Genomic DNA, 56,520 nt, shown 5'->3' on the forward strand with positions numbered 1-56,520 from the left:
CCACGCACCACACCCACCCCGACTCGGCTCCCCCGCACACCGGCCCACCCCACGCACGACTCGGCCCCCGCACACCGGCCACCCCCACGCACCACCGCCGCCCCCAACACCGCCCCGAACCAGCCGGGTCCGCCTCCCCCGCACCAGAACGCCCCGGCCCACTCCGGGCAGCACGACGAACGGGTCCGGCACCCCTACCCCTCTCCCCCCGCTACGCAGTGGAGACGAATGCCGGTACCGCCCCAGTCCCCCACCCGGGCCAACCCCCGCCCCTCATCCCCGCATTCGGCGTACCGCCCTGCGGGCCACCACCCGGACCAGGTCCTTCACCGGCACATTCCGCACCGGCCGGTCCTCCAGCGCCCCCCGCGCCGCCGGCACCTCAGGTTCCGGGGCCGGGGCCGGGGCCGGCGGGGATGCCTTCGCCGCCAGGGCCGCCGACGCCAGTATTCCGCCCAGCACCGCCTCCGTCGCCGCCTCCGTCGGGATCTCCGTCGGCGTCACCGGCTCCACCGGCGTGGCCGGCCGCCGCGACAGCGCCTCCAGGTCCCCCACCACCCGGACCCCCGACGCCGCGATGCCCGCCGCCACCTGTTCCGCGACCTCCGCCACCGCCGTCTCCGCCCACTCCGGAGTCGTGATGCGGGGTTCGTTCGGCGCCGGTTCGTACGACTGCAGGTGCGGCACCACGCCCTCGCGGATCACCTTGCCCTGCCGCCACGTGCTCCAGTTACGCTCCCGCAGCTTGCGGTTGAGCTGCAGCAGCAGCTCCGCCTCGCTCTGCGTCAGCGACGAGTTCCCCCCGCTCTCCTGCGGCTGCAGCACCTCCTCCGGCAGGTCGAGCAACTGCTCGAAGACCCGGAACTGCCACAGCGGCCGCGCCTCGTCCACGACCACCGCCGTCACGTTCTCGGGGCCCGCGGCCGCCGCCCAGCGCTCGATCAGCTCGTCGTGCCGCTGCAGGTGCCAGAAGTCCGGCGTCGGCTCCTCGTACGGCGGCTTGCGCAGCATCGCGTCGAGCCAGGTCTCGTACGACTCGCAGAGCCCGTGCTTGACGTACTGCTGCCAGTGCGACGGCATGATCTTCCGCAGCGGCCGCAGCGTCACCACCACGTGCACGCCGCCACCGCCGCCCTCGCCGCTCACGCCACCCGCGCCCGCCAGCTCCTTCACCGCCGTCCGCGCCGCGTCCGCGGAGGCCGTCGCGAAGAACTCGCTGCTCGCGAAGAACCGCAGGTCACCCGCCTCCGCCGCCTCCCGGCAGAACGCCTCCCAGGGCTCGCGCTCCGCCGCCGTCGGGTCCTTCCTGGCGATCGCGACCGCCGGGTCCTTCGCCTGGCGGCCCGGCCCGGCATAGACGACGCCGTGCTCCCTGAGGGTGTCGCGGGCCTGGTGGAAGGCGGCCTGGAGGGCGGTGGTGCCCGTCTTGTGGGGGCCGATGTGCAGCAGTCTCGTGCCCGGTGGGGTGGGCGCGGTGAATCGCTCTCCCTGCATGGAAGGGCCTTTCGTGTTCCGGAGGAGGGCCTCGATTCTGCAACGGCGTGACCACCGGTCGGTGAGGTCGAGCCGAACAACGGGCAAACAAACGGCCCCCGCCGCGTCCGCGCAACTTTCCCTTCCGGTGATCGTTTCCCCGGTCGTGAACCTTACGAAGCCACGCCTTCGCCTCGCCGCCCTCGCGCTCGCCGCGGCCCTCGCCGGCGCCGCCGCGGCCACCGCCCCCGCCGCCCTCGCGGACGGCGACCCCACCCCGCCGGTCGCCCTGTCGCAGACCGCGGACCTGGAGCCGTACGTGCAGACGCACCTGATGTTCGGCACGGTACGGCCCGACGGCGGCCCGGACGTCACCGACCGGCAGTTCCGCGCGTTCGTGGACGAGGTCGTCACCCCGCGTTTCCCCGCGGGACTCACCGTGGACGAGGTACGGGGCCAGTACCGCGACCGGCACGGCACCATCGAGCGCGAGCGCTCGTACGAGGTCTACCTGCTCTACCCGCTCACCGAGGCGCAGGAGCAGGACGCCCGGATCGAGCAGATCCGCGACGCCTACACGGCCCAGTTCGCGCAGGAGTCGGTAGCCCGGGTGGACGAGCCCGCCCGCGCCGGCTTCTGACCCGGAGCCCCCGTTCCCAGCCCATCGATATGGGCCCTCCGCCCCCGCCACTACGGCCCGAGCACACCGCTGCGTACGCACCGGCCCGAGCACTCCGGTCCCGGCCGCCGGCCCAGACCCTCCCGAACCCCCGATACTCCCCCTCAGCCCGACTCCCTCACCACCAGCCGCGGCGTCGTCACCACCGGCTCCTGCTCCTCCTGCCCGCCCGCCAGGCTGCGCAGCAGCAGCCGCGCCATCACGCCGCCCATCCCCTCGACGTCCTGGTGCACCGTCGTCAGCGGCGGCTCCGTCCAGGTCGCCGGGTCCAGGTCGTCGTAGCCGACGACCGCGACGTCCGCGGGGACGCGGCGGCCGTGGGCGCGCAGGTTGCGCAGGGCGCCGGTGGCCATCAGGTCCGACGCGGCGAACACCGCGTCCAGGTCCGGGACCCGAGCCAGCAGCTCCGCCATCGCGCGTTCGCCGCCGGCGGGGGTGAAGTCGCCCTCCGCGACCAGCTCGTGGCCGCCCGGGGCGTCCCCGTCCGCCTCCAGCGCCGCCCGGTATCCCGCCAGCCTGTCCACCGCCGACGTCTGGTCCAGCGGCCCCGCGATGTGCGCGATCCGCCGCCGGCCGCGCCCCAGCAGGTGCCGTACCGCCAGCTCCGCGCCCGCCCGGTTGTCCGTGTCGACGTACAGCAGGCCCGGCTCCCCCGCCGCCCCCGGCCAGCCGGGACGGCCGCCGTAGACGACGGGCAGCCCCGCCGCCGCGGCCAGGCCCGGCAGCGGGTCGTCGCGGTGCAGCGAGAACATCAGCGCGCCGTCCACGTGCCCGCCGGCCAGGAACCGGCCGATCCGCGGATAGTCCGCCCGGTCCGCGACGTACAGCAGCACCAACTGCGTGTCCGCCGCCGCCAGCGCCCCGCTGATCCCGCGCAACTGCCGGGCGAAGAACGGGTCGGCGAAGACCCGGCTCTCGGGCTCGGCGATGACGACGGCGACCGCGCCGGTGCGCCGGGTGACGAGCGTGCGCGCGGCCTGGTTCGGTACGTAGCCCAGCTCGGCCACGGCGCGGTGCACCCGCTCGCGCAGCGGCTCGCGCACCCCCGCGCCGCCGTTGACCACGCGCGACACCGTGGCCCGCGACACTCCGGCACGGGCGGCCACGGCCTCCAGCGTGGGGCGGTTCCCGGACACCTCAACTCCTCTTCACTCAGTGGGCCTTGACAGTAGCCCGCCCACTCGGCAGTGTGCCTCAACACAACCTGAGAGCGCTCTCAAACGGGCGCATCCCCAGGGGAGAACCTCCTCATCCCCCCACACCCCGAGGAGCAGCCAGACATGCACGCAACACGACTACGGTGGCGCAGGAGCCTGCTCGGCGCGGTCGCGGCGATGGCCGCGGTCAGCGCCCTGACCCTGCCCTCCGCAACAGCCGGCGAGGACGACGGAAGCGCGGCCGCCGCAAGCGGCCCCGCGCCCCTCGCCGAGGTCTTCCGCGACGACTTCGACGGCGCCGCCGGCTCCCCGCCCGACGCCGCGAACTGGATCGTCGACACCGGCACGTCCTACCCCGGCGGCCCCGCCAACTGGGGCACCGGCGAGATCCAGACGTACACCGACAGTCCGGAGAACCTCCAGAAGGACGGCAACGGCAACCTCACCATCACGCCCCGCCGCAACGCCTCCGGCGGCTGGACCTCCGCCCGCATCGAGACCCAGCGCACCGACTTCCAGGCCCCGGCCGGCGGTGTCCTGCGCATCGAGGCCCGGATCCAGATGCCGAACGTCACCGGCGCCGAAGCCCTCGGCTACTGGCCCGCGTTCTGGACCCTCGGCGACGCCTACCGCGGCAACTACTGGAACTGGCCGGGCATCGGCGAGTTCGACATCATGGAGAACGTCAACGGCATCGACAGCGTCTGGGGCGTGCTGCACTGCGGCACCGCGCCCGGCGGTCCGTGCAACGAGAACAACGGCCTCGGCGCCTCCCGCGCCTGCCCGGGCGGCAGTTGCCAGTCCGGCTTCCACGAGTACGCCCTGGAGCTGGACCGCAGCGGCCCCGTCGAGGAACTGCGCTGGTACGTGGACGGGCAGCAGTACCACTCCGTCAACGCCGACCAAGTGGGCGCCGGGACCTGGGCGAACCTCGCCCACCACGGCCACTTCCTGCTCCTCAACGTCGCCATGGGCGGCGCCTTCCCCGACGGCGTGGCCGGCCACGCCACCCCCACCGACGCCACCCGGCCCGGCGTGCCGATGACCGTCGACTACGTGTCCGTCGAGCAGTCCGGAGGTGCCGCCGAATGATCTCGCGACGCAGGCTGCTGGGTGGTCTGGCCGTCGCGTCCGCCGCCGCGGGGACACCTCTGGTGCTCTCCGCGGCGCGGGCGGGCGGCGCCGCCGCGGCCCTCGGCGTGACCGTCGTCAACAAGACGGGTGCGTACGAGAACTCCTCCATCAGCATCTACGTCGTCGGCAACGAGGGCGGCCGGCAGGTCCGCCTCACGCCCGACGGGTCGCTCGCGCCCATCGCGCTCGGCGACAACGGCCCCGACGGCTACACCGACTACGCCATCCCCTTCGCCGGCAGCGGCGACACGGGCCTCACGCTGCCGAACATGTCCGGCCGCCTCTACGTGGCCCTCGGCGGCAAGCTGAAGATGAAGGCCGTCACGGACGGCGCCGGCAACGCGGCCCTCGCGTACCCGGCCGGCTGGGTCGCCACCGACCCCAACTACCCCGTGCTGCACGACTGCATGGAGTTCACGCTCAACGACGCCGGCATGTTCTGCAACACCACCATGGTCGACATGTTCAGCGTGCCGATGTCCATCCACCTGACGGGCGCCGACGACCAGACGACCGGGGCGCTCAAGGACGGCGCCAGGCAGCAGGTGTTCGACACCCTGGCGGGCACCGAGGGCTTCGGCCGGCTGGTGGACGGGGACGGGCTGCGGGTCATCGCCCCCGGGCACGGCCTGGACGCCGGGCTGTTCGACGGCGCGTACCTCGACGGGTACGTGGACGAGGTCTGGTCGGCGTACGCGGGCAAGGACCTGAAGGTCACCACGAACGCCGGTACCTTCACCGGCCGCGTCGCCGGCGACCGGCTGTCCTTCACCGGCCCCGCCGACGTCGCCTTCGACCGGCCGCCCACCCGCGACGTGCTGTTCTGCGACGGCAAGCTCGCCGCCCCCAACGACGGCACCACGGGCCCCGTCGCCGCGATCCTCGGCGCCGCGCTCAACCGCACCACCCTGCGCGACCACGCCGACCAGCCGGTCACGGACGCGTCCGCCTTCTACGGCACCGGTGTCTCCAACCACTACGCGCGGGTGATGCACGAAGTGTCAAAGGACGGGCGGGCGTACGGGTTCGCCTTCGACGACGTGTCCGGCTTCGCGTCGTACATCGAGGACCGGGCGCCGCAGCAGCTCACGCTGACGCTGACGCCCTTCTGACACCCACGGGAGCCGGCGGGGGGCAGCGGGAGCCCGCCGGCTTCCGCGGGGCCGCGGGGGCCGCGGCAGGCCGTGGGCTGTCCGGTGGTCAGGGCCGGGCAGCCCGCGGCCGGCGGCGCGCGCGGGGCCCGCCGCCGCGCCGGGGATCAGCAGCGGGACGTCACGCGCTGCTCACCGACAGCTTGGCCGCGAAGCCCAGGAACGCCGTCCCCGCCGCCGCCGACATCCCCGCCGTCAGCCGCCGCCTGCGGCGGAAGAGGGCGGCGAGGTGCGTACCGCTGAAGATCAGGGCCGTCAGGTACGTGATGCTGAACAACTGCGCCCACGCTGCCAGCACGACGAACGTCAGCTCCGGGTGCACGTACGCCGGGTCGATGAACTGCACGAAGAAGGAGACGAAGAAGAGGATCGCCTTCGGGTTCAGCAGGCTGACGACGAACGCCCGGCGGTACGGGCGCTCCATCTCCTCCCGCGCCGGCTCCGCCCGCGCGGCTTCCCCCTCCGCCCGCGCGACGGCCCGCACCTCGCGCTCGCGCCACATCCGCCACGCCCCGCGCAGCATCCCGACCGCCAGCCACGTCAGATACCCGGCGCCCGCGAACTTGACGACGGCGAACGCCGCCGGGCTCGCCTGCAGCAGCGAGGCCACGCCGCCCGCGGAGAGCACCATGAGCACCATGTCGCCGCACATCACGCCGCCCGCCGCGCGGTACCCGGCGCGGGCGCCGCGGCGGGCGGCGACGGAGACGACGTAGAGGGAGTTGGGGCCCGGGAGCAGGATGATCAGGGCGAGCCCGGCGAGGTACGTCGACAGATCCGTGACTCCAAGCATGCGGGCCAGGCTGCCATGTACCCGCCTATCCGACGAATCGATTATCGGGCAATCCCGCATGCCGGACAGGGGCGGTCCCGGGCACCGGCCGGTTAGGCTCGTCTGTGGATCACCGGTCACGGCGGAGGGGGCCCGTACGGCATGAACGGCACGGTCACAGCGGTCTGCAGCAGCGGCGAGTACACCTTCCACAAGCCTTCGCGCGAGTCGATCACCCTGCTCGCCGGCCTCGGCGTCGAGGGCGACGCGCACGCCGGCGTCACGGTCAGGCACCGCTCCCGGGTCGCCCGCGACCCGTCCCAGCCGAACCTGCGCCAGGTGCACCTGACCCACGAGGAGCTGTTCGCCGAGGTCGCCGGGGCGGGCTTCGCCGTACGCCCCGGGGAGCTCGGCGAGAACGTCACCACCCGGGGCGTCGACCTGCTCGGCCTGCCCACCGGCACGCTGCTGCACCTCGGTGCCGAGGCCGTCGTGGAGGTCACCGGGCTGCGCAACCCGTGCCACCAGATCGACGACTTCCAGAGCGGGCTGCTCAAGCAGGTCGTCGGCCGGGACGCGGCCGGGAACGTGGTGCGCAAGGCGGGCGTGATGAGCGTGGTGCTGACGGGCGGTGTGGTACGTCCCGGAGACCCGGTCGTCGTGGTGCTGCCGGACGCCCCGCACCGCCCGCTGGAGAAGGTCTGAGCGCCTTCCCGGGACGACGTCAGCCCGCGCCCCGGCCCGCGCCGGTCTCCGTGACCGCGGACGCGCCGATCACCTCGCCGTCCGCGTCCAGCGCCTCCGCCTGCACGTAGGCCGCGTCCGCCGCGTCCGCCGGCAGGGCGACGTCCGTGTCGAGCCCGTCCCACGGCTCGCGGGCGACGGGCCGCAGCTCGTCCCGCGCGTCGCCGGCCAGCACCCGCCAGCCGGCGACCTCCGTGGCGCCGTTCCACACGGCGTGCGCGTCGCCGGACGCGCCGTCGATCCGTACCTCCGGCGCGGTCTCCGGCTCGCCCTTCCACTCGTCGCGGTAAGTGCGGTACGAGCTGTACTCGTCCGGGAAGACGGCGTCGAACACCAGCCGCCCGGCCGCGTCGAACTCCGAGATCCGGCCCGCCGAACCCCAGCCGACCAGGGTGTTGCCGTTGGGCAGCCCCTGGCTGCCGCCGGTGACGGCGGTGGAGACGCGGTCCGGGTGCACGAGCTGGCGCTCCAGCTCCGCGGTGCCCGCGCGCGGGTCGATGCGCAGCCAGGCGACCCGGGTCTCGTAGCCGTCGGAGTGCATGTTCTGGTTGTCGAACATGCGGTACGTGCCGTCGCCTACGGCCACGACGTCGTGCTGGGCGATGGTGCGCGCGCCCGCGCCGAGCCGGAAGTCGCTGTTCTTGCCGCCGAGCCGCCAGACGATCTCGCCGGTCTCCCGGTCGAGCTTGTAGACGGTACTGGTGCCGACGGCGGAGACGAGGAGGTCGCCGTCGGTGTCGAGGGAGACGGAGTTGGTGTGCAGGTAGTCGAAGGGGCGGGTGCCGGCGCGGCCCGAGGGCCGCTCGTCGGACTCCTGCAGCGGTACGTGGTCGAGGCTGCGCCACTCCAGCAGCGGCTCGCCGGTGGCGAGGTCCAGCTCCCACACGACGCTCTCCAGCACGTCTCCGTCCGCGGGGCCGCCGACCGGGGTGAGGTCGTAGGGCCGCTGCTGGTAGCTGACGACCAGGGCGGTGCCCTGCGGGGTGAGCCGGAACTCGTGCAGGTCGATGCTCTGTTCCGGGTCGGGGGAGCGGACGGTGGCGATGATGTCGTAGTTCTCGTCGGCGATGTAGCCGACGCCCTCGCCGAGTCCCGCGTTGTCGCTCCTGCCCTGCCACCAGGTGAGGACCTTGCGGCCGCGGTACTCCTGCACGCGGAAGTCGGCGACGTACTCGTTCTGCGGGACGCGGTGGTACCAGACGGGCCGGCCCCGGTCGTCGACGATCTGGGGCCCACGGCCCGCCTCTGGCGGCGGTTCCTCGCCGGGCGGCCCGACCCGGCCGGGGTTCTTCTGCGGTCCGACGAACAGCAGTCCTTCGCCCATGCCGGGGCGGCGCTCCAGCACGTCGAGGGGCGCGGGCGGCTGCCCGGACGGCTCCTCGGCGGCGGGTGCGGCCGCGCCGCGCACGGCGGCCGGCTCCGCGGCCCGTTCCGCGGCCGCCGCGGGCGGGAGGGCGGCGACGAAACCGCCGAGGATGATCGCGGTGCACGTACGCGCCCGCCGACGGGACACACGACGGGATCCGCGGCGGGTCACGCGGCGGGATGCATGAGGGGTGGGCATGTCTCTCCCGGAGGTGGGGGGCCTCCACGTCTACCAACCGCGCGGTGACAGAGCGGTCACTCCTGGGGCGCGGGGGGCGGCTCCGGCCGCGGTGGCGCGCCGGGGGCGCCCGTCCGAATTAGTCTGATATGCGTGCCCCAACGCATCCTGCACACCGCCGACGCCGAGGACGCCCCGCTCCGCGCCGCCCTGCGCCGGCTGCGCACCGAAGAGGACGTGCCCGCGGCGTTCCCGCCCGAGGTGCTCGCCGAGGCCGACCGCGCCGCGAAGGCCCCCCGGCTGCCCGAGCGGGACGCGACCGACATCCCGTTCTACACGGTCGACCCGCCCGGCTCCCGCGATCTGGACCAGGCCCTCCACGTCGCCCGCCGGGGCGGCGGCGGCTTCCGCATCCACTACGCCATCGCCGACGTCGCCGCCTTCGTCACCCCCGGCGGAGCCCTCGACGCCGAGGCCCACCGCCGCGTGACGACGCTCTACTTCCCCGACGCCCGCGTGCCCCTGCACCCCGGGCAGCTCTCCGAGGGCGCCGCCAGCCTGCTGCCCGACCAGACGACCCCCGCGCTGCTCTGGGAGATCGACCTCGACTCCAGCGGCCAGGTCGCCGAGGCCACGGTCGCCCGCGCGCTGGTACGCAGCCGCGCGCGGCTCGACTACGGGGGCGTACAGCAGACGATCGACGAGGGCACCGCGGAGGAGCCGGTGGCGCTGCTGCGCGACGTCGGCCTGCTGCGCGAGGAGGTGGAGCGCGAACGCGGCGGGATCTCGCTCGGCGTACCGGAGCAGGAGGTGGTGCGCCGCGCCGGCCGCTACACGCTGGAGTACAGCGCCCCGCTGCCCGCGCACGGTTGGAACGCGCAGGTGTCACTCCTCACCGGCATGGCCGCCGCGGACCTGATGCTCGCCTCCGGCACCGGCATCCTGCGTACGCTACCGCCCGCACGCCGCGGCGCCCTGACGTATCTGCACCGGATCGCCCGCGCGCTGGACATCGACTGGCCCGAGGGCCTCGACTACCCCGAACTGCTCCGCTCCCTCAACCCGCAGATGGCCAACCACGCGGCGTTCCTCCAGGACTGCACCGCGCTGCTGCGCGGCGCGGGGTACACCGTCTTCGACGGCGAGCCGCCGGCGCGGCAGGACGCGGTGCACGCCGCGGTGGCCGACGAGTACGCGCACTGCACGGCGCCGCTGCGGCGGCTCGCCGACCGGTACGCCCTGGAGCTGTGCGTGGCGGCGGCGGCCGGCGAGCCGCCGCCGGAGTGGGTGCGCGAGGCGCTGGGCGGCCTCCCGGAGCTGATGGTGCGGGGCGCGCAGCGGGCGGGGCGGCTGGAGCGGGAGTGCGTGGACCTCGTGGAGGCGGCGCTCATGAGCGGGCGGATCGGGGAGGTCTTCGACGGGTACGTGGTGGAGGTGGACGAGCGCCGCCCGACGCGGGGGACGGTGCAGCTCTACGAACCGGCCGTCATCGGCCGCGTGGACGCGGAGGGGCCGGAGGGCGCGCCGGTGCCGTCGGCGGCCGGAGAAGCCGCGGCAGCCGCGGAACGCGCGGCACCTGCGGCCGGCGAAGCACCCGCGGTCGGTGCGCCATCCGCCGACTCCGCGGAGCCTCCGGAACCCGCGGAGCCCCCGGAGTCCGCGGAACCCCCGGACTCCGCCGACGCCGCCGGGCCTCCCGTCCGCGCCTGGCCCGCGCCCGGCGAGCCGTTGCCGCTCGGCCACCGCGTCCGGGTCCGGCTCACGGCGGCGGAGCCCGGGGTGTCGCCCGTACGCTTCGCGCCGGCGCCCTGACCGGGCAGCGGCGCGCCGCCGCGCTCGCCCTCCCCCTCCCCCGCCTCCTCGCGCGCCGCCCGCGCCGCGCGCAGGGCGTCGACCACCGGCTGCGGGTCGTCCGCGTAGAACTTCAGCACCCGCGCCTCCGCGGGCTTCCCCAGCGGCCGCACGAACGCCACCGGCTCCGTCAGCTCCACGGTCACCGACGTCTGCCCCCCGACCGCGAGGTGCGCCGTGCCGTCGTCGTCCAGCCGCAGCAGCCCGCCCCCGTCGGGGAAGCGGCGGTCCACCCGGGCGTTCGCGATCAGCTCTGCCGGTACGGGGATGTCCAGCAAAACCCCGTACCGTACGCGCAGCGAGCCGTCCGCGCCGACGACATGCGGCCGGACCACGCAGGCCGCCTGGAGCGCGAGGATGAAGTAGATGCCCCAGATGTCGAGGACCAGCACCACGGCGTGCACCACCGGCCAGGGGATGACGAGGGCGAGCGCCACGGTCTCGATGACCGAGACGAAGAGGAAGCCGTAGAACGTGAACGCCTGCCCGGAGGCGTACGGGACGGCGGTGTCGCCGGGGCCGATCCCGTGCTTCGGGCGGCGGGCGAGCCAGCGCAGGGTGGCGGTGAAGAGCTTCACCTCGTGCACGGTCAGCTTGCGCACGGCGGCCGGGACGCTGTCCCGTACCGCCTCCAGACCCGCCGCGCGGGGCGCGAGGCCCGCGCCCCGGTGGCGGCGGAAGTCGGCGGCCAGCAGCGTGACCAGGGCCGCGGTGACCAGCACGACGGCCACCTCGACGGCGAGCATCACCGGCTCCGGGATGCGGACGCCCGAGGCGAGGCAGAGCACGAGCACTAGCTCGCCCGGTACGAGCGAGGCCAGGGCCCAGCGGACCGTACGGCGCAGCGCGTTCACGACGCACTCTCCCCGCGCCGCCGCTCCGCGTGCCCGGCCCCGCCCGCCTCGCCGGCCCCGCCCGGCCGCTCTCCGAGCAGGGCCATCGCCCGGCGCATGACCTCGGCCTGCGCCGGGGGGAAGTCCGCGAAGAACATCTCCGCGAAGGCTTCCCCGCCTTCGGCACCGTCCTGGTCCGCGGCGGCACCGGCCGCGTCCGGCCCCGCGGCCATCAGCGCCAGCGCCTCGTCGGGCAGGGCGGCGACCACGTCCCGTGCCAGCTCCTCGACGCGCGGGTCCGTGGTCTCGGCGTCGGCCAGCTCGTCGAGCCGGGCGTAGACGTCGTACGCGCGCGTCATCGCGTCCGGGTCGGCGCTGAGCGCGTGCAGCAGCGCGTCGAGCCAGCCCCGGTGCGCTTCGTCCGCCGTGGTGTCCAGCAGCGCGAGCAGCTCGCGCTCCTTCGCGGCGCTCGCCGGCTCCGGGACGCCGAGCCGCGCGGAGGTGCGGGACATGTCCGCGAACACCGCCGCCAGCTCCGGCGACACCGGGCCCTCGGCGGTCAGCCCGCCGCCCTCCGCGTACCGCAGCAGCTCGGCGAGGCGGACGCGGCGCCGCCGGATGGCGGCCTCCTGCCGGGCGAGGTCGGCGTCCAGCTCGGCGAGGATCTCGTGCAGTTCCTTGCCGATGTCGTCGGCGAGCGCGTCGCGGACCTCGTCCAGGCTGAGGCCCAGCTCGGTCAGGCGGCGGACGCGGGCCAGCTCGACGGCGTCGCGCAGGGTGTAGACGCGGTAGCCGTTGGCCCGGCGGGCGGGCTCGGGCAGCAGCCCGATGCGGTGGTAATGCCGCACGGTACGGGTGGTGACCCCGGCGAGCGCGGCGAGCTCTCCGATTCGCATGACCTCAGTAGAAACGTTGACGTCGCGACAAGGTCAAGCGACGGGCCGGGGCCACCGGGCCGGTCAGGCGGTGCCGCCTCGCTCCCCCGCGTCGGCCGTGGCCACCGCGTCCGCGCCGGTCACCTCGTCCGCTGCGGCGCACAGGTCGTCCCACAGCGCCCGTACGTGCCGCTCCTCGGTCTCCAGCCCGCCGACCGCGACCCGCAGCAGATAGCGGCCGTCGACCACCGCGTGGGTGACGTACGAGCGCCCGCCGGCGTTGATCCGCTCCAGCACCGCCTTCGTCGCGGCGTTGTCGGCGTCGGTGCCGCGGCCGGTGACGGCGTACAGGCACACCAGCGCCAGGCTCCGCGGCACCCCCAGCGCGAAGCGCGGGTCGGCCGCCGCCCAGGACTCCAGGTCCGCGGCCAGCCCGACGTGCCGGCGCACGTGGTCCCGTATGCCCGCGAGGCCGAAGTGGCGCAGCACCGTCCACAGCTTCAGCGCGCGGAAGCGGCGGCCGAGGGGGAGGTGCCAGTCGCGGTAGTCGACGACGGCGCCGGACTCGCTGGCGGCGTTGCGCAGGTACTCGGGCAGCACGGTCAGGGCGCCGACGAGGGTGGCGCTGTCGCGGGTCCAGAAGAGATTGCAGTCGAAGGCGGTGAGCAGCCACTTGTGCCCGTCGGCGCTGTACGAATCGGCCAGCCCGGCGCCGTCGAAGAGCCCGCGGTGCTCGGGGCAGAACGCGGCGGCGCCGGCCCACGCGGCGTCGACGTGCAGCCAGATGCCGTGCTCGGCGCAGACCGCGGCGACCTCGCGCACCGGGTCGACGGCGCCGGTGGAGGTGGTGCCGATGGTGGCGCAGACCATCACCGGGCGGCGGCCGGCCGCCAGGTCCTCGCGTACGGCGGCGGCCAGCGCGCCGGGCGCCATCGTCTGGCCGCCGTCGCCGCCGGGCGGCACGATCCGTACCGCGTCCGCGCCCAGGCCCGCGGCGATCGCGGCCTTCTCCAGCGAGGAGTGGGTGTGCGCCGAGACGTACAGCACCTCGCGTCCGTCCCGGCCCGCCGTCCGCCAGGCGCCGCCGGAGCCGCGGTGCAGCGCGGCAAGCAGCGCGACCAGCGAGGACGAGGACGCCGAGTCCTGGATGACGCCGCCGCCACCGCCGGCGAAGGTGAACCCGGCGGGCAGTCCGGTGGCGTCGGCGAGCTGGTCGAGCAGGTGCTGCTCCAGCTCCGTACAGGCCGGGGACGTCGACCAGAGCATGCCCTGGGAGCCGAGGCCGGTGGAGAGCATGTCGCCGAGGAGGGAGGCGAGGGAGGCGTTCGCGGGGAAGTACGCGAAGAAGCCGGGGTGCTGCCAGTGCGTGGACCCGGGCACCACGACGCGGTCCATGTCGGCCAGCACCCCGGTCAGCGGCTCGCCCTCCTCCGGCAGCTTCGCCGGCAGTTGCCCGCGCACCCAGCCGGGCTCGACGCCGGGGAGCACCGGGAGGTCGCCGACGCGGGCGCGGTAGTCGGCGATCCAGTCGACGTAGGCGTGGCCGAGCTCGCGGAACTCTTCTGGGGACAGATCTCGCTGCGACATCCGCGCATCGTAGGCAGCCGCGGAATCCCGCTGGCAAGGGGCGTACGGCATCGCGCACAATGCGACGCATGAGCGGTCAGGGGGGCGGGCGGGGGCCCGAGGAGTACGCGCGCTGGACACGGACGCCGCTCGGCGCGGGCCAGTCCCTGTACCTGATGACGGCGTGCTTCACCGCCCACCGCTACGCGCCGCACGCGCACCACGAGTTCGCCGTCGGGGTGTGCACGGACGGCGCCGAGATCATCGACTACCGCGGCGAGCGGATCCGGGCCCGGCCCGGCAGCATCGTCGTCCTCGGCCCCGGCGAGGCGCACACCGGCGGCCCGGCGGGCGACGAGGGGTACGCGTACCGCGCGTTCTACCCCTCCATGGCGCTGCTGACCGACGGCGCCTGCACCGACGCGCACTTCGCCGAGCCGGTCATCGACGACCCGGCCCTGGCCGCCGCGCTGCGCGCCGCGCACGTCGCGGTCGAGCGGGGCGCGGAGCCGCTGGAGGCGGAGTCGCGGCTGCCGTGGCTGCTCGCCGCCCTGGCCCGCCGGCACGGCCGCGCCCGCCCGGCGGCGTGCGCGGCGCTGGGGAGCGGCGTGGCCCGTGCGGTACGGGACCGGCTGGCGGACGAGCTGACGGACCCGCCTTCGCTGGCGGCGATCGGCTGCGACCTGGGGCTTTCCCGGTACCAGGTGCTGCGGGCGTTCCGGGACACCATGGGCATGCCCCCGTACGCCTGGCTGGCGCAGCACCGGGTGGAGCGGGCGCGCGGGCTGCTGGAGGCGGGGCACCGGCCGGCGGAGGTGGCGGGTCTGGTGGGGTTCGCGGACCAGGCGCATCTGACGCGGTGGTTCCGGCGGGTGCTGGGGGCCACACCGGCGGCGTACACCAGGAGCGTCCGGGCGTAGGGGCCGCGGCCCGCAACGGCATTCAAGACAGCGGTGCTTCCGCCGCGGAGGCTGGAGCGCATGACTGCACGCGGCTGGGTCCTGTTCCTCCTCATGGGCGTCATCTGGGGAGTCCCGTATCTGATGATCAAGGTGGCGGTGGACGCGGTGTCGCCGTCGGGGGTCGTGTTCGTACGGTGCGCGCTGGGCGCGCTCGTCCTGCTGCCGCTCGCGCTGCGCGGCGGAGGGCTGGTCCGTACCGTACGGACGCACTGGGCGCCGATGCTGGCGTTCGCCTGCATCGAGATCATCGGCCCGTGGTGGACCCTGACCGACGCCGAACGCCAACTGTCCAGCGCCATGGCCGGCCTGCTGATCGCCGCGGTGCCGACCATCGGCGTGATCCTCGCCCGGCTCCTCGGCGACCAGGAGCGGCTGGGCCGCCGCCGCTGGCTGGGCCTCGGGCTGGGCCTGGCGGGCGTCGCGGTGCTGGCGGCGCCGGAGTTGAGCGGCGGCTCGGCGTGGGCGATCACGGAGGTCATGCTCACCGCCCTCGGCTACGCCACCGCCCCGCTGATCATCGCCCGCCGGCTGAAGGACGTACCGACGCTCCAGCTCATCGCGCCCTGCCTGCTGCTGGCCGCGATCGTCTACGCCCCCGCGGGCATCGCCACCTGGCCGGACACGACGCCGTCGGGCAAGGTGCTGGCGTCGCTCGTGGGCCTGGGGGTGCTGTGCACGGCGCTGGCGTTCGTGGTCTTCCTGGAGCTGATCCGCGAGGTGGGCCCGACCCGCGCGGTGGTCTTCACGTACATCAACCCGGCGGTGGCGGTCGCGGCGGGCGTCGCGTTCCTGGACGAACCGCTGACGGGCTCCATCGCCGCGGCCTTCGTCCTGATCCTGGCGGGCTCCTTCCTGGCCACCGCGGCGGGCGGGGGCGGGGTCCCGGGCCCGGCGGCGGACCCGGGCGGCGGCGAGGAGACCGTGGCTGCGACTAACATGGGCCTTACGGCGGACGAGCCGGCCGGGCGGTCGCGTCGGTCCCACCCAGGGATCGCCGAGGAACGTCCGGGCTCCACAGGGCAGGGTGGTGGGTAACGCCCACCCGGGGTGACCCGCGGGACAGTGCCACAGAAAACAGACCGCCGGGGGCGTACAGCTCCCGGTAAGGGTGAAACGGCGGTGTAAGAGACCACCAGCGCCCGGGGTGACCCGGGCGGCTAGGTAAACCCCACCCGGAGCAAGGTCAAGAGGGGCCGCGGAAGCGGCCCTGCGCGGACGATCGAGGGCGGCCCGCCCGAGTCCGCGGGTAGACCGCACGAGGCCGGTGGCAACACCGGCCCTAGATGGATGACCGCCTCCCCGGCGGCCGCAAGGCCCCCGGGAGACAGAACCCGGCGTACAGGCCGACTCGTCCGCCTCCACGGCCCTGATCCGGGTGTTCACCCGGATCAGGGCCGTTTTCCACGCCGCTATGCGCAACGTCTCTACCTGCGGTTTCCCGGGAGTTCCCGCGCGTTTGTTCAATTGATGCCTAACGCGATCTTGGCGCCGGAGCCCAGGTGGAACGAGCGGAGGAGCGTGCGCGAACCCGAGAGCTCGTAACACGATCTTGTTGAAGTCTGCCGGCCATGTCTGAAAGATCTGGGGCAGGATCAGTTGTTGAGCAGGGATTCTGCGATCGCGACGGATGATGACGCGATCACGGTCTCGCCGTCGTCGATGTCCCAAAGCGAGTTCTGTAGCAGCCGTCCGAGCGTCCAGCCGGTCGTGCGTGCGCGGTCCAAGTCGAGGACCTCGGTGAGCAGGTCGAAGCGGCGCCTTACTACTCGCGATACATCGCTCTTCGCGACGACGTCGTCCCACTTGCTGTCCAAGGCCGGCCAGAGGTCGAAGCCCGGGTCCCCGGCGAGTGGTTCAGGATCGATGGCAAGCCACGGCTCACGTTGCGCGGCGAGAACGTTGTCGTAGTGCAGATCCCAATGCAGGATCCGGTCTCCGGGCTCGCCTACCAGTTCGTTCACCGCTGACGCCCAACCGCACAGGAGTTGCCGGTCTTCCGGGTCAGCCAGCGCCGCCATCGCCTCGGGAACCCTCTCCAACATCTCCGTGGCGATATCCCCGAGGCTGCGTAGTCCCTGCGGCGCGGGGACGCAGACCAGCCGGGCCTGGAGCTCGGCGAGAATGCCCATCGCAACGTCGTCGTCCTCAAGCGAAGCCAGCGTACGGGCAGCCTCCAGCCGCTCCAGGAGCATCGTGCTGCTTTCGGGATCGTGGTCGAGCAACCGCACCATCCCCTCGCCGTTCCAGGTTCGCAGCCCGATGAGCGCGGCGTTGGTCTCTGCTCTGGGCATCTGCAGCTTGAGGACCGCGCGCGTGCCGTCCTTGCGCAGCACCGGCAGCACCAGCGAGGCTTCCCCTGCCCGGAGCGCGCCGTCCCGTTTCAGCTCCCAGCAGTCCAGGAACTCCGCAGCGAGGGCCGGCAGGCCGGCGATCCAGTCCCGGCCTTCCTCGCCGAAACCTCTGGCGTAGGACAGCGCCAGGGGCTGAGGGACCTCGACCGCTTCTGACGTGCTCAAATCATCTACCTTTCCAGACGTGCGTCCGTTGCCGACAGGTCGCGACACGGGCACCGAGCGCGCCGTCATGCCGTGTGGCGGCATCCGGCGAGGAGGAGGGCGACCATGCGCTTGGCGTCGGCCTGACCGTAGTCGGGGCCGGTGATGCAGAGGTTTCCGATGGCGCGCATGAGCGTGTAAGCGGTGAGACCGGGGCGGAGTTCGCCGTCGGCGGCGCAGGCGTCGAGCAGCGTCGCACAGGCCGGGACCAGGGTGTCGAGCATGAGGGCGTGGAGGTTCTCCAGCCCCGGGTCTCCGGACCCCAGCGCGGCCCCGAGGCCGTGCTTCGTCACGAGGAATTCCACGAACGCATCCGTCCATAGGGTCAGCGCGGTGAACGGCGAGACGGATTCCTCAAGGAGCCGGGGCGCGAGAGCGGCGCAGGCGTCGATCTGGTGCCGATAGACGGCGGTGACGAGGTCCGCGCGGGTCGGGAAGTTCCGGTAGACCGTGCCGACACCGACACCGGCGCGTTCGGCGATGTCACGGACAGGCGCCTGGACGCCCTGCTCGACGAAGACCGCCGCAGCAGCCTCCAGTACGCCGCTGCGGGTGCGCTGCGCCTGCGCTTGGCGTACCCCGACCGACTCCGGCACGGAGTCCTCCTTTGCTCGCGGAACAATGTTCCGCTAACTTTGACGGAACAGCGTTCCGTCAAAGTATGACAGAGCCACTCCGCAGAGAAAGCGCAGGTCTCCCATGTCTTCCCGCCCCCTCGGCCGGCAGCTCGTCTCGGTCAAGCCCATCCCCGTTCCCGCACCCGGCCGCGGCATCGAGCTGCAGGTGAAGGTCACCGCCCCGCGGTCGGGGCAGAACCTGCCCGTGATCGTCTTCTCCCACGGCAACGCGTGGTCCCTGGACGGGTACGAGCCCCTCGTCGACCGGTGGGCCGCCGCCGGATTCGCCGTGGTGCAGCCCACCCACCTGGACTCCCGCCGCAACGGCATCGGCTGGGACGACCCGCGCTTCGCCACCATCTGGCGGGTGCGGATCGCCGATCTCCACGCGATCCTCGACAACCTCGGCGGCATCCTGGCCCAGGCCGGCCTGGAGACCCGCGTCGACCACGAGCACACCGCCGTGGTCGGCCACTCCTGGGGCGCCCAGACCGCGGGCGCCATCCTCGGTGCCCGTGTACTCGACGCCGACGGCGTTCCCGGCCAGGACTTCTCCCACTCCGCGGTGTCGGCCGGTGCGCTGATCGCCGCGGCCGGAGCAGGCGACACCCTCACCCCGTTCGCCGCCGAGAACCTCCCGTTCATGAAGCCGCACTTCGCCACCATGGCCACCCCGGCCCTGGTCGTCGCGGGCGGAAAGGACCAGTCGCAGCTCTCCACCCGGGGCCCGGAGTGGTTCACCGACGCCTACCACCTCAGCCCGGCCCCCAAGAGCCTGCTCACCATCGCCGAGGCCGAACACACCATGGGCGGCATCGCCGGCGAAAAGGTCGCCGAGACCACCGACGAGGACCCTGCCCGCGTCGTCCTCCTCGCCGACGCGATCTCCGCCTACCTCCGTGCGGCCCTCGGCCTCGACGACGCCGAGTGGACCGCCCTCGGCAGCACCGCCGAGGACGGCGACGGTACGTGGAGCATCGCCAGCAAGTAAGCCCAGCCCTGCGGTCGGAGGACAACACCCGGCGCCGAGCGGTCGAGTAGCAGAACGCCCCGGACCGGTCGGCGAGAGGGCGGCGGTCCTCGGAGCCGCCCCCTCGCCTCTGCTTACAGCCCGGTCCGCTCCGGGTCGCGCAGCGGCCGCAGCGCCGCCGGGCGTCTCGCTGCCGTCAGACGATCGTTTGCCGACGGGTACCGCGGGTGAGGGCGTCGCGGCCTCGGGCATTGCGCGTCGGTGTCGAAGGTCGGGCTTCGGGTCAGGCCGGTGGTTCGGGGGTGTATCCGGCGAGCATGGTCTGGACGGCCTCTTCGACGGCGTGGTGGATGTCGGAGGCTGTGGGGTTCCAGCCGGTCAGCAGCATGCGGGGCCACAGGGCGTAGTTGGCGATCATGCCGAGGAACTGGTTCGCGGCGCTCTCGGCGTCGGGCACGTCGGCGTTGCCCGCCTCGTGCGCGACCGCCTCGACCGGCAGATGACGGACCTACGGGACGTGCGCAGGCGGCTGGACGACTTCATCACCGAGGCGCGCGATCACGAGGGACCCGGAAGTCCCTCCTGAAGCAGGGGGCGGTGGTCCGGGCCGGCAACTGATACGTCGCAGGCACCGGGGACGTGTCCGCGAAGTGACCGCTCCGCTGCCGGCTCAGCAGAAGCGGTCAACGGCCGTGACGGAGCTCCGGCCGACGACTCCCCACAGCCGCGAACGCCGGTCTCCGGGGTCGCCCGCCGGGACCGCGGCCACGCGGCTTCGCCGGTTTGGACGCCTACAGGTGGTTGACGTAGAAGTCGGTGAGCCGTTCGACGGCAGCGTCGACGTAAGCGGGCTCGTCGTACATCTCGTAGTGGCCGGCACCCTCGATCACCATGAGGTCGACCGGATTGGGGGCCGTCTTCCACAACTGCATCCCCGCCTCGTAGGAGCCGGTGTTGCCGACGCGTCCGGCGAGGATGACCTGCAGTGGCTGGGTCATGAGACGGTCGACCAAGTGGAACGCGTCGTAGCCCAGCAGGAGGGAGTCGCCGCGCGACAGGCGGCGGTTCGTGGAGTGCTCGTTACCGCCCCGCTCGGTGCGGTAGTAGGTGATGGCCTGAGTGGTGTCGATGTCGGTCAGGCCGGATGCCGCGGCGTCCTCCAGGGTGTCGGGCAGCCAGTTCACCCGGGCCGTCTCGCCGGAGCGGGCCTCTTCGATGCGCGCGTCGGCGAGGGCGTCGAGTGCGGCGGCCGGGCCGTGGGGCTGGAAGCTGCGGAACGACGTGCCCATGTTGCCGGGGACCACCGTGCCGACCGCTTTGATGCGGTGGTCCGTGCGGGCGGTGTGCACGGCGTAGCCGCCGCCGGCGCAGATGCCGAGGACGCCGATGCGCTGTGGGTCGACACCGGGGGTCGTGGTGAGTGCGTCGATGGCGTAGGAGATGTCCTCACCGCGGCGGTAGGGGTCTTCGAGGTCGCGGGGCTCGCCTCCGCTCTGCCCTTGGTGAGCGGGATCGAAGACGAGAGCCGCGATGCCGCGGGCGGCGAGGCGGGACGCGTAGTTCGCACCGATCTGCTCCTTCACGCTGCTGCCGGGCGTGGAGACCACCACGGCGCGCGGGGACACGGCGCTGTCGGGCAGGTGAAGGTCGGCCGCGAGCTCGATCGGTCCACGGGGGATCGCGAGGTGCTGAAGCATGGTGAGCGCCCTTCGTGAGATCATTGTTCCACAGCCACACCAGTACAAAAACTGTACTGATACGACTTGGAACTAATACAGAACGGTACCACTCGCGGAGGGAGCCGCATGGCGGTCGACGGTGCGAAGCTGTGGACGCTGAACCAGCGGCTGCTGAGCGCCGTGATGGATGCCTGCACGGAGGAACTGGCCGATCTCGGGCTGGAGACGAAGGAGTTCTTCGTCCTGGCGGAGGTGGCCGCGTCGCCGTACCCGGCAGAGATCGCGGCGGCACTGCTGCTGCCCAAGGCGAGCGTGACGGTCTATGTCCGCAACCTCGTCGCCAAGGGGTTCATCCGGCGCGAGATCGACGACGCGGACCTGCGGCGTCACCGTCTCGTACTGACCTCCGCGGGCACGAGGGCGCGAGACCGAGCACTCGCAGCTCTGGCGGCGGAGTACGACCGGAGGCTGGCGAGGATCACCCCGCAGGACCGCACCGAACTGCAGCGCATCCTCCAGGAGATGCTCTCGACAGGGTGATGCGTCAAGGCGGTCCGAAGTGCCCCGCGACTGGATCGACCGTACCGGCCGACTCGTCCGCCTTCACGGCCCCGACCCGGGTGTTCACCCGGATCAGGGCCGTTTTCCACGCCACGCTGCGTACCGTCTCGCTTGATCAAACGCCGGAGGTACGGCAGAGCCGGCTGCCGCCTCCTCCGCCACCGCGTCCTCCCCGGCTGACCGCGACGCTCCGGCCGGGTCGCCCGGAGCCTGTCGCCGCCAGTCCGCACAGGACCGCCAGCATCGGCTTCCGACCTCGAACTTCTCGCGAAGACGCAGGTGCCTGGGTATGGTGCGGCCATGCGGTCACACGACTACGCGGCGGTGTTGCCGTTACTGGGCAACGTCGAACTCGTTGCCTCCACCATCGTCGCGATCTGTACCGCGATCACAGGAGTCGTCGCTCTCACCCGCGCCATCCGTTCCAACCAACGGACGGTGCGGGCGAAAAGCCTCAAGATCGGCTGGCAGGTCGATTCGGGCCCCGACTCGACAGGCGCCCTCGTCCTCAACGAATCCAACGGCACGTTCCAGAAGTTGGTCGTCACCGTCACCTGTGGCTCACACCTGCGTACGGCCCGCAAGGACATCGCCGTCCTCAAGGCGGGCGACCAGCATCTGTGGCCGAGCGACGACGTCCACCGGTCGGCGAGGGCCAGGCCGTCTCCCGCGGATGCCTCGGCCAGGCACTACGGCACACCGCACGATGTGCAGATCACCTTCCGGGACGGCAAAGGCTACTGGTCCCTCAACGAAGAGCGGCTCGACCGGGTGCGGTCGCTGGTGGTCTGGGCGGAGCGGACCCGGGCTCGCACTCTGGCGAGGTACTTCGGGCATTCCAGTGCTTTCCGAAGGAAGTACGCGGTCTCCGTCAAAGTGGAGTCGTTCGACCGCACCGAGGCGCTGGAAGAAGCGCTCACGAGACTCGTCGCGACCGGCCGCCCACCACGCGGCTACCACGTTCCGGACGTGGTGGCCGGGCCGCATGACTGGATCGGGCGCGTCGTACAGGAAGGCTCCGTACTCGAGCCGCCGTTCAGCCCTGCGGGGCTGGCCCGGATCTCCCCTGTCGCCGTGGAAGCGCTCACCAGCCAGGAACAGCTCTACGCGATTCCGTACGTCTTCGACAGCGTGGCTCTGATCCGCAACAACGCGCTTGCGGGCAGGGGTCCGATGCCGACGACGTTCGACGAGACCATCCGCGCCGGTGACGCAGCCGTCGCAGCCAAGGGGATCGAGAACGGCGCTGGAGTCGCGCTCCAGGTCGGCTCCCCTGATCCAGCGGGGAACGCCGGCGACCCGTACCACATGTGGCCACTCTTCTCGAGCTGCGGCGGGACGTTCTTCGGCCGGCGCAGGACTCCCTCGGAGGCGGGCGGCGCCGACAGGTTCGAGGACATCTCAGCGTGGCGCGAGAACTTCGTGAACGCGTTCGTCCGGCTGAGCGAGCTCGGCATCGGCCCGGGCGGGAGCGGCGCGCTGAACCCGGACATCGGCCGCGCGGAAGCATTGCCGCTCTTCCTGGAGGGCCGCGCCCCGTTTCTGGTCTGCTCGTCACGGGCCCTCGCCTCGATCAAGGACCAGCGCATGGACGTGAGCGTCGCCGCGGTTCCTCCGCTGGGTGACAGGCAGGCAGTGTCGATGGTCTCGGTGTACGGCTTCTACATCTACCGGGACGCACCGAACGTTCCCGCGGCACGCGACCTGGTGACCTCCTATCTGTCCCAACCGGACGCGGGTGAAGACCTCAACAAGCTTCAGCAACTGGTCCCCGTACAGGAGGAGGCGATGGGCACCGTCGCCGCCCGGGACGCGATCCTGCGTCCGTACATCGGTCAGTGTGACGACGGCCAAGTAATGCCGTCGTGGCCGGAGATGCGTGCGGCGTGGCAGCTCCTCGGACACACCGAGTACAAGGTGCTGGCCGGCGAGGGCGACCCGCGCGCCGTGGCCGGGGAAGCCGCCGAGGCCGGATGGGAGCTGCTCCACGCGGCACGCGGCTCCCGGTAGCGAATGGAGCCGTGGGATACGTGCAGGGCGACTTCGCGCCCGCGCCGGAAGCCGTGGGAACGCACTACGCGGGAGCCGGTCCCGCGCTGATCCACCGGTGCCGCGCCCTGGGCTGGGCAATGTTCTCGGCCTGACGCCGGCGTCAGGCCGAGAACATGCCCGACCGGGCGGGTTCACACCGCACTCGATCGCCGCGGCCCGGCTGAACTCGGCACGGATGTCGGCAGGAATCCCCCGGCCGCTGCCGGGAGTTAGCCACTGTCCGGAACCGCCCCGCCACGGGTGATCGTCAATATTCGTGTCAGTAGCGAATGCGGTGACCGAGTGGCGAGGGGGAGCCGACGTGGGGAACCGTCCGACGGACTGGCATGTCCTGGATCTCGATGACGATCCGACGCCGGGGGATCCGGAGCGGGTCAAGCAGTTGGCGCGCGAACTGCACGACTTCGCCGACGACGTGGCGGATGCGCTGCGGCAGATCAAGGGCATGGCCGGTGAGGATGCGCTGCTTCGCTGGGCGGGGAAGACGGCGAAGGCGTTCCAGGACGAGTTCGAGGAAGTCCCGAACAATCTGAAGAAGCTTCAGCGGTCGTACGACTTGGCGGGTGATGCGCTCGCGGCGTACTGGCCGAAGCTGGAGCGTGCGCAGTCTCTGGCCGACAAGGCGCTGGCCAAGGGGCGTGAAGCCCAGAGTGATCTGACCGCTGCCAACGGGCGGCTGGATTCGGCGAACTCCTGGGTGGACCGGGCGACGAAGAAGACGGAGGAGTACGACGGGAAGGAGGGCAAGGAGAAGCCCGACGAGTCGGAGGTACGGGCCGCCACCCGTAACGCGACCGACGCCAAGTCGGCCCGGGCGTCTGCTCAGAGTGCCGTCGACAATGCGCAAGGCGGTCTTGAGGCGGCGAAGAAGATGGCCGGTGACGCGAAGAAGATGCGTGAGGACGCCGCGTCCGAGGCGAAGGACAAGCTGGAGGACGCCTCCGATGCCGGTATTCAGAACCGGAAGTGGTGGGAGAAGGCGGTCGACTGGGTCAAGGACAACTGGGACACCATCGTCACCGTCTGCAAAGTCATCGTCGCGGTCCTCGGCATCGTCGTCCTGATCATCGGCGGCCCGCTCGCCTGGGTCGTCCTCGCCGCCGCACTCGTCGTCCTCGCCGACACCCTGATGAAATACATGAACGGCGAAGCCTCACTCTGGGACGTCGCGTTCGCCGCGCTCGAATGCATCCCCGGCATGAAGGGCCTCACCACCCTGGGCGGACTGGCCAAGGGCCTCAAGGGCGGGCTGAACGCGCTCAAGGGCCTGAAGTCCATGAAGTCCGCCGTCCTGGGGCTGGCCAAACGCGGCGGCGACATGCTCGCCGGTGCCGCGAAGGGGGCGCACAACCGGTTGAAGAACATCGTCTCCAAGCTCACGGATCCTGTCGACCTGGCATCGGGGACGATGTATTTGCCGCTGACCGACATCGAGTTGCCCGGTCTGCTGCCGCTGGACTTCACTCGCCGGCTGGGCTCGACCTACCGGTGCGGCTGGTGGTTCGGCCCCACGTGGGCGTCGACCGCCGATCAGCATGTGGAGGTGGACGAGCGCGGTGTGGTGTTCGCCACCGAGGACGGCCGCTTGCTCGCCTACCCCCACCCTGCCGGCCCCGGTGCCCAGGTCCTACCCGAGTCGGGCCCCCGCTGGCCTCTGACGCGGCTTGAGGGCGGCGGCTACGTGGTTACCGACCCGGTCGCCGGCCACAGCCGCACCTTCGCCTGCCCCGATGCGGAGGGACTGGCCCTGATCGAGCAGATATCCGACAGCAACGGCCACACCATCAGCTTCGTGTACAACAGCGAAGGCGCACCCACCGACATCCGCCACTCCGGCGGCTACCACCTCAAACTCACCACCGACACCGGCCTCGGCCGCATCATCGCCATCTCTCTCGCCGACGCGGCCGACGACGGCGGCGACGTGGTCGTCAAACGCTTCGGCTACGACGCCGAAGGAAACCTGACCGAGGACATCGACTCCTCCGGAAACACGCTGGCCTTCACCTACGACGAACGGCTCAGGGTCACGTCGTGGACCGACCGCATCGGCCACCGCTACGACTATGTCTACGACGCTCAGGACCGCTGCATCGCCGAAGGCGGCGAGGCCGGCCACCTCGCCGTCACGATCGACTACGACGGCACCGACCCCGACTGGCCGGGCGCCACTGTGACCACCCTCACCACCGTCGAGGGCCACGCCACCCGCTTCGTCGTCAACGACAACAGCCAGATCATCGCCGAGGCAGACCCCCTCGGTCACCTCACCCGCACCGAGTACGACGAGCACCACAACCTGATCGCCGAGTCCGACCCGCTTGGCCACACCACCACCTACACGTACAGCGCCGCAGGCCGCACGGAGCGCGTGACCTGGCCCGACGGTGCCACGGCGCGCTTCACGCACGGAGAGCTCGAACTGCTCACCCGCGCCGAGCTACCCGGAGGCGCCGAATGGCGGTGGGAGTACGACGAGCGCGGAAACTGCCTCGCGTCCGTCGACCCGACGGGCGAGATCACGCGGTATGCGTACGACGAGAACGGGCTCCTCACCTCCGTGCAGGAGCCGGACGGTGCCATCACAGCCGTGCGCTGCACGCCGGCGGGGCTGCCGGCCGAGATCACCGACCCGCTCGGCGGCACCACCCGCTACCGCTACGACGGGTTCGGTCGCATCCACGCCCAGACCGACCCCCTGGACACCACCACCCGGGCCCGGTGGTCCGTGGAGGGCAAGTTGCTGCTCTGGTCGACCCCCGACGGCGCGGAGAACACCTGGGCGTACGACGGTGAGGGCAACTGCATCCTGCACACCGATGCCTCCGGCGCCACCAGGCGCTACGAGTACACCCACTTCGACCTGCTGGCGACGCGGACGGACCCGGACGGTGCGGTCCACACCTACGAGTACGACACCCAGCGGCGCGTGACCTCCGTGGCGAACCCTCTCGGGCAGACGTGGACGTACGCCTACGACCCTGCCGGCCGTCTGGTCGAGGAGAGCGACTTCGACGGCCGGCGCACGGCCTACACGTACGACGCCACTGGAGCCCTCGTACACAGGGAGAACGCCCTCGGCGAGACCGTGGAGTTCGCATACGATGCCCTGCGCCAGCTCACCGCCAAACGTATCGGGGGCGCCGTGAGCACCTTCGAGTACGGGCCGTCCGGAGAGCTGTTGCGGGCCACGGGCCCGGACAGCCAGGTCGAGTGGGAGCGTGACGGCCTCGACCGGATTCTCAGCGAGACGACAGACGGCCGGACCACGACTTTCACCTACGACGCCGTGGGCCGGCCCGTTCGGCGCGCCACCCCGGCGGGGCAGGACACCCGCTACCGCTACGACCCGGCCGGCAACCTGACCTCGCTCACCACCGCCACCGGGCCCGCCCTGGCGGTCACCCACGACGCACACGGCCAGGTGCTCTCCCGGAGACTGGGGGCCCTCACGCTGGAGCAGTCGTGGGACCAGGTCGGGCGACTGAGCGGCCAGCAGTTCCACGCCGGGGGCCGGTCGATACGAGCCCGCAGCTACCACTACGCCCCAGCCGGCGCCCTCGCCGCCGTGGACGACCGGGCCCGGGGCCGCACCGCCTTCGAACTGGATCGCTCCGAGCGCGTCACCGCCGTCCACGGCCCCGACTGGCAGGAGACCTACGCCTACGACGCGCTGGGCAACCAGGTCGCCGCAGCGTGGCCCGAGCGGCACGGCGACGCGAGGGCCACGGGCGGGCGCACGTACGCCCCCGACATGGTCACCGCGGGCGGCACCCGCTACGAGTACGACCGGGCGGGGCGGGTCACCGCCCGCATCAGGAAGCGGCTCTCGCGCAAGCCGGACGTGTGGCGCTACGAATGGGACGCCGAGGACCGGCTCACCGCGGTCACCACCCCGGACGGGACCCGCTGGCGTTACCTCTACGATCCGCTGGGGCGCCGCACCGCCAAGCTCCGCATGGCCGCCGACGGGACGACCGTCGTCGCGGAGACACGCTTCACGTGGCACGGGACCACCCTCATCGAGCAGACGAGCCTCGGCCAGGAGCTGCCCCACCCGGTCACTCTCACCTGGGAATACGAGGGCGGGACGCCGATCGCGCAGGCCGAGCGGCTCACCGGCCCGGCCTCGCAGGAGGTGATCGACTCCCGGTTCTTCGCCATCGTCACCGATCTGGTGGGCACGCCCACCGAACTCGTCGATGAGCAGGGAACCGTCGCCTGGTACAGCCGCAGCACCCTCTGGGGCCGTACGGCGTGGGCAGCCGACAGCACGGCCCACACCCCGCTGCGCTTCCCCGGCCAGTACGACGATCCCGAATCCGGCCTCCACTACAACGTCCTGCGCTACTACGACCCCGACATCGCCCGGTACCTCAGCCCCGACCCCCTCGGGCTCGCTCCCGCCCCGAACCCCGCGGCGTACGTCGACAACCCCCATGTGTGGACGGACCCGCTGGGCCTGGCGCCGTACGGCAAGCCGGTGCGGATGAGCCTGAAGAAGCTGCAGCTCAAGGGGCCGGAGTACAAGCTGACGGACGTGGAGAAGGACTTCGTCAAACAGTTGCTGGAACGCCGGGGCAACCTGCAGGTCTACCGGACGGATCAGAAGGCCGGCATGGGCGACTTCGCCATCGTGGACATGTCCGACGCGACCAAGAAGGTGGGCTGGATCGTGGACCACAAGATGGGCGGCGGGGCCCTCCCGGGTCACCAGTTGCGCAACGCCGCCCAGGCCGCCGCAGACCTGGGGCTCGTCAAGTTCGATCTGGCGGCCGGAGACACACCCAAGCTGCTGGAGATCCTGAGCAAGCCGCGCAGGGCATGGTAGGTAAATGATCATCATTCCCCGGGTGCTCGCCACCCTGCTCGCCGAGGCCGACGAGCACCATCAGCGCGCGCTGGCTCTGGACTTCGCCGAGCACACCCTGGAGATCTGCGGCGACCGGCTCGGCCCGACCCTCCGGGCCACCTGCGCCGAACTCCTCGCCGCCGCCCGCGAGGCCGTTGTCCTGGGCCGGGCACACGAGCGGCTGGGGCGTGCGTACGGCGACTTCCACGCGGTGCGTGCCACCCCCACCGGCGGCGGGGTGAGCGACGACGCCAGCGGGGTGGCCCTGATGGCGCTCTTCAGCAGCACCCAGCGCCTGATGGAGGCGGCCGGCCTCGTCGTCCGCATGCGGCCCGCGCCGCCGAGTTGCGCGGATGTGGCTCGCGACGCCCAAGCCGCGGCCGGCCGGCGGCGGGCCGAGGACGCCGGCGACCCCGCCGGCGAAGCCTCCGTCGCACGCAGCGCGCGGTGGGAGGAGGCGCGCTGGCAACTCGCCCGCGTCATCGAGACCGTCCCCGACCCGAGCGTCTTCCGTCCGGGCCGCACCGATCGAGGAGAAGCCGACAAGTCGACCTGAGCAGAAGTCATTGGTCTACACCTTGTCTTGGTGTAGACCAAGGTGATTGACTGCGCCCCGTCAAGCTCCAACGCCGGCGTTCGCGCCGGTGACCCCCCACCAGGAGAGTGATGAGGTGCTGAGGAAACTCGGAACGAAGGTCAAAGCCCTGCTCGCGATCGGGGCGCTGGCCGCGGCGCTCGCCGTCGTGGTGCCCGTGACCGCTTCGGCCGGCGAAGGCCGGCAGGGCGGTGAAGGAGGCGCGGACAAGGCGGTGGCTGCGGAGTTCATTGTCAGCGAGGCGCAGTTCGAGCAGATGTTCCCGGGGCGGAACGCCTTCTATACGTACCAGGGGCTGACCGACGCGCTCAGCGCGTACCCCGCGTTCGCCAACACCGGCGACGAGACCACCAAGAAGCGCGAGGCCGCCGCCTTCCTGGCGAATGTCAGCCATGAGACCGGCGGGCTCGTGCACATCGTCGAGCAGAACCAGGACAACTACCCGCACTACTGCGACGCGTCGCAGCCCTACGGCTGTCCCGCCGGGCAGGCCGCGTACTACGGGCGCGGGCCCATCCAGCTCAGTTGGAACTTCAACTACAAGGCCGCGGGCGACGCCCTCGGCATCGACCTGCTGAACGACCCCTGGCAGGTGGAGCGGAACGCCGCCGTCGCGTGGAAGACCGGCATCTGGTACTGGATGACGCAGTCCGGGCCCGGATCGATGCCCGCGCACGACGCGATCGTCGGCGGGCACGGGTTCGGCGAGACCATCCGGGCCATCAACGGGTCGCTGGAGTGCAACGGGGGCAACCCCGGGCAGGTGCAGAGCCGGATCGACAAGTACACGCAGTTCGTGCAGATCCTCGGCACGACCCCCGGCGACAACCTGAGCTGCTGATCCGGCCAGGACCGACCGGCCGGGAACCGGCCGGCCCGGTCTGATCGATCGCGGCCGGGTGCGCGGCCCGGTCCCGCCCTTCCCGGGTGGGTCGCGCGCCCGGCCGTACCCCCCACGTAACCACCCCCCACCCGGAGGCAGTTGTGGCACGCGCACGTACACACAAGTTCCGGAAGACACGCAAACGCCTCGTCGGCACCCTCGCCGCCGCGTCGCTCACCGCCGGCGCGCTCGCCGCCGCGGTCGTCACCGAGGCCGCCGCCGACCCCGAGCCGGTCACCCACGGCGCCGCCGCGGTGCCCGCGCACGCCGTCACCGGCTACTGGCAGAACTTCGACAACGGCGCCACCGTCCAGACCCTCGCCGACGTCCCCGAGGCGTACGACATCATCGCCGTCGCCTTCGCCGACGCGACCGGCTCGCCCGGCCAGGTCGACTTCGCCGTCGATCCCGCGCTCGACTACACCGAGGACGCCTTCAAGGCGGACATCGCCGCGAAGCAGGAGAGCGGCAAGTCGGTCGTCATCTCCGTCGGCGGCGAGCGCGGCGCGGTCTCCGTCAACGATGCGGCGTCCGCCGAGGCGTTCGCCACGAGCATCGTCGGGCTCATGGAGGAGTACGGCTTCGACGGCGTCGACATCGATCTGGAGAACGGGCTGAACTCGACGTACATGACGCAGGCACTGGAAGCCATCCATGCCTCCGCCGGCGATGGGCTCGTCGTGACCATGGCGCCGCAGACCATCGACATGCAGTCGCCGGACAACGAGTACTTCAAGACGGCGCTGAACATCAAGGACTTCCTCACCGTCGTCAACATGCAGTACTACAACAGCGGTTCCATGCTCGGCTGCGACGGACAGGTCTACTCCCAGGGCACGGTCGACTTCCTCACCGGACTGGCCTGCATCCAGCTCGAGAACGGGCTCGCCCCCTCGCAGGTCGGCCTCGGCACCCCCGCCTCGCCGCGGGCGGCGGGCGGCGGGTACGTGGATCCGGGCGTGGTGACCGACGCGCTCGACTGCCTGACCCAGGGCACCGGCTGCGGTTCCTTCAAGCCGGACAAGACGTACCCCGAGCTGCGCGGCGCGATGACCTGGTCCACCAACTGGGACGCCACCAACGGCAACGCCTGGTCTGACAAGGTCGGGCCGCACGTCGACGGACTGCCGTAGCCGGCCGGCCTCCGTGCAGCGGCGACTGCCGCAGCCGTACGGAGAGCGGACGGCGGGGCCGGCCGGGACTTCCCGTCCCGGCCGGCCCCGCCCCCGTGCCGCCGGCCGCCGGCCCTTCCCGCTCGGGCCGCCGGCCGTTCCCCTTGCGGGCGGCCCTCAGTCCTTTCCGCTACGGGCCGGGGTGCCGTTCTCCGCCCCCGGCCAGCCGTTGATCACGAACTGGGACCCCGGCTCGACGACCACGTCGCCGTCCGCGGAGCCGGTGATGGTGACGTTCGTGAGGTTCGCGCTGCCGCGGGCGCCGCCCATCGCGAGGATGCCGGCGCCGTTGTTGGACTTCTCGATCGACACGTTCGAGATGTTCACGTTCGGCATCTCGCCGCCGCCCGTCTTGAACTGGATCCCGTCGTACGTCGAGTCGTGGATGTCCGTGTCCTTGATCGTCACGCCCGGGATCGGCTGGCCCGCGGGGAAGAGCGTGATCGCGCCGAACTCCTGCGCCTCGCCCCAGAACGCGCCGCCGCAGCGGTACAGCGAGTTGCCGGAGAGCACCGTCTCGCCGGTGAACGGCACCGGGTCGTGGTCGGTGGCGAGCATGATGCCCGGGTAGTTCGCCGTGTCGGAGATCAGGTTGTTCTCGACGGTGTTGCCGTAGCCGCCGTATATCGCGACCCCGTTCGCGCGCCAGGGCAACTGGATGGTGTTGTTGCGGAAGTGGTTGTCGTGGCCGATGTCGACGGCCTGGTCCTTCACGTACTTGCTGGCCCAGACCGCGAGGGAGTCGTCGCCCGTGGTGCGGAAGGACGAGTTGACGACCTCGGAGTTGCGGGTGCCGTTGGTGAAGTTGATGCCGTCGGCGTACGTGTTGCGGATCCGCATCCCGCTGAACTTCAGCCCGTCGGCCGGGCCCCACAGCTCCGGCTTGTTGGAGTAGTCGCGGCCGACCCAGACCCCGACGTTGGCGTGCTCGATCCACACGTTGGAGATCTCCGTGCCGACGCCGAACCGGCCGTTGAGGCCCACGCCGCCCTCGTGGCCGCCGTCGCCGCCGCGGATGGTGCCGGAGCCGAAGATGGCGAGGTCGGTGATCTTGGTGTTCTTGTCGATGTCGAAGCCGAAGTTGCCCTCGTGCGGGTGGTTGATGCCGCCGGCCTCGTGCGGCGGGGTCAGCGTGGAGAACTGCGAGTGCCACATGCCGGCGCCGCGGATGTCGACGTTGCTGATGCCGACCTGGTTGTACTGGCCGCCCTCGGGGTCGTCGGTCAGGATCTTCTGCTCCTGCCGCCACTGGCCCGGCGGGATCCAGACGCACTCGATCTCGCCGTTCTGGTCGGCGGTGACGGCCGCCTGCAGCGCCGCGGTGTCGTCGTTGCCGTCGTCGGGCACGGCGCCGTACTCGGTGATCGACGTGCACGCGGCCGGCTTTTCCTTCGGCGGCGCGACCTGCTCCAGGTCGATCAGGTCGATGACGTAGAACGCGGCATTGTCACCGGCGTCGCGCTGGAGGCGGAAGGTGGTGCCGGCCGGGTAGCTGTCGTCCAGCAGGGCGTGGGACTCGTCGAAGAGCCGGCGGGCGTCGGCCTGCGGGTTGTTGGTCAGGCCCTCGGGGTCGTCGGTGTTCCCGTACAGCCAACTGTGCTTGGACGACAGGTCCAGCTTCTGCACGAACTCGCCGTTCGCGTAGAGGCTGATGGTCGCCTCCGCACCGCCGCCGCCCGGGGCGTCGGGGATGGAGTTGCGGACGACGACGGAGTTGGCCGGGGAGGTCGAGGTGAACTCGACGTACTGACCGGTGTTCTCCAGCCGCACCGACTGGCGGCCCGAGGACTCGGACGCGAAGTTCGTGTGCCCGAAGGTGCGCTTCGCGTCGGCCTCCAGCAGGGTGCCGTCGTACGTGCCGGCCTCGGCCTCGTACTCGACGTAGGGCAGCTCCGCGCCGGCCGCGGCCGCCCTGCCGGGGGCGGCGCCGCTTGCGGCGGCGGTGCCGTCACCCTCGGGGGCGACGCCGGCCATGGCCTGGCCGGAGAGGGGCAGGACCCCGATCGCGACGAGGCCGAGCGCCGGTATCCCGACGGCCACGCGCCGTCTGAGGTGCTTCCACTTCATGGTGTCCTCTGTTCTGTGGGGGGCTGACAGAGTGCGCATGCCGTTCTCTTGCAAGAAATCAACGTAAGTTTGCGTAACAGAGTCGATGTCTTGCTGATTGGCAGTCAGAGTTTTGAGGCACCCCGCGGGTTTGTCAATGGTCCGCGCACGGCGCCCTGTCCGGGCCGCCCGTGCCGCGCGGGTAGGCTGCCGGAGGGCGGAGGGGAACCGGAAACGTCATCGCGGGAGGATTCGTGCTCGTACTGCTGCCACCGTCCGAGGGCAAGGCCGAGGGCAGGCGCGGAGCCCCGCTGAAGCTCGACTCGCTCTCCCTGCCCGGCCTCACCGCCGCCCGCGAGGCCCTCCTCGACGAGCTGGTCGGACTCTGCGCCGCCGACGAGGAGAAGGCCGCCGACGTGCTGGGCCTCACCGAAGGGCTGCGCGGCGAGGTGGCGCGCAACGCCCGGCTGCGGACCGCGCCCACCCGCCCCGCCGGGCAGGTCTACACCGGCGTGCTCTACGACGCGCTCGGCCTCGCCACGCTCGACGCCGCCGCGAAGCGGCGCGCGTCGGCGTCGCTGCTGGTCTTCTCCGGCCTGTGGGGCGCGGTGCGGATCGGCGACCGCATCCCGGCGTACCGCTGCTCGATGGGCGTACGGCTCCCGGCCGCGGGCGCGCTCGGCCCTTACTGGCGCGGGCCGCTGGACGCCGCCCTGCCGGCGGCGGCGGGGCGCGGCCTCGTGCTCGACCTGCGCTCGTCGGCGTACGCGGCGGCCTGGCGGCCCCGCGGCGAACTGGCCGCGCGCACGGCGGCGGTGCGGGTGCTGCACGCGACGGTGGTGGACGGGGTGGAGAAGCGGTCGGTGGTCAGCCACTTCAACAAGGCGACGAAGGGCCGGCTGCTGCGCGACCTCCTGACCTCGGGCGCGAAGCCCCGCACCCCGGCGGCGCTGCTCACGGCGCTGCGCGACCTGGGGTACCGGGTGGAGGGTGAGCCGCCGCGGCGGGCGGGTCAGCCGTGGGAGCTGGACGTGGTGGTGACGGAACTGTAGGGCGTCCCCCTGCCCCCGTCCCTCTCCCCGCACCCGCACGCTGTCCCCGCGCCCTGTCCCCCGCCCCCGCACGCTGTCCCCGCACGCCCGCCCAAGGGTAGGCCGCCCCTCTGACAGACGGGGATCGGCGCACACCGCCAGGCAGGCGCATTGCGCGGTACGCAACGGGCGTTGCACCGGCGTGGTCGCGGAGGCACGATGACGGCGTGACCACTGACTCCGCCTCCGCGTCCGCGTCCGTCCCGTCCTCCGTGCTGGGCCTCGCGCCCGTCATCCCGGTCGTCGTCCTCGACGACGCCGCCGACGCCGTGCCGCTGGCCCGTGCGCTGGTGGCCGGGGGGCTGCCCGCGGTCGAGGTGACCCTGCGCACACCGGCGGCGCTCGACGCCATCCGGGCCATCGCCGCCGAGGTGCCGGACGCGGTGGTCGGCGCCGGCACGGTGCTGGACGCGGCGGCGGTGGACGCCTCCGCCGCGGCGGGCGCCCGGTTCCTCGTCAGCCCCGGCTCGACGGACGGGCTGCTGTCGGCGATGGCCGCGTCGGGCCTGGCGTACCTGCCCGGGGTGTCGACGGTGTCGGAGGCGATGGGCCTGCTGGAGCGGGGGGTGACGGAGATGAAGTTCTTCCCGGCGGAGGCGTCGGGCGGCATCGCGTACCTGAAGTCCCTCGGCTCCCCGCTGCCCCGCGCCCGCTTCTGCCCGACGGGCGGCGTCACGGCCGAGTCGGCGCCGCGCTATCTGGCGCTGCCGAACGTCGGCTGCGTGGGCGGCACATGGATGCTGCCGAAGGCGGCCCTGGCGGCGAAGGACTGGGCGACCGTGGAGAAGCTGGCCGCGGAGGCCGCGGCGCTCGGGCGGCGGTGACCACCTGGGGCCGCCGGGGTCGACGGCTCCTCAGCGGCCTTGGTGAAGTGCGTCAAGGAGATGGTCACGCACGACCTCCAGCGCGGCGATCTTCCCTTCCACGTCGGTGAGCCTGCGGGCGATGATCCGCGCGCTCGCAGGGCAGACGGGACCACCGGCGATTTCTTGGTCGAGACAGGGCAGGAAGGCACGGACGTCCTGTGCTGTGAGACCGAGCGAGAGCAGCAGCTTGATGTTGCCCACCCGCCCGACCGCCGTCTCTTCGTACTTCCGGTAACCGTTCGGCGCCCGCCGAGGGTGCAACAGGCCCTGCTGTTCGTAGTACCGCAGAGCGCGAACGGTGGTGCCGGCTTCGTTCGCCAGTTCCCCGATCCGCATCGCTCTCTCCTCATCCACCCGCGCTCAGCCCGCCGTCGACACGAATGACCGTACCGGTCAGGTAACCGGCTTCGGGGCGCGCGGCATTCACGATCCACCAGGCGATCTCCTCGGGCTCGGCGATCCGGCCGAGCGGGATCCGGGCACGTAGCTTCCTGCCCGCCGCGGCGATCTGCTCATCCGAGAAACCGGCGTGGCTCAGCACCGGTGTCGCCGTTATCCCGGGGGCCACCGACACCACGCGGATGCCTCGCTGCGCGAGCTCGATGGCCCACGTGTGGGTGAGGAAGTCCAAAGCCACCTTCGTGGATCCGTAGACCGAATTGTCCGGCCAGCCATGATGGGGCGGGTTGGACGTGACATTGACGACGGTGCCGCCGTCCCCCAGGTGCGGCAGCGCATGTTGGGTGAGGAACACCGGGGCGAGAAGGTTCGTGGCGAGCTGTTCCTCGGCGACCCCCCGGTCGATCGCACCGAGAGGAGCAGGGCGGGTGATCGCCGCATTGTTGACCAGGACGTCGATGCGGCCGAACGTCGCCAGCGCGGCGTCGACGACGTCGGCGGGGGCGTTCGGCTCCGCGATGTCGGCCACGCACATCCGGATGCGGGGGTGCTGTGCGGCGGTCTCCGCCAGGCGTTCGGCAGTCCGGCCGGCGATGAGGACCCCGGCACCCGCGGCGGCGAACGACCGGGCAGTCGCGCGACCGATCCCGGTGCCTCCCCCGGTGATGATCACGGCCCGGCCGTGAAGGGTGTTCGTCTCTTCCATGACCGGGACGCTAAACCCTGACCCCGGCGTCAAGGTCAAGGACGAAGGACCGCGTCGGCAGCCGAAGCCGGCGTACCCGTGCGGTCGCAGCGACAACGATCCGGCATCGGGCCGGAGCCCGCGGATGAGAGGCGGCGGCATGGGGAGGGGCTCGGGGCGCGGGCTGGGCTCGGGGCGCGGGCTGGGCTCGGGGCGCGGGCTGGGCGCGCGGAGCGTCAGCGCAGGTGCGACGTGTCGTTCAGCAGGCGTACGCTCGCGTGCCCGTCCGCGTAGTATGCGACCTCCGACACCCCCGCCGGCGACAGCTCCATCCGGTAGAGCGACTCCGGCGGCGCCCCCAGCGCCAGCCGGACCAGGGTCTTGATCGGCGTCACGTGCGTCACGAGCAGCACCGTGCGGCGCGCGTACCGCGCGAGGAGCCTGTCGCGCGCGACCGCGACGCGGCGGCTGACCTCCGCGAAGGACTCCCCGCCGCCGCTCGGCGCGGACTTCGTGGAACGCAGCCAGGCGGCGAGGTCCTCGGGGTGCCGCTCCCGCACCTCCGCGAACGTCAGCCCCTCCCAGGCGCCGAAGTCCGCCTCCCGGAGCCCGTCCTCGACCCGGATGTCCAGTCCGAGCCGCCCGGCCGCCGCCTCCGCGGTCTCGCGGCAGCGGCGCAGCGGGGAGCTGACCACGGCCTGTACGGTGCCGCGGGCGGCCAGGAGCCCGGCGGCGGCCGCGGCCTGGCCGCGTCCGGCGGCGGAGAGTTCGGGGTCGCTGCCGCCGGTGCCGGAGAACCGTTTCTGGGGAGTGAGGGCGGTCTCGCCGTGGCGGAGCAGGAGGAAGGTCGTGGGCGCCCCGAGGTCGGTGCCCCAACCCACCGCCGGGGCCGCGGACTTGCCGGTCTCCTCGGTGCGTACGCCGCCTTCGCCCCGTACGCCGCCTTCGCCCCGTACACCGTCCCCGGCCCGCGCGCCGGCGCCCGCCCGCGTCCCGGCACCGCCGGTCCCCGCGTCCAGCTCCGCCCGCGACGTCTCCGCGCTCCACTGCTCGCCGCGCCTGCCCGCGTCCATCGCCTCGTTCGCGAGCCGGTCCGCGTGCTTGTTCTTCTCCCGCGGAATCCACTCGTACGACACCCGCCCCGGCGGGAAGACCTCGCGCGCCTCCGCGGCCAGTTCGCGCATCCCGGGGTGCTTGATCTTCCAGCGCCCCGACATCTGCTCGACGACGAGCTTGGAATCCATCCGCACCCGGACCTCCGCGTCCGGGTCGAGCCCGCGCGCCGCCCGCAGCCCGGCGATCAGCCCGCGGTACTCGGCGACGTTGTTGCTCGCCACCCCCACGTACGCCGCGTCCTCCGCCAGCACCGCGCCGTCCGCGTCGCGCACCACGGCGCCGTACCCCGCGGGCCCCGGGTTCCCCCGCGAGCCGCCGTCCGCCTCGACGGTGAACGCGCGCCGGGCCGGTCCTGGCATCAGAGGCCGGATTCGGGTGTACGGACCAGGATCCGGCGGCAGTTCTCGCACCGTACGACGGTGTCGGGGGCCGCGGCCCGTACGTCGTTGATCTCGGTGATGTTCAGCTCCAGCCGGCAGCCCTCGCAGCGCCGCTGGTACAGCCGGGCCGCGCCGACGCCGCCCTGCTGCTCGCGCAGCTTGTCGTAGAGCTTCAGCAGGTCCGCGGGGATCTCCCCGGCGGCGGCCGCGCGCTCCTTGGTGACCGTGCCGGCCTCGGCGTCGATCTCGCCGACCGACGCGTCGCGCCGCGCCGTGGCGTCCGTGATCTTGGCCTGAACCGACTCGACCCGGCCGGTCAGCTCCGCCACCCGCTCCTGCACGCTCTCGCGGCGCTCCATGACCTCCAGGACCACGTCCTCCAGGTCGCTCTGCCGTCGGGCCAGCGAGGCGATCTCGCGCTGCAGGTTCTCCAGGTCCTTCGGCGAGGTCACCGCGCCGGAGTCCAGCCGCTGCTGGTCGCGCACGGCGCGCTGGCGCACCTGGTCGACGTCCTTCTCGGCCTTGGCCTGCTCGCGCTCGGTGTCGCTCTCCTCGGTCTGCGCCGCGACGAGCAGGTCGCGGTGCTGCGCGAGGTCGGCCTCCAGACCGGCGACCTCTTCGTGTTCCGGGAGGGTGCGGCGGCGGTGCTGGAGCTGGGTGAGGCGGACGTCGAGGGCCTGGACGTCCAGCAGGCGGATCTGGTCGGCGGGCGCGGCGTTCAAGCTGGCAGCTCCGGGCTCGTAGGGGCAAGGCTGGTGGGGGGCGCGGGGGCTCCCCCGGTGCCCGCGGAGGGTGCGGCCGATGCGGCCGGTGCGGGCGCGTGCGTGGTCCAGGGGTCGGTCACGATACGCGACACCCGCGTACGCAGACCCCATGCGTTCCGGTCCGAGATCGCGTCCAACTGCGCGGCGGCCTGCTCGCACCAGGGCCACTCGGTGGCCCAGTGGCCCGCGTCGATCAGGTACGGGCGGCCGCCGGCGGCGAGCGCCGCGTGCTGCTGCGCCTCGGAGACCGGGTGGTGGCGCAGGTCGGCGGTGACGTAGACGTCGACGCCCGCGGCGCGCACCGCGTCGAAGAGCCCGTCGCCGGAGCCGCCGCAGACGGCGGCCGTACGGACCTCGCCGTCCGGGTCGCCGGCGACCCGCAGTCCGGTGGCGGTACGGGGCAGGGCCGCGGCGGCGCGGTCGGCGAACTCCCGCAGCGGCACCGGGGCGTCCAGCTCGCCGAGGCGGCCGAGGCCGCGGCGGCCGGCGGGGTCGTCGGCGTCGGGCACGAGGGGCCCGGTGACGCGCAGCCCGAGAGCGCCGGCCAGGGCGTCGGAGACGCCGGGGTCGGCCCGGTCGGCGTTGGTGTGGGCGACGTGCAGCGCGACGTCGTTCTTGATGAGCGTGTGCACGACGCGGCCCTTGAACGTGCCGGCCGAGACGGTCGATGTACCGCGCAGGTAGAGGGGGTGGTGCGTGACGAGCAGGTCGGCGCTCCACTCGACGGCCTCGTCGACGACCTCGCGCACCGGGTCGACGGCGAACAGCACGCGCTCCACCCGGGCGTCCGGGTCGCCGCACACCGTGCCGACCGCGTCCCACGGCTCGGCGCGGCCGGCGGGCCAGAGGGCTTCGAGCGCGGCGACGACGTCGGCAAGTGCAGGCACGGGGCAAGGCTACCTCCGCCGGCCGGGCCCCTGTGCGGCGCCCACCGGCAAGCACAGGGGGCGGCCCGGCGAAGCGGAACGGTGGATTCACCACCCTTATGTGTGAAGTGACCGGCGCCGCGCCGATTGCCGTGACGTGCGAAAACTACCTTCGCGTGCGGAGGTGAGGGAACCGGATGAGGCCCATTGCAGAATCGATTCCTTCAGGGACGACGGGGACGCCGGGGACGGCGGGGACGGCGGGGACGGCGGGGACGGCGGCGGTGCCCGCCCCGGCGACCGCGGCGGCGGAAGCGGCGCGGGCGCCGGAGGGGGTACCGGGTCAGGACGCGACGGCCGCAGGTACGGAGACCGGGCCGCCGGCCGCCGGGGCAGCGGCCGATCCGGGGCCGCCGACGACCGCGGACGGAGCGCCGACTGCTACGGGAGCGCGGGCCGTTGCGGGACGGCCCGGCGACGCGGGCCCGGCACCCCGGCCCGGGGCAGGGCCCGCCGCGGACGCCGGGACCGCCGCACCGGCCGCGACGGGGAAGGCCGCCGCCGCGATGGTCGCGGTCACCGCGGCAACGCCCGCGGCCCCGCCAGGACCCCCCGGCCGTCACGCCGCCCCGCCCACCGCCGCTCCCCCGGCCGCCGCCCCCGGCCGCCCCGTCGGCCGCGCCGGATTCACCCTCACCGCCGACGGCACGTACGGCGCGTGCCTCGCCACCGACGCCGACGGCAACTGGTTCCCCGAACGGTGGACCCTGCACGGCCCCGAGGCGTACACCGTCCCCCTCCCCTGCGCGCAGCCGGAGGAGCCCGGGACCACGGTCCTGCCGCTGGCCGACGGCCGCGTGCTGATCCGCCGGTTCGTCGGCGGCACCGACCACACCTTCTCCCTGCTCCACCCCTCGGGGCCCGACACCACCGAGCAGACCCTCGGCTCGGTGACCGCGCCCCGGCTCGCGCTCGTGCCGCCCGCGCCGGAGAGCGTCGAGGTGTACGCGCTGGCGCCCCCGGAGCCCGGCGGCGAGACCACCACCGTGTGGCGGGTGTACGGGGGCGGGTTCGCCGGCGCCGGCACGGCGCACCCCGAGCGGGTCGGCGAACTCCCCGGCCGGTGCGCGGGCCGCGGCTGGCTGGACCGTACGGGCCGGGCGCTGGCCGTCGACCAGGAACTGGACGGGCGGACGAAGGCCGTGACCGTCGGGCTCCACGACGGCGTGGAGGTCAGCCCGCTGCTGCAGCTCACCGCGGAGAGCAACGACCGCCTGCTGCTCGCCGACCCCGACAGCGGGCTGCTGCTCCTGTGCTCCGACGCCCCGGGCCGTGACCGGCTGGGGTGGGGGGTGCTGGGCAGCGGGCGCCCGGTGCGGTTCCCGGACGCGCTGTGCCCGCCGGACACGGCGGTGACGCCGTTCGCGATGCAGCCCGGGCAGGTGCTGACGCCGGAGCAGTGCGGGGTGGCGCTGCGGCTCGAAGGACCGGGCGGCTGCCGGCTCGGGGTGTGGCGGCCCGCGGCACGGCGGCTGGTCCAACTGCCGCCGCTGCCGGGGTGGATCACCGGCAGCGGGCTGTGGACGCAGTGGGGCGAGCTGCGGCTGCCGTACGCGACCCCGGCGCACCCCTGCGGCCTGGCCCGCCTGGCGGTCCCCGACCCGTCGGCGGCCGAGCTGCTGAACGCCCCGCCCCTGAGCGACCCGCCCCCCGATCCCGTACCGGACGTGACCGCCGAGCCACCGGAGGAGGAGGACACCCCCACCCGCCCCGTGCCCCTCCGGCACGCCAAGCTCTGAGGCCCCGCCCCCGTCCCGGCGGCGCACGACCGGGGCGGGGGCGGTCAGTGGCGGCGGTCAGTCGTGCTCGATGAGCACGTCCGCCAGTACGGGGGCCTCGTCCCGCTCCACGGCGCTCGCGGTCAGCCGGATCCGCCCGGTTCCCCCCGCGGCGCCCGCCTCCGGCCACAGCCGGATCCGCAGCGTCTCGCCCGGGTACACCACCCCCGCGAACCGCGTCGCGTACGACCGCACCCGCCCGGGGTCGCCGGCCAGGACCGTGTCCACCGCCGCCTTCAGCGCCATTCCGTACGAGCACAGCCCGTGCAGGATCGGCCGGTCGAAGCCGGCGAGCGCGGCGAACTCCGGGTCGGCGTGCAGCGGGTTCCAGTCGCCGGACAGGCGGTAGAGCAGCGCCTGGTCCTCGCGGATGCCGCGGTCGACGACGTGGGCCGGCGGGCCCTCGGGGGCGGGCAGGCGCGGTGACGGGCCGCGGTCGCCGCCGAAGCCGCCCTCGCCGCGGACGTAGAGCTGGGTGTCGGAGGTCCACAGCGGGCCGTCCGCGTCGGCGGCCTCGGTGCGCAGCACCAGCACGGCGGCCTTGCCCTTGTCGTGGACGGCGGCGATGCGGGAGGTGCGGGTCGCCTCGCCCGCGGGCGGCAGCGGGCGGTGCAGTCCGATGCGCTGGGCGCCGTGGAGTACGGCGGTGAGGTCGACGTCGACGCCGGGGGCGTCGAGCCCAGCGCCCTCGCCGGCCACGCCGCCGTCGCCGGCGACGGTGACGAAGGCGGGGAGCACGCGGAGCCGGTCCTCCAGGACGTAGTGCAGCTCGGCCGGGTCGGTGGCGGGGCGTCCCGCGCCGATGCCGAGGTGGTAGAGGAGGACGTCCTTGCGGGTCCAGGCGATCCTGGTCTCCCGGGGTGCGGCGGCGAGGGCCCGGGCGGCGTCGATGGGCATGGTGGCGCTGGCTCCTTCGCCGGCCGCGTTCGCGCCCGCGGCCCGAGGTGTCGACAAGGGGCCGGGGCCCGGCGCGGCCGTGGGGACGGGGGTGCGTGGGTACGCGGACAGGGCGGCCGAGAGCATGAGAAGACCCCGGCGTGCCGTCCGCACCAGTCGGCACGCCGGGGTCGCTCTCGGGGCGCGGCCGGAACGTGCAACAAGAACACGTTCTCGCCGCCGGATATATGTATAACGCAGTCCCCCGCGGTTGGGAAGACCGTAAAGCCCCTTTACTGATACTCCGTCAGTATTCGAGCACCCGGGCAGTCGGCGATGCATACGCGCGATCCCGGGCCGCCGTTCAGGGGACAGCCCCGGCAAGGCTTCTTGTATGCCTTATCCCGCTCCTGTGCATTCGACACATGCGCGGATATAAAACGACTAGTACTACTGCTGCGGCGCTGGTGGTCAGCGCCGCCCTGCTCGCCGCCGCCACCGCCTGTGCCCACGGCCCCGCCGGCAGCACGTCCGACGACGGCAAGGCACCCGGCAAGGAGGCGAGGGCCCCCTTCACCCTCGTCGCCACGGGCGACATCCTCCCGCACGACTCGGTGATCCAGCAGGCGAACCGCGACGCGGGCGGCAAAGGCCACGACTTCCGCCCCATGCTCGCCGGCGTGAAGCCCGTCATCTCCGGCGCCGACCTGGCGATCTGCCACATGGAGACCGTCTACGGACCGGCCGGCGGCCCGTACACCGGCTACCCGGCCTTCGTCTCCCCGCCGCAACTCGCCGCCGCGGCCAGGGACACCGGCTACGACTCCTGCTCCACCGCCTCCAACCACACCCTGGACGCCGGCTCCCAGGGCATCAGCCGCACCCTCGACGCCCTCGACGCCGCGGGCGTCGCCCACACCGGCTCCGCCCGCACCCCCGCCGAGGCGCAGCGGCCCGCGCTGCTGGAGGCGGGCGGCGCGACGGTGGCGCAACTCGCGTACACCTACGGCACGAACGACGCCGAGCCGCCGCAGGACCAGCCGTGGGCCGTCAACGTCACCGACCCCGAGCGGATCGTCTCGGACGCGCGCCGGGCCCGCCGGGCGGGCGCCGACATCGTCGTGGTCAGCCTGCACTGGGGCACGGAGTGGCAGGACGCGCCGGACGCCACGCAGCGGCAGCTCGCCCGCGAGCTGACCGGCTCACGCTCGGCCGGGGCGCCGGACGTCGACCTGATCCTCGGCACGCACGCGCACGTGCCGCAGGCGTACGAGAAGGTCAACGGCACCTGGGTGGTCTACGGCATGGGCGACCAGATCGCGGGCCGCATGATCAACAACGCCGGCGCCCGCGACCCCCGCGGCAACCAGGGCACCATCGCCCGCTTCACCTTCTCCCCGCCCGCGCCGGACAGCGCGCGCTGGCGCGTGACGAAGGCGGAGTACCTGCCGCAGCTCATGGACCACGACCGCTCGGGCCCGCCGCGGGTCGTCGACCTCGACGCCGAACTCGCCGACGGCGACGCCCCGGAGCGCTACGTGCGCGTACGCGACCGCATCAGCGACATCGTCCTCAGCCGCGGCGCGGGCGCGGACGGTCTGATCACACCGCGCTGACCCCCGGCAGCGCACCCGCCGCCGCGTCCGGGGCCGCATCTCCGGCCGGCGACCCCGCCCGGCAGCGCCGTACGCACACCCCTCGCCCCGCCCCGATCACGCCTTCGCCGGCCCCGGCACGGCGACGGGGCGGGGCAGGGCGATGAGCATCAGGGCCGCGCAGCCCAGCAGGATCCCGACCCCCGTCTGGAACGCCAGCGAGTACCCCGAAGCCAGCACGTCGGGCGCCGACCCGCCGCCGATGCGGGTGGCGGCCACCGTCGACAGCACCGCGAGGCCCAGCGAACCGCCCATCGTCCGCGACGTGTTCATCACCCCCGACACCACGCCCGCGTCGCCCGCGGGCGCCCCCGAGGTCGCCAGGTGGGCCAGCGGCGTGGCCATGAAGCCCACCCCGGCCATCATCAGGATCCCGGGCCCGGCGATGTCCGTGACGTACGTGCCGCCCGCGTCCGCCGTGCTCTGCCACAGATAGCCGCCGGCCGCCACCAGCACGCCCGCGATCGCCAGCGCCTTCGCGCCCGTACGGGCCAGCACCCGCGGCGCCAGCTTCGAGGCGGCCACGATCGTCAGCGAGTGCGGCACGAAGGCGAAGCCGGCCTCGATCGGCGTGTAGCCGAGGACGTTCTGCATGTAGAGCGACAGGAAGTACCAGGACGAGAACATCGCCGCGCCGGTCACGAACATCGCCGTGTTGGCCGCCGACACCGACCGCAGCCGGAACAGCCCCAGCGGCATCAGCGGCGCCCGCGTCCTTGCCTCCACCACCAGGAACGCCCCGACCAGCGCCAGCCCGCCGCAGAGCGGCAGCAGCACCGCGGCCGCCGTCCACCCGTGGCTCTCGGTCTGCACGATCCCGTACGACACGGCGCCGATCCCGGCGGTGACCAGGACCGCGCCCGGGATGTCGAGCCGCCGCCGCGGCCCGCCGCGGCTCTCCGCCAGCCACAGCGCCGCGCAGGTGAGGACCACGGCGCCGACCGGCACGTTGATCAGCAGCACCCAGCGCCACGACAGCGCGTCCGTCAGCACCCCGCCGACGAGCGAACCGGCCGCCCCGCCGCCCGCGCCGGCCGCCGTCCACGTCCCTATCGCCCGCACGCGCACCGGGCCCTCGGGCACGGACGAGGTGAGCAGCGTCAGCGTCGAGGGCGCCAGAATCGCGGCGCCGACGCCCTGCACGGCCCGCGCGACGAGCAGTTGCCACGGCTCCTGCGCGAGGCCCCCGGCGAGGCTGGCGGCGGTGAACACCGCGAGGCCGACGAGGAAGACCCGCTTGCGGCCGAAGATGTCCCCGGCCCGGCCGCCGAGCAGCATCAGGCCGGCGAAGGCCAGCGTGTACAGGTTCACCACCCACTGCAGCCCCGACGCGCTCATCCCCAGGTCCTCGCGCATGGACGGCAGCGCGACATTGACGACGGAGACGTCGAGCACGACGAGGAACTGACCCGCGCACGCCGTGAGCACGATGATCCACAGCGGTGCGGCGGCACGGCCCCCGGCCGCCTCGGGCAGCCGGGTACCGTGTGGTGACTGGTGCATCCCGCCATGGTCGCACCAGCCCCCGACACCGCGCACGGGCATATCGGTGTACGGACCATGCGACCGGGGTCCTACGCCCATGCGGCAGGATTCGGGCGGGTACGCGGCACCGGTGGCGCCTACCCGCCCGTACGCGCACCGGTGGCGCCGCGCAGGACACGTCGCCCGCCGGCCGAGGAAAGGCACCGCCGATGGAGCTGCCCCCGCCCGACCCCGCCCTGCTGGCCCCGCCCGACCCCGCTCCGCTGTCCCCGCCCGCCCCGGACCTGCTGGCCGCGTTCGAGGCCGCGCCCGGCTTCATGCCCCGCGACGAGGGCCTGGCGCTCCACGCCGCCGCCGCGGAGGCCGCCGGCCTCGGGCTCCCCCTGCTGGAGGTCGGCACGTACTGCGGGCGCTCCACGATCCTGCTCGCCGCCGCCGCCCGCGCGGCCGCCCGCCCCGGCGTCGTCGCCGTCACCGTCGACCACCACCGCGGCAGCGAGGAGCAGCAGCCCGGCTGGGAGTACCACGACCCCGGGCTCGTCGACCCCGCGACGGGTCTGACGGACACCCTGCCCACGTTCCGCCGCACGCTGTACGCGGCCGGCCTCGAGGACCACGTCGTCGCCGTCGTCGGCCGGTCGCCGGCGGTCGCGGCGCTCTGGAACCGGCCGCTCGGGCTCGTCTTCGTCGACGGCGGCCACACCGACGAGCACGCCACCGCCGACTACGAGGGCTGGGCCCCGCACGTCGCGCCGGGCGGGCTGCTGGCCGTGCACGACGTGTTCGCCGACCCGGCCGAAGGCGGTCAGGCCCCGTACCGTATCTACCGGCGCGCGCTGGACTCCGGGGCGTTCACTCAGACCGCCGCCCACCGGAGCCTTAAGGTCCTGCGCCGTACCGGCACCGGAATTTGACCGTCGGATTCTTCTGCTACGGTCGCACGGATGTCCAGCCAGAACCGGCGGCCCATCCGCGCCTATCTTCTGCTCGCACCCGTGGCACCGCTGGCCTTCGCCGGCGTACTCGTGTGGCAGTCGGTGGGCGGCGACGGTTCCGCCGCGAACGGGCGGGAACCCGGCGGGCCTCCGTCGGCGTCCTCCTCCCCGACCCGGCCCACCGCCGAGGATCCCGAGGATTCGAACAACTCGAAGAATGCGAAGGACCCGGAGGTGGGCGAGAAGCCGCTGGCCGGAAAGGTGATCGTGCTGGACCCCGGGCACAACCCGAACAACCGCGACCACGCTGCCGAAATCAACCGCCAAGTCGACATAGGCACCGTGCGCAAGGAGTGCGACACCACCGGCACCGCCACCAACGGCGGTTATGCCGAGGCCGACTTCACCCTGGACGTGGCCAGGCGCGCCCGCACCCTGCTGCGCGCACAAGGCGCGGAGGTGCGGCTCACGCAGGACGGCAAGCGGGAGTTCGGGCCGTGCATCGACGAGCGCGCGGAGGCCGGCAACAAGGCCGGGGCCGACGCGGTCGTCTCCATCCACGCCGACGGCGGCGGACCGGGTTCGCGCGGGTTCCACGTGATCCTGCCGGGCGAGGTGCACGAGGGAAAGGCGGACACCACCGCCATCGTGAAGCCCTCGCGAAAGCTGGGCAAAGAGTTGAAGTCACACTTCGCGGAGGAAACCGGAAGTAAGCCCTCCAACTATGTGGGCAACGACACAGGCTTCACGGTACGCACCGATCTGGGCGGACTGAACCTCTCGACTGTGCCCAAAGTCTTCATCGAATGCGGCAACATGCGGGACGCTAAGGACGCCGACCTGCTGACGGACGCCGTATGGCGGCAGCGGGCGGCGCACGGAATCACGAACGGCATCGGGGCTTTCCTGGCAGGGTAGGCGCAAGTCGTCGACAGACCAGGAAATGCACACCGGGGGAACAAGGGGGACTCGTGGCCAGGGGGCCCGATGTGGCCGATCCGCGGACCCGTACGATGGGGCCTCATTTCACGCTCCGCAGCGTGGGGATCTGCACCAGCAACAGCGACAACGACCAATACGTAAGGGACATTTCGTGAACATCCGCTCACTCACTCGGGGCGACGGCGTAGTGATCGGAGCAGCGCTGCTGCTGATTATCGCCTCGTTCCTCGACAGCATCTCGGTGGACTGCCCCACGGGCGCCGACTGCGGGGGCATGGAGGTGCCCAACGGCTGGGACTCCGACCAGTTTCCGCTGCTGCCCGCGGTCTTCCTGACCGGCATCATCGCCGCGGCGCTCATCGCCGTCGGCCGGATGCGCGGCGACGACAAGCAGCTCGCCGGGCTCACGCTGAACCAGTGGGGCACCGCGCTGGCGGCCGCCGCCCTCTTCAGCTCGCTGTTCACCCTCTTCGGCGGCGCGCGCAGCATGGCCAACGACGCCACCGGTGAAGACGTGTTCGGCATGGGCATCGGCCTGATCCTCGCGCTCATCGCGAACCTCGCGCTGACCGCGGGCGCGGTCCTCGGCCAGACCCTCCCGGCGTTCAAGGCGAACCTGCTCGGCAGCCCCGGCGCCCCGGCGCCCGCCGCCCCGTACGGCGGCGGCCAGCCGCAGCCCGGTTACGGCTACCCCGGCGGCCAGCCCGGCCCCGGTGGCCCCCAGCCCGGCGGCCCGCAGGGCGGCGCCCCGTTCGGCGGCGGTCAGCAGGCTCCGTTCGGCGGCGGTCCCGGCGCGGGTGGCCCGCAGCCGGGCGGCCCGCAGGCCGGTGCCCCGGCCGGTGCCCGGCCGCAGCAGGCGCAGGCCGCGCCGCAGCCGGCGGCCGGCGGCTCGTTCGCCCCGTTCTGGTTCGCGGTGCCGGCGGCCCGGCCGCTCTTCGCCGAGGACGGCTCGTCGGCGCAGATCGCCGAGCTGACCCCGGGCATCTGGTACCTGGCGGTGGACCAGCGCGGTGCCGCGCTGGTCGCGCAGACCCAGGACGGCCGCCGCGGCGTGCTGCAGGACACCACGGGTATCCAGCGCGGCGCCTGACGCCCCGCGCCTGGCGCCTCATCCGACGGCCCCCGCCCGACACTTCGGGCGGGGGCCGTCGCGTGCGGGCGGTACGCGACGGCCGCACGCGGTACGTCCCGCCCGCGCGGTACGTCCCCGCCCCGCGCGATGCGCCCGGGCGCTCACCCCCAGGCCGTCGCCGCCAGCCACGTGTCCAGCACCCCCGCCTCGCCCAGCACCTCCACCCGGCCGCTGTCCGGCGGCAGCCGCCGGTAGAACACCCGCAGTACGTCAGCCAGCGGCCCGCGCAGCGCCACCGCCGCCTTCGCGTGCTCCCGGCGCCAGCGGAACCCGCCGGGCCCCAGCTCGATCAGCCACTCCGCGCCCGCCTCCGGGGACGTGTCGGTGGCGTGCAAGTGGATGCCGGAGCCCGCGAGTTCCGGTGCGTGCAGCGGCTCCATGTCCGGGTCACCGCCGCGCTGCGCGAACTCCAGGATCTCCAGCCACTCGTCGATCGCGTCGGCCGCCACGTCCGCGTCGACCGCGAACTCCACCCCCGCCGCCCCGTCCGCGTCCGCCCAGGTCCACACCCCGGCGTCCGCGCCCGCCGCGCGCAGCTCCGCGGCGAGCAGGTCCGCGCCCTCGGCGAGCCAGCCGTCGAGCGCGGCGGCGGTGCGCGGCTCGGGTCCCGCGTAGCCGGGCACGGTCTCCTCGGCCAGTTCCTCGGTGGCGCGGGTCCTGACGAGTTCGGCCGCCCAGCGGTGCGCGCCGCCGACGTGCACGGCGAGTTCGCCCAGATCCCAGTCGGGGCAGGTCGGTACGCGGGTGGCGAGGTCGGCGCCGCGGACGGTGCGGCGCAGCAGGTCGGTCTGCGCGCCGACTTCGGCGCAGTAGCGCTCGTACGGAAGTCTCATGCCAGCGCACTCTACGGGCGCGCCCCGCCCGTACCCGCGCCCCGCCGCCTTCGCCTCCGCGGCCGCCGGTCGTGCCCTGCGGGCGCCGGCCAAACCCCCCGCGCGTACTAGCCGTGCTGCCGCGGGCCGCCGCCCTGCGCGTCGACCAACCGGCAGACCGTCTCGATGTCGGTCCGCACCTGCGCACTCGACGCGCGCCCCGACAGCCAGGTGATGAGCGCCGCGTGCCACGTGTGCTCGATCACCCGCGCCACCGACAACTGCTCGGGCGCAGGCCGGCCCTCGGCGCCCATCGCGTCCAGGATGATCGCGGAGGTCAGCCGGGAGGCGACCTCCACCTCCGGGCTCACCGACCGGTCGGCGAAGATCAGGGCGCGCACCATCGCGTCCGCGAGCTGCGGCTCGCGCTGGAGGGCGCGGAAGGCGCGCAGCAGCGTCTGCGCCACCCGGGCGCCCGGCTCGGCGGCGGTCGGCGGGCGCTTGCGCAGCGTCTCGTGCAACTGCCGCAACTGGTCCTGGAGGGTGGCGACGAGCAGATGGACCTTGGAAGGGAAGTACCGGTACAGCGTGCCGAGCGCGACGCCCGCCCGCTCCGCGACCTCGCGCATCTGCACCGCGTCGAACCCGCCGCGGCCGGCCAGCTCCGCCGTGGCCTGGAGGATGCGGCGGCGGCGTGCCTCCTGCCGCTCGGTGAGCTGCGCCCTGCCCGCCCTCGATGTTGTCGTCATGTGTCCCGATCTGTGCCGTGCTTCCCCCGACGGCAGATCCGGCGCACAGGTCTCGCTACCAACCGGTAGATTCGAAGCCGCCGAACGCCTGCCTGAAACTTGTTCTAGATTAGCGCGAGCGGTTACGCTCCGGCGAAACTGCAGTGAGAAGGGGGCCGTACGTGACCGCCGAGGTGCCACTGCGCATCGCCCTGCTCAGCTACAAGGGCAACCCCTACTGCGGCGGACAGGGCGTCTACGTCCGCCACCTCTCCCGCGAGCTGGCCCGCCTCGGCCACCGGGTCGAGGTGATCGGCGCCCAGCCCTACCCCGTGCTCGACCCCGGCGTCACCCTGACGGAGCTGCCCAGCCTCGACCTCTACCGGCAGCCCGACCCCTTCCGCACCCCCGCGCGCGGCGAGTACCGCGACTGGATCGACCTGCTCGAAGTCGGCACGATGTGGACCGGCGGCTTCCCGGAGCCGCTGACCTTCAGCCTCCGCGCCCGCCGCCATCTGGCCGCCCGCCGCGGCGAGTTCGACGTCGTCCACGACAACCAGACCCTCGGCTACGGCCTCCTCGGCGGCACCCGCGCCCTCGGCGCCCCGCTCGTGACCACCGTGCACCACCCGATCACCGTCGACCGGGACCTGGAGCTGGCCGCCGCGCCCGACAGGCGGCGGCGCTACTCGGTGCGCCGGTGGTACGGGTTCACGCGCATGCAGCGCCGCGTCGCCCGCCGGCTGCCCGCGGTGCTGACGGTCTCCGGCTCGTCGCGTACGCAGATCACCGCGCAGCTCGGGGTGCGGCCCGAGCGGGTGCACGTGGTCCCGATCGGCGCGGACACGGAGCTGTTCACGCCGGACCCCTCGGTGCCGCGGCTGCCGGGCCGGATCGTCACGACGGCGAGCGCGGACGTGCCGCTGAAGGGTCTGGTGCACCTCGTCGAGGCGCTGGCCAAGGTGCGCACGGAGCAGCCGGACGCGCACGTGGTCGTGGTCGGCAAGCGCGCGGAGGACGGCCCGGTCGCGCAGGCCGTCGAGCGCTTCGGGCTCGGCGGGGCGATCAGGTTCGTCACCGGCATCAGCGACGCGGAGCTGGTCGGCCTGCTGCGCAGCGCGCAGGTCGCGTGCGTGCCTTCGCTGTACGAGGGCTTCTCGCTGCCGGCCGCCGAGGCGATGGCGACGGGCACGCCCCTGGTCGCCACGACGGGCGGGGCGATCCCGGAGGTCGCGGGCCCGGACAACGAGACGAGCCTGGCGGTTCCCCCGGGAGACGCCGGCGCCCTGGCCACCGCCCTGACCCGGCTGCTCGCCGACGCCCCCCTGCGCGCCCGCCTGGGCGCGGCGGGCCGCGAGCGGGTGCTGGCCCGCTTCACCTGGGCGCAGGCGGCGAAGCAGACCGCGGAGCGCTACCGGGAAACGATCGCGGCCTCCCCGGCGACGGCCGCCCGCGCCGTCGCGCGCCCCTCTCCCCCGCCCCACCCCGCCCCCGTACGCCTCCCGCCGACCCCTCCGGAGGAGATTTGCTGACCGTCGACTTCACCCGCTTTCCGCTCGCGCCCGGTGACCGCGTGCTCGACCTCGGCTGCGGCGCCGGGCGGCACGCCTTCGAGTGCTACCGGCGCGGCGCCCGCGTCGTCGCCCTCGACCGCGACGGCGACGAGATCCGCGAAGTCGCCCGCTGGTTCGCGGCGATGAAGGAGGCGGGCGAGGCCCCGGCGGGCGCCACCGCCACCGCCGTCGAAGGCGACGCCCTCGCGCTGCCGTTCCCCGACGACAGCTTCGACGTCGTCATCGTCTCCGAGGTGATGGAGCACATCCACGACGACAAGGGCGTGCTCGCCGAAATGGTCCGCGTGCTGCGCCCCGGCGGCCGGATCGCGGTCACGGTCCCGCGCTACGGCCCCGAGAAGGTCTGCTGGGCGCTCTCCGACGCGTACCACGAGGTCGAGGGCGGCCACATCCGCATCTACAAGGCGGACGAACTGGTCGGCAGGATCCGCGAGTCGGGCCTCAAGCCGTACGGCCTGCACCACGCGCACGCGCTGCACTCGCCGTACTGGTGGATCAAGTGCGCCGTCGGCGTCGACAACGACAAGTCGCCCGCCGTCCGCGCGTACCACAAGCTGCTGGTCTGGGACATCATGAAGAAGCCGCTCGCGACCCGCCTCGCCGAGCGGCTGCTCGATCCGGTGCTGGGCAAGAGCGTCGTCGTCTACGCGACCAAGCCCCACGAGGGCGGCCGGTGACCGGTTCCGAGCGCACAGAGCACCTGGTCCTGCCCGGCGTGCTGGACGCCGCCGAGGTGGCGCAGACCGTCGCCGGGATCGCCGCGGTGCAGCGGGACGACGGGGCGATCCCGTGGTACCGCGGGCACCACCTCGACCCGTGGGACCACACCGAGGCGGCGATGGCCCTGGACGCCGCGGGCGAGCACGCGCGCGCGGAGGCGGCGTACGAGTGGCTGCGCCGGCACCAGCTCGCGGACGGCTCCTGGTACGCGGCGTACGCGGACGGGGACGCCGCCCGGCCGACCGACCGGGGCCGGGAGACGAACTTCTGCGCGTACCCCGCGGTCGGCGTCTGGCACCACTATCTGGCCACCGGGAACGAGGCGTTCCTGCGCCGGATGTGGCCGGTGGTGCGGGGGGCGGTGGAGTTCGTGCTGGGGCTCCAGCAGCCAGGCGGCCAGGTGGGCTGGAAGCGGGAGCCCGCCGACGGCGAAGTGCTCACCGACGCCCTGCTGACCGGCTCCTCCTCCGTGCACCACGCGCTGCGCTGCGCGCTGGCCGCGGCCGAGCGGCTCGGCGAGCGGCAGCCCGGGTGGGAGCCGGCCCTCGGCCGGCTCGGGCACGCGATCCGGCGGCACCCGGAGCGGTTCCTGGACAAGGACCGCTTCTCGATGGACTGGTACTACCCGGTGCTCGGCGGCGCGGTCACAGGACCCGCGGCCGTCGCGCGCATCGAGCGCGAGTGGGACCGCTTCGTCGTCCCCGGGCTCGGCGTGCGCTGCGTGAGCGACCGGCCGTGGGTGACGGGCGGCGAGAGCGCGGAGCTGGTGCTCGCGCTGTGGGCGGCGGGCGACGGCGAGCGGGCGCTGGAGGTGCTGCGCTGGCTGAAGCATCTGCGGGCGGAGGACGGCATGTACTGGACGGGGTACGTCTTCGAGGACGACGCGATCTGGCCCGCGGAGCGCACGTCGTGGACGGCGGGGGCGCTGCTGCTCGCGCTGGCGGCGGTCGGCGGCGAGGAGGCGACGGGCGCGGTGTTCGGCGGGGCGGGGCTGCCGCGGGGGCTGGACCCGGACTGCTGCTGAAGGGTACGGGCCGCGCGTTCCGTACCGGACCCGGGAGAGCGCCGGTCCCGTACGAGCCCGGGGGCCGCGGCCCGTGCGGGGCCGAACTCCGGTCCGTACGAGCCCGGAAGGCCCCGGCCGTACGGCACCCGCCCCGCAACCGCCCTCGTCAGCCGCCCCGCGGCCGGGACCGGCGCTGACCTCCGCGGGTACGGGGCGGTAAGGTGAGCGGCGACAACTTCAACCGTGCCCAGCAGGAGAAGCCGGTGCGAAACCGGCGCTGACCCGCAACCGTGAGTGCGGCCGCCATGGCCGTGCGAGCCGGAGCACCCGCGGGGCGCGGCAGGCTCACAGGGGCCCCGCCGGTACCGATGCCGGCCCGGGCCCCGTCCGTCGCGGTATGCGGAGCTGAGCCCGGCACCCCCGGCGCGCGCCGAGCGCGGACGGGCGGCCGCGGCCGGCTGTGCCGGCCGCCCCGTCCCGAAAGGCCCCCGCTCCGCCATGGCTCCGATAGGCCGGACCGCCGCCGCCCGCGGCACGCGCGCCGCACTCGCCACCGCAGTGCTGCTGCCCCTGACCGTCGCCGGCCCGGCGACGGCGGCCTCGGCCGCCACCGCGCCGCAGGCGGCACCGCAGGCCGCCGCGCAGGGCATACCCGCGCAGGCCGTACCCGCACAGAAGAAGCTGCCCGAGGGCCTCTACGGCACCGCGGACCCCGAGTTCGACGGCGTCTGGCGGCAGTCGCTGGCCCTCCTCGCCCAGCGCTCGCAGCAGTTGCGCCCGGCGCCGGCCGCGGTCGCCTTCCTCACCGGGCAGCAGTGCGCGGACGGCGGCTTCGCCGCGTACCGCGCGGATGTCGCCAAGCCCTGCGACGAGGCGGCCGAGGACACCAACGCCACGGCCGCCGCGGTGCAGGCGCTGAGCGCGCTGGGCGGGCAGCGCAAGGCCGTGGCCAAGGGCGTCGCCTGGCTGAAGGAGATCCAGAACGAGGACGGCGGCTGGGGCTTCAACCCCGGTGGCCCGACGGACGCCAACTCGACCGCGGTCGTCGTCGGCGCGCTCGCCGCGGTCGGCGAGGAGCCGGAGAAGACGACGGCGGGCGGCGGCAGCCCGTACGACGCGCTGGCGGCGCTCCAGCTCGGCTGCGACGCGAAGAAGGCGGAGCGGGGGGCGTACGCGTACCAGCCGGAGGACGACGGCGCGCTGTTCCCCAACGACTACGCGACCGCGGCCGCCGTGCTCGCCGGCACCGGCAACGGCCTCGGTGCCGGGATGGCGAAGGGGGACACCGGCGGCAAGGACGAGCCGGTCGAGGCGGGCGCCTGCGCGGAGGACCCGTCCCCCGCACAGGCGGCGGACGCGGGTGCCGCGTACCTGGCGCGGAAGCTCGCGGCCGGCGACGGGCACCTGCCGATGATGACCGGCGAAGGACCCGACCACAACGCGACCGCCGTCGCCGCCCTGGCGCTGGCCGCGGGCGGCCACGGCAGCGCGGCGCGCGAGCCGTACGGCTGGCTGGAGCGCGACAAGAGCACCCTGGCCTGGTCGAAGGAGAACCCGGCGGCCCTGGCCACCCTCGTCCTCGCCGCGGACGCGGTGGACGCCGACCCGAGCGCCTTCGCGGGCGGTACGGACCTGGTGGCGAACCTCAACGCCACCGGCCCGCAGCCGACCGCGGAGAAGCCGGCGGCGGACCCGGCGTGGGAGGAGTCCTCGGACGACGACGGCGGCCCGGGGGTGATGGTCTGGTCGCTGCTGGCGGTGGGCCTGGCGGCGGGCGCGGGCATCGGCCTGCTGGCGAGCGCCCGCAGAAAGAAGCGCGCATGACCGGCGGCGGGCAACCGCGCCGCGAGCGGCGGGCGATACCGCGGGCGGTACGGGGGACGGTACGGCGGGCGCTCGTCGCCGCGGCCGGCGGCGCCCTGCTGGTGCTCGGGGCGGGTGCGCCCGGGGCGCAGGCCGCCGAGGGGTACCGGTACTGGTCCTTCTGGGACCGGGACGGGGACTCCTGGGTCTACGCCACCAAGGGCCCCGGCATCGAGCGGCCCGCGGACGGGGACGTGCACGGCGTGCGGTTCGCGGTCAGCGAGGAGTCCGGCGGCGGCCCGCGCCCCCGCGGGGCCGCGGACTTCGGCGCCGTCTGCGGCGACACCCCGCCCGGCGACGGCCGCAAACGCGTCGCCCTCGTCCTGGACTTCGGCACCGCCGCGCACGCCCCCGACGGCCGGACCCCGCCCCCGGCCCGTACGGAATGCGCCTCGGTTCCGGAGGACGCCACCCTCGGCGACGCCCTCGCCGCCGTCGCGGAGCCGCTGCGCTACGACTCCAACGGCCTGCTCTGCGCCATCGACGGCTACCCGCGCAGCGGCTGCGCCGAGCCGGCGTCGGCCGACGAGGGCGCCGGCGAGGCCGAGGGGCCGCGTGTCGAGGTCACGTACTCCGCCGTCCCCGGTGACGAGGGCGCCGGGGAGGCACGCGACAGGGTCGACATCTCCACCGTCCCGGCGGACGAGGCCGGGGACTCCGGCCCGTCGACGGGCACGGTCGGCGGCCTCGTCATGGTCGCGGTCCTCGCCGGCCTCACGGTGTGGCAGTTGCGCCGCCGCCGCACATGACACCCGAGGCCCCCCACCGCCCCGGCTCCCCGCGCACCGCCGAGGGGCGGAGCGCGCCCGTGAAGGCCGCGCGCGGCGGCGTCCTCCGGCCGCCCCTCGCCGACCGCGCCAACGCCCTGCACGCCGGAGCCTGGTGGCTCTGGGCGCTCGGGCTCGCCACCGCCGCCTCCCGCACCACCAACCCCCTCCTCCTCGCCCTCCTCGTCGCCGTCGCCGGCTACGTCGTCGCCGCCCGCCGCACCGACGCTCCGTGGGCCCGCTCCTACGCGCTCTTCCTCAAGCTCGGCCTCTTCGTCATCGCCGTGCGGCTCCTCTTCGCCACCTTCCTCGGCTCGCCCATCCCCGGCACCCACGCCCTCTTCACCCTCCCGGAAGTCCCCCTCCCCGAGTGGGCGCAGGGGGTGCGCCTCGGCGGCCGGGTCACCGCCGAGCAACTGACGTTCGCCTTCTACGACGGCATGAAGCTGGCCACCCTCCTCATCTGCGTCGGCGCCGCCAACGCCCTCGCCAATCCCGCCCGCCTGCTGAAGTCCCTGCCCGCCGCGCTGTACGAACTCGGCGTCGCCGTCGTCGTCGCGATGACCTTCGCCCCGCACTTCGTCGCCGACGTCGCCCGGCTGCGCCGCGCCCGCCGGCTGCGCGGCCGCGAGGACCGCGGGCCGCGGGCCCTCGTCCAGGTCGGAGTCCCGGTGCTGGAGGGCGCGTTGGAGCGTTCCGTGGCGCTGGCCGCGGCGATGGACGCCCGCGGCTACGGCCGTACGGCCCGGCTCCCCCGCGCCGTCAGGATCACCACCGCCGCGCTCACCCTCGGCGGGCTCCTCGGCGTCTGCGCCGGCACGTACGGGCTGCTCGCCGCCTCCGGCGCCGGCTACGGCCTGCCCGTGCTGGCGCTCGGCGCCGCCGCCGCGGCCTGCGGACTGTGGCTCGGCGGGCGCCGCGCGGTGCGCAGCCGCTACCGGCCCGACCGCTTCGGGCCGCGCGCCTGGCTGGTCGCCGCCTCCGGCGCGGCCGTCGGCGGCCTGATGATCTACGCCAACTCCTACGCCCCCGACGCCCTGCACCCCACCGTCGTACCCCTGACCGCGCCCGAACTGCCGCTGTGGCCGGCCGCGAGCTGCCTGCTCGGCCTGCTGCCGGCGCTCGTCGCGCCCGTACCGCCGCTGCCGCAGGAACCACGCGCCCCGAGAACCACCGAGGAGACCGCCCAGTGATCCGTTTCGAGGACGTGTCCGTCGTCTACGACGGCGCCGCGAAGCCCGCGATCCGGGGCGTGGACCTCACCGTGCCCGAGGGCGAACTCGCCCTGCTCGTCGGCC

The 56,520-nt window shown here is 73.5% G+C and carries 47 protein-coding genes, 1 other RNA gene, 1 pseudogene and 1 riboswitch (1 of these 50 only partly in view); of the genes and pseudogenes, 29 read left to right on the top strand and 20 right to left on the bottom strand.

Annotated elements, in window-relative coordinates; genetic code table 11:
* Nucleotides 1-273: 273 nt before the first annotated feature.
* Nucleotides 274-1,494, bottom strand: coding sequence for a hypothetical protein (locus ACFYVJ_RS21200; RefSeq protein ID WP_388893597.1), 1,221 nt, complete (start codon nucleotides 1,492-1,494; stop codon nucleotides 274-276).
* 145 nt (nucleotides 1,495-1,639) lie between these two features.
* Here ACFYVJ_RS21200 and ACFYVJ_RS21205 point away from each other — a divergent pair, with 145 nt between their 5' ends.
* Nucleotides 1,640-2,113, top strand: a complete 474-nt coding sequence (locus ACFYVJ_RS21205) for a DUF3574 domain-containing protein (RefSeq protein WP_388893599.1) — start codon at nucleotides 1,640-1,642, stop codon at nucleotides 2,111-2,113.
* A 143-nt stretch (nucleotides 2,114-2,256) separates the two neighbouring features.
* Here the strand turns inward: ACFYVJ_RS21205 and ACFYVJ_RS21210 are convergent, their stop codons facing one another.
* Nucleotides 2,257-3,288, bottom strand: a complete 1,032-nt coding sequence (locus ACFYVJ_RS21210; protein ID WP_388893601.1) for a LacI family DNA-binding transcriptional regulator — start codon at nucleotides 3,286-3,288, stop codon at nucleotides 2,257-2,259.
* Nucleotides 3,289-3,432: 144 nt separating this feature from the next.
* On the opposite strand from ACFYVJ_RS21210, the gene ACFYVJ_RS21215 reads away from it, so the two are divergent.
* Together ACFYVJ_RS21215 and ACFYVJ_RS21220 are read left to right on the top strand one after the other, a co-directional pair.
* Nucleotides 3,433-4,401, top strand: coding sequence for a glycoside hydrolase family 16 protein (locus ACFYVJ_RS21215; protein ID WP_388893603.1), 969 nt, complete (start codon nucleotides 3,433-3,435; stop codon nucleotides 4,399-4,401).
* Nucleotides 4,398-5,555, top strand: a complete 1,158-nt coding sequence (locus tag ACFYVJ_RS21220; RefSeq protein ID WP_388893605.1) for a beta-1,3-glucanase family protein — start codon at nucleotides 4,398-4,400, stop codon at nucleotides 5,553-5,555. Before ACFYVJ_RS21215 ends, ACFYVJ_RS21220 begins: the two co-directional genes overlap by 4 nt.
* Before the next feature lie 160 nt (nucleotides 5,556-5,715).
* Here the strand turns inward: ACFYVJ_RS21220 and leuE are convergent, their stop codons facing one another.
* Nucleotides 5,716-6,387 (bottom strand): leucine efflux protein LeuE, encoded by a 672-nt coding sequence (leuE, locus tag ACFYVJ_RS21225; RefSeq protein ID WP_388893607.1) that lies wholly within the window; start codon nucleotides 6,385-6,387, stop codon nucleotides 5,716-5,718.
* 141 nt (nucleotides 6,388-6,528) lie between these two features.
* On the opposite strand from leuE, the gene ACFYVJ_RS21230 reads away from it, so the two are divergent.
* Nucleotides 6,529-7,071, top strand: coding sequence for an MOSC domain-containing protein (locus tag ACFYVJ_RS21230; protein WP_388893609.1), 543 nt, complete (start codon nucleotides 6,529-6,531; stop codon nucleotides 7,069-7,071).
* Between the two features lie 19 nt (nucleotides 7,072-7,090).
* Here the strand turns inward: ACFYVJ_RS21230 and ACFYVJ_RS21235 are convergent, their stop codons facing one another.
* Nucleotides 7,091-8,623 carry an arylsulfotransferase family protein gene (locus ACFYVJ_RS21235; protein WP_388893611.1) on the bottom strand — a complete coding sequence of 511 codons (1,533 nt, stop codon included), beginning with the start codon at nucleotides 8,621-8,623 and terminating at the stop codon, nucleotides 7,091-7,093.
* 183 nt (nucleotides 8,624-8,806) lie between these two features.
* Between ACFYVJ_RS21235 and ACFYVJ_RS21240 the strand changes: the two genes are divergently transcribed.
* Complete coding sequence (locus ACFYVJ_RS21240; protein WP_388893613.1) at nucleotides 8,807-10,465, top strand: RNB domain-containing ribonuclease; 1,659 nt, start codon at nucleotides 8,807-8,809, stop codon at nucleotides 10,463-10,465.
* Between the two features lie 889 nt (nucleotides 10,466-11,354).
* Here the strand turns inward: ACFYVJ_RS21240 and ACFYVJ_RS21245 are convergent.
* Both ACFYVJ_RS21245 and ACFYVJ_RS21250 read right to left on the bottom strand, forming a co-directional pair.
* On the bottom strand, nucleotides 11,355-12,233 hold the full coding sequence (locus ACFYVJ_RS21245; RefSeq protein ID WP_388893615.1) for a MerR family transcriptional regulator: 879 nt from the start codon (nucleotides 12,231-12,233) through the stop codon (nucleotides 11,355-11,357).
* A gap of 63 nt (nucleotides 12,234-12,296) precedes the next feature.
* On the bottom strand, nucleotides 12,297-13,799 hold the full coding sequence (locus ACFYVJ_RS21250) for a pyridoxal-dependent decarboxylase (protein ID WP_388893617.1): 1,503 nt from the start codon (nucleotides 13,797-13,799) through the stop codon (nucleotides 12,297-12,299).
* 68 nt (nucleotides 13,800-13,867) lie between these two features.
* On the opposite strand from ACFYVJ_RS21250, the gene ACFYVJ_RS21255 reads away from it, so the two are divergent.
* The 3 genes and pseudogenes from ACFYVJ_RS21255 (at nucleotide 13,868) to rnpB (ending at nucleotide 16,095) form a co-directional block, all read left to right on the top strand.
* Nucleotides 13,868-14,698 carry a helix-turn-helix domain-containing protein gene (locus ACFYVJ_RS21255; RefSeq protein ID WP_388893619.1) on the top strand — a complete coding sequence of 277 codons (831 nt, stop codon included), beginning with the start codon at nucleotides 13,868-13,870 and terminating at the stop codon, nucleotides 14,696-14,698.
* 123 nt (nucleotides 14,699-14,821) lie between these two features.
* Nucleotides 14,822-15,538 (top strand): annotated as a pseudogene (locus ACFYVJ_RS21260) (DMT family transporter); the annotation flags it as partial.
* 155 nt (nucleotides 15,539-15,693) lie between these two features.
* An RNA gene (gene rnpB, locus ACFYVJ_RS21265) (RNase P RNA component class A) lies at nucleotides 15,694-16,095 on the top strand.
* 237 nt (nucleotides 16,096-16,332) lie between these two features.
* Here the strand turns inward: rnpB and ACFYVJ_RS21270 are convergent.
* Both ACFYVJ_RS21270 and ACFYVJ_RS21275 read right to left on the bottom strand, forming a co-directional pair.
* Entirely contained in the window at nucleotides 16,333-17,256 is a 924-nt protein-coding gene (locus ACFYVJ_RS21270; RefSeq protein WP_388893621.1) for an aminoglycoside phosphotransferase family protein, read from the bottom strand.
* A gap of 65 nt (nucleotides 17,257-17,321) precedes the next feature.
* On the bottom strand, nucleotides 17,322-17,891 hold the full coding sequence (locus tag ACFYVJ_RS21275; protein ID WP_388893623.1) for a TetR/AcrR family transcriptional regulator: 570 nt from the start codon (nucleotides 17,889-17,891) through the stop codon (nucleotides 17,322-17,324).
* A gap of 103 nt (nucleotides 17,892-17,994) precedes the next feature.
* On the opposite strand from ACFYVJ_RS21275, the gene ACFYVJ_RS21280 reads away from it, so the two are divergent.
* A complete protein-coding gene (locus ACFYVJ_RS21280; protein WP_388893625.1) occupies nucleotides 17,995-18,903 on the top strand; it encodes an alpha/beta hydrolase family protein in 909 nt (302 codons plus the stop codon).
* A gap of 262 nt (nucleotides 18,904-19,165) precedes the next feature.
* On the opposite strand, the gene ACFYVJ_RS21285 is transcribed toward ACFYVJ_RS21280, so the two are convergent.
* Complete coding sequence (locus ACFYVJ_RS21285) at nucleotides 19,166-19,339, bottom strand: TetR/AcrR family transcriptional regulator C-terminal domain-containing protein (protein WP_388893627.1); 174 nt, start codon at nucleotides 19,337-19,339, stop codon at nucleotides 19,166-19,168.
* A gap of 334 nt (nucleotides 19,340-19,673) precedes the next feature.
* Nucleotides 19,674-20,579: an alpha/beta hydrolase gene (locus tag ACFYVJ_RS21290; protein ID WP_388893629.1), complete on the bottom strand. Its 906-nt coding sequence runs from the start codon at nucleotides 20,577-20,579 to the stop codon at nucleotides 19,674-19,676.
* A 108-nt stretch (nucleotides 20,580-20,687) separates the two neighbouring features.
* On the opposite strand from ACFYVJ_RS21290, the gene ACFYVJ_RS21295 reads away from it, so the two are divergent.
* The 6 genes from ACFYVJ_RS21295 to ACFYVJ_RS21320 all read left to right on the top strand — a co-directional run bounded on the left by ACFYVJ_RS21295 (nucleotide 20,688) and on the right by ACFYVJ_RS21320 (nucleotide 30,637).
* Nucleotides 20,688-21,101 (top strand): MarR family winged helix-turn-helix transcriptional regulator, encoded by a 414-nt coding sequence (locus tag ACFYVJ_RS21295; protein WP_388893631.1) that lies wholly within the window; start codon nucleotides 20,688-20,690, stop codon nucleotides 21,099-21,101.
* 321 nt (nucleotides 21,102-21,422) lie between these two features.
* Nucleotides 21,423-23,132: an extracellular solute-binding protein gene (locus ACFYVJ_RS21300; RefSeq protein WP_388893633.1), complete on the top strand. Its 1,710-nt coding sequence runs from the start codon at nucleotides 21,423-21,425 to the stop codon at nucleotides 23,130-23,132.
* Nucleotides 23,133-23,475: 343 nt separating this feature from the next.
* Nucleotides 23,476-28,005, top strand: a complete 4,530-nt coding sequence (locus tag ACFYVJ_RS21305) for an RHS repeat-associated core domain-containing protein (protein ID WP_388893635.1) — start codon at nucleotides 23,476-23,478, stop codon at nucleotides 28,003-28,005.
* Between the two features lie 4 nt (nucleotides 28,006-28,009).
* Nucleotides 28,010-28,582 carry a hypothetical protein gene (locus ACFYVJ_RS21310; protein WP_388893637.1) on the top strand — a complete coding sequence of 191 codons (573 nt, stop codon included), beginning with the start codon at nucleotides 28,010-28,012 and terminating at the stop codon, nucleotides 28,580-28,582.
* 115 nt (nucleotides 28,583-28,697) lie between these two features.
* Nucleotides 28,698-29,462 carry a chitinase gene (locus ACFYVJ_RS21315; RefSeq protein ID WP_388893639.1) on the top strand — a complete coding sequence of 255 codons (765 nt, stop codon included), beginning with the start codon at nucleotides 28,698-28,700 and terminating at the stop codon, nucleotides 29,460-29,462.
* Between the two features lie 143 nt (nucleotides 29,463-29,605).
* A complete protein-coding gene (locus tag ACFYVJ_RS21320) occupies nucleotides 29,606-30,637 on the top strand; it encodes a chitinase (protein WP_388893641.1) in 1,032 nt (343 codons plus the stop codon).
* A gap of 156 nt (nucleotides 30,638-30,793) precedes the next feature.
* Here ACFYVJ_RS21320 and ACFYVJ_RS21325 read toward each other — a convergent pair whose 3' ends face one another.
* Nucleotides 30,794-32,743, bottom strand: coding sequence for a right-handed parallel beta-helix repeat-containing protein (locus tag ACFYVJ_RS21325; RefSeq protein WP_388893643.1), 1,950 nt, complete (start codon nucleotides 32,741-32,743; stop codon nucleotides 30,794-30,796).
* A gap of 233 nt (nucleotides 32,744-32,976) precedes the next feature.
* Between ACFYVJ_RS21325 and yaaA the strand changes: the two genes are divergently transcribed.
* Together yaaA and eda are read left to right on the top strand one after the other, a co-directional pair.
* The gene (gene yaaA / locus ACFYVJ_RS21330) at nucleotides 32,977-33,774 is read left to right on the top strand and encodes a peroxide stress protein YaaA (protein WP_388893645.1); all 798 of its coding nucleotides are present in this window, start codon (nucleotides 32,977-32,979) and stop codon (nucleotides 33,772-33,774) included.
* A gap of 206 nt (nucleotides 33,775-33,980) precedes the next feature.
* Nucleotides 33,981-34,637 (top strand): bifunctional 4-hydroxy-2-oxoglutarate aldolase/2-dehydro-3-deoxy-phosphogluconate aldolase, encoded by a 657-nt coding sequence (gene eda, locus ACFYVJ_RS21335; protein WP_388893647.1) that lies wholly within the window; start codon nucleotides 33,981-33,983, stop codon nucleotides 34,635-34,637.
* Between the two features lie 30 nt (nucleotides 34,638-34,667).
* On the opposite strand, the gene ACFYVJ_RS21340 is transcribed toward eda, so the two are convergent.
* From ACFYVJ_RS21340 to ACFYVJ_RS21360, 5 genes are all read right to left on the bottom strand, one after another.
* Complete coding sequence (locus ACFYVJ_RS21340; RefSeq protein WP_388893649.1) at nucleotides 34,668-35,015, bottom strand: MerR family transcriptional regulator; 348 nt, start codon at nucleotides 35,013-35,015, stop codon at nucleotides 34,668-34,670.
* A gap of 10 nt (nucleotides 35,016-35,025) precedes the next feature.
* Nucleotides 35,026-35,751, bottom strand: coding sequence for an SDR family NAD(P)-dependent oxidoreductase (locus ACFYVJ_RS21345; RefSeq protein WP_388893895.1), 726 nt, complete (start codon nucleotides 35,749-35,751; stop codon nucleotides 35,026-35,028).
* Between the two features lie 248 nt (nucleotides 35,752-35,999).
* Nucleotides 36,000-37,238 (bottom strand): bifunctional RNase H/acid phosphatase, encoded by a 1,239-nt coding sequence (locus tag ACFYVJ_RS21350; RefSeq protein WP_388893651.1) that lies wholly within the window; start codon nucleotides 37,236-37,238, stop codon nucleotides 36,000-36,002.
* Nucleotides 37,238-37,981: a zinc ribbon domain-containing protein gene (locus tag ACFYVJ_RS21355; protein WP_388893653.1), complete on the bottom strand. Its 744-nt coding sequence runs from the start codon at nucleotides 37,979-37,981 to the stop codon at nucleotides 37,238-37,240. Before ACFYVJ_RS21355 ends, ACFYVJ_RS21350 begins: the two co-directional genes overlap by 1 nt.
* Nucleotides 37,978-38,910, bottom strand: coding sequence for a Nif3-like dinuclear metal center hexameric protein (locus ACFYVJ_RS21360; protein WP_388893655.1), 933 nt, complete (start codon nucleotides 38,908-38,910; stop codon nucleotides 37,978-37,980). Before ACFYVJ_RS21360 ends, ACFYVJ_RS21355 begins: the two co-directional genes overlap by 4 nt.
* 545 nt (nucleotides 38,911-39,455) lie before the next feature.
* On the opposite strand from ACFYVJ_RS21360, the gene ACFYVJ_RS21365 reads away from it, so the two are divergent.
* Nucleotides 39,456-40,688 carry a hypothetical protein gene (locus tag ACFYVJ_RS21365; RefSeq protein ID WP_388893657.1) on the top strand — a complete coding sequence of 411 codons (1,233 nt, stop codon included), beginning with the start codon at nucleotides 39,456-39,458 and terminating at the stop codon, nucleotides 40,686-40,688.
* Between the two features lie 57 nt (nucleotides 40,689-40,745).
* On the opposite strand, the gene ACFYVJ_RS21370 is transcribed toward ACFYVJ_RS21365, so the two are convergent.
* Nucleotides 40,746-41,624, bottom strand: coding sequence for a MaoC/PaaZ C-terminal domain-containing protein (locus ACFYVJ_RS21370; protein ID WP_388893659.1), 879 nt, complete (start codon nucleotides 41,622-41,624; stop codon nucleotides 40,746-40,748).
* A gap of 404 nt (nucleotides 41,625-42,028) precedes the next feature.
* Between ACFYVJ_RS21370 and ACFYVJ_RS21375 the strand changes: the two genes are divergently transcribed.
* Nucleotides 42,029-43,219, top strand: coding sequence for a CapA family protein (locus ACFYVJ_RS21375; protein ID WP_388893661.1), 1,191 nt, complete (start codon nucleotides 42,029-42,031; stop codon nucleotides 43,217-43,219).
* Between the two features lie 96 nt (nucleotides 43,220-43,315).
* Here ACFYVJ_RS21375 and ACFYVJ_RS21380 read toward each other — a convergent pair whose 3' ends face one another.
* A complete protein-coding gene (locus ACFYVJ_RS21380; RefSeq protein ID WP_388893663.1) occupies nucleotides 43,316-44,761 on the bottom strand; it encodes an MFS transporter in 1,446 nt (481 codons plus the stop codon).
* A 191-nt stretch (nucleotides 44,762-44,952) separates the two neighbouring features.
* On the opposite strand from ACFYVJ_RS21380, the gene ACFYVJ_RS21385 reads away from it, so the two are divergent.
* The 3 genes from ACFYVJ_RS21385 to ACFYVJ_RS21395 all read left to right on the top strand — a co-directional run bounded on the left by ACFYVJ_RS21385 (nucleotide 44,953) and on the right by ACFYVJ_RS21395 (nucleotide 47,710).
* Nucleotides 44,953-45,657, top strand: a complete 705-nt coding sequence (locus tag ACFYVJ_RS21385) for a class I SAM-dependent methyltransferase (RefSeq protein ID WP_388893665.1) — start codon at nucleotides 44,953-44,955, stop codon at nucleotides 45,655-45,657.
* A 30-nt stretch (nucleotides 45,658-45,687) separates the two neighbouring features.
* Nucleotides 45,688-46,596, top strand: coding sequence for an N-acetylmuramoyl-L-alanine amidase (locus ACFYVJ_RS21390; RefSeq protein WP_388893667.1), 909 nt, complete (start codon nucleotides 45,688-45,690; stop codon nucleotides 46,594-46,596).
* Between the two features lie 175 nt (nucleotides 46,597-46,771).
* Complete coding sequence (locus ACFYVJ_RS21395) at nucleotides 46,772-47,710, top strand: hypothetical protein (RefSeq protein WP_388893669.1); 939 nt, start codon at nucleotides 46,772-46,774, stop codon at nucleotides 47,708-47,710.
* A gap of 143 nt (nucleotides 47,711-47,853) precedes the next feature.
* On the opposite strand, the gene ACFYVJ_RS21400 is transcribed toward ACFYVJ_RS21395, so the two are convergent.
* Together ACFYVJ_RS21400 and ACFYVJ_RS21405 are read right to left on the bottom strand one after the other, a co-directional pair.
* Nucleotides 47,854-48,585, bottom strand: coding sequence for a maleylpyruvate isomerase N-terminal domain-containing protein (locus ACFYVJ_RS21400; protein ID WP_388893671.1), 732 nt, complete (start codon nucleotides 48,583-48,585; stop codon nucleotides 47,854-47,856).
* Nucleotides 48,586-48,692: 107 nt separating this feature from the next.
* Nucleotides 48,693-49,313, bottom strand: a complete 621-nt coding sequence (locus ACFYVJ_RS21405; RefSeq protein ID WP_388893673.1) for a TetR family transcriptional regulator — start codon at nucleotides 49,311-49,313, stop codon at nucleotides 48,693-48,695.
* A gap of 161 nt (nucleotides 49,314-49,474) precedes the next feature.
* On the opposite strand from ACFYVJ_RS21405, the gene ACFYVJ_RS21410 reads away from it, so the two are divergent.
* The 7 genes from ACFYVJ_RS21410 to ACFYVJ_RS21440 all read left to right on the top strand — a co-directional run.
* Nucleotides 49,475-50,824 carry a glycosyltransferase family 4 protein gene (locus ACFYVJ_RS21410; RefSeq protein WP_388893675.1) on the top strand — a complete coding sequence of 450 codons (1,350 nt, stop codon included), beginning with the start codon at nucleotides 49,475-49,477 and terminating at the stop codon, nucleotides 50,822-50,824.
* Nucleotides 50,818-51,543 carry a class I SAM-dependent methyltransferase gene (locus tag ACFYVJ_RS21415; protein WP_388893677.1) on the top strand — a complete coding sequence of 242 codons (726 nt, stop codon included), beginning with the start codon at nucleotides 50,818-50,820 and terminating at the stop codon, nucleotides 51,541-51,543. Before ACFYVJ_RS21410 ends, ACFYVJ_RS21415 begins: the two co-directional genes overlap by 7 nt.
* Nucleotides 51,540-52,610 (top strand): prenyltransferase, encoded by a 1,071-nt coding sequence (locus ACFYVJ_RS21420; protein ID WP_388893679.1) that lies wholly within the window; start codon nucleotides 51,540-51,542, stop codon nucleotides 52,608-52,610. The genes ACFYVJ_RS21415 and ACFYVJ_RS21420 overlap by 4 nt, the downstream gene beginning before the upstream one ends.
* A 234-nt stretch (nucleotides 52,611-52,844) precedes the next feature.
* Nucleotides 52,845-52,921: riboswitch (cobalamin riboswitch) on the top strand.
* Nucleotides 52,922-53,090: 169 nt separating this feature from the next.
* A complete protein-coding gene (locus ACFYVJ_RS21425; protein WP_388893681.1) occupies nucleotides 53,091-54,416 on the top strand; it encodes a prenyltransferase/squalene oxidase repeat-containing protein in 1,326 nt (441 codons plus the stop codon).
* Nucleotides 54,413-55,204, top strand: coding sequence for an SCO2322 family protein (locus tag ACFYVJ_RS21430; RefSeq protein WP_388893683.1), 792 nt, complete (start codon nucleotides 54,413-54,415; stop codon nucleotides 55,202-55,204). The genes ACFYVJ_RS21425 and ACFYVJ_RS21430 overlap by 4 nt, the downstream gene beginning before the upstream one ends.
* The gene (locus ACFYVJ_RS21435; protein ID WP_388893896.1) at nucleotides 55,201-56,415 is read left to right on the top strand and encodes a CbiQ family ECF transporter T component; all 1,215 of its coding nucleotides are present in this window, start codon (nucleotides 55,201-55,203) and stop codon (nucleotides 56,413-56,415) included. Before ACFYVJ_RS21430 ends, ACFYVJ_RS21435 begins: the two co-directional genes overlap by 4 nt.
* Nucleotides 56,412-56,520, top strand: partial view of an ABC transporter ATP-binding protein gene (locus ACFYVJ_RS21440; protein ID WP_388893685.1) — the 5' portion only. Its footprint extends 1,562 nt past the window's final position; the window shows 109 of its 1,671 coding nt (coding positions 1-109); its start codon is at nucleotides 56,412-56,414; the stop codon falls past the right edge of the window. The genes ACFYVJ_RS21435 and ACFYVJ_RS21440 overlap by 4 nt, the downstream gene beginning before the upstream one ends.

Origin of the sequence: Streptomyces sp. NPDC004134, assembly GCF_042874195.1 — a bacterium.
GTDB lineage: Bacteria > Actinomycetota > Actinomycetes > Streptomycetales > Streptomycetaceae > Streptomyces.

What these genes read in the sequence shown, in the direction of transcription:
- ACFYVJ_RS21200 (WP_388893597.1), bottom strand. Translation starts at nt 1,494, where the DNA reads ATGCAGGGAGAGCGATTCACCGCGCCCACCCCACCGGGCACGAGACTG.
- ACFYVJ_RS21215 (WP_388893603.1), top strand. Translation starts at nt 3,433, where the DNA reads ATGCACGCAACACGACTACGGTGGCGCAGGAGCCTGCTCGGCGCGGTC.
- ACFYVJ_RS21220 (WP_388893605.1), top strand. Translation starts at nt 4,398, where the DNA reads ATGATCTCGCGACGCAGGCTGCTGGGTGGTCTGGCCGTCGCGTCCGCC.
- leuE (WP_388893607.1), bottom strand. Translation starts at nt 6,387, where the DNA reads ATGCTTGGAGTCACGGATCTGTCGACGTACCTCGCCGGGCTCGCCCTG.
- ACFYVJ_RS21230 (WP_388893609.1), top strand. Translation starts at nt 6,529, where the DNA reads ATGAACGGCACGGTCACAGCGGTCTGCAGCAGCGGCGAGTACACCTTC.
- ACFYVJ_RS21245 (WP_388893615.1), bottom strand. Translation starts at nt 12,233, where the DNA reads ATGCGAATCGGAGAGCTCGCCGCGCTCGCCGGGGTCACCACCCGTACC.
- ACFYVJ_RS21250 (WP_388893617.1), bottom strand. Translation starts at nt 13,799, where the DNA reads ATGTCGCAGCGAGATCTGTCCCCAGAAGAGTTCCGCGAGCTCGGCCAC.
- ACFYVJ_RS21255 (WP_388893619.1), top strand. Translation starts at nt 13,868, where the DNA reads ATGAGCGGTCAGGGGGGCGGGCGGGGGCCCGAGGAGTACGCGCGCTGG.
- ACFYVJ_RS21280 (WP_388893625.1), top strand. Translation starts at nt 17,995, where the DNA reads ATGTCTTCCCGCCCCCTCGGCCGGCAGCTCGTCTCGGTCAAGCCCATC.
- ACFYVJ_RS21290 (WP_388893629.1), bottom strand. Translation starts at nt 20,579, where the DNA reads ATGCTTCAGCACCTCGCGATCCCCCGTGGACCGATCGAGCTCGCGGCC.
- ACFYVJ_RS21295 (WP_388893631.1), top strand. Translation starts at nt 20,688, where the DNA reads ATGGCGGTCGACGGTGCGAAGCTGTGGACGCTGAACCAGCGGCTGCTG.
- ACFYVJ_RS21300 (WP_388893633.1), top strand. Translation starts at nt 21,423, where the DNA reads ATGCGGTCACACGACTACGCGGCGGTGTTGCCGTTACTGGGCAACGTC.
- ACFYVJ_RS21310 (WP_388893637.1), top strand. Translation starts at nt 28,010, where the DNA reads ATGATCATCATTCCCCGGGTGCTCGCCACCCTGCTCGCCGAGGCCGAC.
- ACFYVJ_RS21325 (WP_388893643.1), bottom strand. Translation starts at nt 32,743, where the DNA reads ATGAAGTGGAAGCACCTCAGACGGCGCGTGGCCGTCGGGATACCGGCG.
- ACFYVJ_RS21340 (WP_388893649.1), bottom strand. Translation starts at nt 35,015, where the DNA reads ATGCGGATCGGGGAACTGGCGAACGAAGCCGGCACCACCGTTCGCGCT.
- ACFYVJ_RS21350 (WP_388893651.1), bottom strand. Translation starts at nt 37,238, where the DNA reads ATGCCAGGACCGGCCCGGCGCGCGTTCACCGTCGAGGCGGACGGCGGC.
- ACFYVJ_RS21365 (WP_388893657.1), top strand. Translation starts at nt 39,456, where the DNA reads ATGGTCGCGGTCACCGCGGCAACGCCCGCGGCCCCGCCAGGACCCCCC.
- ACFYVJ_RS21370 (WP_388893659.1), bottom strand. Translation starts at nt 41,624, where the DNA reads ATGCCCATCGACGCCGCCCGGGCCCTCGCCGCCGCACCCCGGGAGACC.
- ACFYVJ_RS21375 (WP_388893661.1), top strand. Translation starts at nt 42,029, where the DNA reads ATGCGCGGATATAAAACGACTAGTACTACTGCTGCGGCGCTGGTGGTC.
- ACFYVJ_RS21380 (WP_388893663.1), bottom strand. Translation starts at nt 44,761, where the DNA reads ATGCACCAGTCACCACACGGTACCCGGCTGCCCGAGGCGGCCGGGGGC.
- ACFYVJ_RS21385 (WP_388893665.1), top strand. Translation starts at nt 44,953, where the DNA reads ATGGAGCTGCCCCCGCCCGACCCCGCCCTGCTGGCCCCGCCCGACCCC.
- ACFYVJ_RS21390 (WP_388893667.1), top strand. Translation starts at nt 45,688, where the DNA reads ATGTCCAGCCAGAACCGGCGGCCCATCCGCGCCTATCTTCTGCTCGCA.
- ACFYVJ_RS21400 (WP_388893671.1), bottom strand. Translation starts at nt 48,585, where the DNA reads ATGAGACTTCCGTACGAGCGCTACTGCGCCGAAGTCGGCGCGCAGACC.
- ACFYVJ_RS21405 (WP_388893673.1), bottom strand. Translation starts at nt 49,313, where the DNA reads ATGACGACAACATCGAGGGCGGGCAGGGCGCAGCTCACCGAGCGGCAG.
- ACFYVJ_RS21425 (WP_388893681.1), top strand. Translation starts at nt 53,091, where the DNA reads ATGGCTCCGATAGGCCGGACCGCCGCCGCCCGCGGCACGCGCGCCGCA.
- ACFYVJ_RS21430 (WP_388893683.1), top strand. Translation starts at nt 54,413, where the DNA reads ATGACCGGCGGCGGGCAACCGCGCCGCGAGCGGCGGGCGATACCGCGG.
- ACFYVJ_RS21435 (WP_388893896.1), top strand. Translation starts at nt 55,201, where the DNA reads ATGACACCCGAGGCCCCCCACCGCCCCGGCTCCCCGCGCACCGCCGAG.